Origin of the sequence: Sodalis sp. RH20 (assembly GCF_047324205.1) — a bacterium.
Classification (GTDB): Bacteria; Pseudomonadota; Gammaproteobacteria; order Enterobacterales; family Enterobacteriaceae; genus Acerihabitans.
Genome location: NZ_CP178733.1, coordinates 3687917 through 3745587 on the forward strand (window position 1 = coordinate 3687917; position 57671 = coordinate 3745587).

At 57.7% G+C, this 57671-nt stretch carries 45 protein-coding genes and 1 riboswitch (1 of these 46 cut by a window edge); of the genes, 26 read left to right on the top strand and 19 right to left on the bottom strand.

Going from position 1 to position 57671, the window contains the following annotated elements; genetic code table 11:
- The first annotated feature begins 859 nt into the window (after positions 1–859).
- The gene (locus tag ACL2XM_RS17005; RefSeq protein WP_410016423.1) at positions 860–1303 is read left to right on the top strand and encodes an L-alanine exporter AlaE; all 444 of its coding nucleotides are present in this window, start codon (positions 860–862) and stop codon (positions 1301–1303) included.
- Positions 1304–1406: 103 nt separating this feature from the next.
- Here the strand turns inward: ACL2XM_RS17005 and cra are convergent, their stop codons facing one another.
- The 3 genes from cra to ilvI all read right to left on the bottom strand — a co-directional run bounded on the left by cra (position 1407) and on the right by ilvI (position 5504).
- Positions 1407–2411, bottom strand: coding sequence for a catabolite repressor/activator (cra, locus tag ACL2XM_RS17010; protein ID WP_410016424.1), 1005 nt, complete (start codon positions 2409–2411; stop codon positions 1407–1409).
- Positions 2412–3285: 874 nt separating this feature from the next.
- A complete protein-coding gene (gene ilvN / locus ACL2XM_RS17015) occupies positions 3286–3783 on the bottom strand; it encodes an acetolactate synthase small subunit (RefSeq protein ID WP_410016426.1) in 498 nt (165 codons plus the stop codon).
- 2 nt (positions 3784–3785) lie between these two features.
- Complete coding sequence (ilvI, locus tag ACL2XM_RS17020; RefSeq protein WP_413727151.1) at positions 3786–5504, bottom strand: acetolactate synthase 3 large subunit; 1719 nt, start codon at positions 5502–5504, stop codon at positions 3786–3788.
- Between the two features lie 590 nt (positions 5505–6094).
- Here ilvI and leuA point away from each other — a divergent pair.
- The 4 genes from leuA to leuD are packed head-to-tail and all read left to right on the top strand — an operon-like array spanning position 6095 to position 10787.
- Positions 6095–7672 (top strand): 2-isopropylmalate synthase, encoded by a 1578-nt coding sequence (gene leuA, locus ACL2XM_RS17025; RefSeq protein WP_410016428.1) that lies wholly within the window; start codon positions 6095–6097, stop codon positions 7670–7672.
- A 2-nt stretch (positions 7673–7674) separates the two neighbouring features.
- Positions 7675–8766 carry a 3-isopropylmalate dehydrogenase gene (gene leuB, locus ACL2XM_RS17030; RefSeq protein WP_413730932.1) on the top strand — a complete coding sequence of 364 codons (1092 nt, stop codon included), beginning with the start codon at positions 7675–7677 and terminating at the stop codon, positions 8764–8766.
- Between the two features lie 5 nt (positions 8767–8771).
- Positions 8772–10172, top strand: a complete 1401-nt coding sequence (gene leuC, locus ACL2XM_RS17035; RefSeq protein WP_413722137.1) for a 3-isopropylmalate dehydratase large subunit — start codon at positions 8772–8774, stop codon at positions 10170–10172.
- Between the two features lie 12 nt (positions 10173–10184).
- Positions 10185–10787: a 3-isopropylmalate dehydratase small subunit gene (gene leuD, locus ACL2XM_RS17040; RefSeq protein ID WP_410016431.1), complete on the top strand. Its 603-nt coding sequence runs from the start codon at positions 10185–10187 to the stop codon at positions 10785–10787.
- A 718-nt stretch (positions 10788–11505) separates the two neighbouring features.
- On the opposite strand, the gene sgrT is transcribed toward leuD, so the two are convergent.
- Positions 11506–11679: a glucose uptake inhibitor SgrT gene (gene sgrT, locus ACL2XM_RS17045; protein ID WP_413727152.1), complete on the bottom strand. Its 174-nt coding sequence runs from the start codon at positions 11677–11679 to the stop codon at positions 11506–11508.
- 95 nt (positions 11680–11774) lie between these two features.
- Between sgrT and sgrR the strand changes: the two genes are divergently transcribed.
- The 5 genes from sgrR to ACL2XM_RS17070 all read left to right on the top strand — a co-directional run bounded on the left by sgrR (position 11775) and on the right by ACL2XM_RS17070 (position 19515).
- Positions 11775–13445 (top strand): HTH-type transcriptional regulator SgrR, encoded by a 1671-nt coding sequence (gene sgrR, locus ACL2XM_RS17050; protein ID WP_413731280.1) that lies wholly within the window; start codon positions 11775–11777, stop codon positions 13443–13445.
- Between the two features lie 59 nt (positions 13446–13504).
- Positions 13505–13622: riboswitch (TPP riboswitch) on the top strand.
- Between the two features lie 47 nt (positions 13623–13669).
- Positions 13670–14650 (top strand): thiamine ABC transporter substrate binding subunit, encoded by a 981-nt coding sequence (gene thiB / locus ACL2XM_RS17055; RefSeq protein ID WP_413730934.1) that lies wholly within the window; start codon positions 13670–13672, stop codon positions 14648–14650.
- Between the two features lie 10 nt (positions 14651–14660).
- Complete coding sequence (gene thiP, locus ACL2XM_RS17060; RefSeq protein ID WP_413731281.1) at positions 14661–16250, top strand: thiamine/thiamine pyrophosphate ABC transporter permease ThiP; 1590 nt, start codon at positions 14661–14663, stop codon at positions 16248–16250.
- Positions 16234–16971, top strand: a complete 738-nt coding sequence (gene thiQ / locus ACL2XM_RS17065) for a thiamine ABC transporter ATP-binding protein ThiQ (RefSeq protein ID WP_413731282.1) — start codon at positions 16234–16236, stop codon at positions 16969–16971. Before thiP ends, thiQ begins: the two co-directional genes overlap by 17 nt.
- A 1137-nt stretch (positions 16972–18108) precedes the next feature.
- A complete protein-coding gene (locus ACL2XM_RS17070; RefSeq protein ID WP_413731283.1) occupies positions 18109–19515 on the top strand; it encodes a S8 family serine peptidase in 1407 nt (468 codons plus the stop codon).
- Positions 19516–19524: 9 nt separating this feature from the next.
- On the opposite strand, the gene ACL2XM_RS17075 is transcribed toward ACL2XM_RS17070, so the two are convergent.
- The gene (locus ACL2XM_RS17075; protein WP_410016438.1) at positions 19525–20292 is read right to left on the bottom strand and encodes a DedA family protein; all 768 of its coding nucleotides are present in this window, start codon (positions 20290–20292) and stop codon (positions 19525–19527) included.
- 197 nt (positions 20293–20489) lie between these two features.
- Here ACL2XM_RS17075 and ACL2XM_RS17080 point away from each other — a divergent pair, with 197 nt between their 5' ends.
- From ACL2XM_RS17080 to rluA, 3 genes are all read left to right on the top strand, one after another.
- Positions 20490–22862, top strand: coding sequence for a DNA polymerase II (locus tag ACL2XM_RS17080; protein ID WP_413731284.1), 2373 nt, complete (start codon positions 20490–20492; stop codon positions 22860–22862).
- Positions 22863–23032: 170 nt separating this feature from the next.
- Positions 23033–25939 carry an RNA polymerase-associated protein RapA gene (rapA, locus tag ACL2XM_RS17085; protein ID WP_413722128.1) on the top strand — a complete coding sequence of 969 codons (2907 nt, stop codon included), beginning with the start codon at positions 23033–23035 and terminating at the stop codon, positions 25937–25939.
- Positions 25940–25982: 43 nt separating this feature from the next.
- The gene (gene rluA, locus ACL2XM_RS17090) at positions 25983–26636 is read left to right on the top strand and encodes a bifunctional tRNA pseudouridine(32) synthase/23S rRNA pseudouridine(746) synthase RluA (RefSeq protein WP_410016441.1); all 654 of its coding nucleotides are present in this window, start codon (positions 25983–25985) and stop codon (positions 26634–26636) included.
- A gap of 30 nt (positions 26637–26666) precedes the next feature.
- Here the strand turns inward: rluA and djlA are convergent, their stop codons facing one another.
- Positions 26667–27485, bottom strand: a complete 819-nt coding sequence (gene djlA / locus ACL2XM_RS17095; RefSeq protein ID WP_413722127.1) for a co-chaperone DjlA — start codon at positions 27483–27485, stop codon at positions 26667–26669.
- 182 nt (positions 27486–27667) lie between these two features.
- Between djlA and lptD the strand changes: the two genes are divergently transcribed.
- The 6 genes from lptD (at position 27668) to apaH (ending at position 34408) form a co-directional block, all read left to right on the top strand.
- Complete coding sequence (gene lptD / locus ACL2XM_RS17100) at positions 27668–30010, top strand: LPS assembly protein LptD (RefSeq protein ID WP_410016443.1); 2343 nt, start codon at positions 27668–27670, stop codon at positions 30008–30010.
- A gap of 66 nt (positions 30011–30076) precedes the next feature.
- Positions 30077–31372 (top strand): peptidylprolyl isomerase SurA, encoded by a 1296-nt coding sequence (gene surA, locus ACL2XM_RS17105; RefSeq protein ID WP_410016444.1) that lies wholly within the window; start codon positions 30077–30079, stop codon positions 31370–31372.
- Entirely contained in the window at positions 31362–32354 is a 993-nt protein-coding gene (pdxA, locus tag ACL2XM_RS17110) for a 4-hydroxythreonine-4-phosphate dehydrogenase PdxA (protein ID WP_410016445.1), read from the top strand. Before surA ends, pdxA begins: the two co-directional genes overlap by 11 nt.
- Complete coding sequence (gene rsmA, locus ACL2XM_RS17115) at positions 32347–33165, top strand: 16S rRNA (adenine(1518)-N(6)/adenine(1519)-N(6))-dimethyltransferase RsmA (RefSeq protein WP_410016446.1); 819 nt, start codon at positions 32347–32349, stop codon at positions 33163–33165. Before pdxA ends, rsmA begins: the two co-directional genes overlap by 8 nt.
- A 14-nt stretch (positions 33166–33179) precedes the next feature.
- Positions 33180–33557: a Co2+/Mg2+ efflux protein ApaG gene (gene apaG / locus ACL2XM_RS17120; protein ID WP_410016447.1), complete on the top strand. Its 378-nt coding sequence runs from the start codon at positions 33180–33182 to the stop codon at positions 33555–33557.
- A gap of 2 nt (positions 33558–33559) precedes the next feature.
- Positions 33560–34408: a bis(5'-nucleosyl)-tetraphosphatase (symmetrical) ApaH gene (gene apaH / locus ACL2XM_RS17125; protein ID WP_413722123.1), complete on the top strand. Its 849-nt coding sequence runs from the start codon at positions 33560–33562 to the stop codon at positions 34406–34408.
- Positions 34409–34466: 58 nt separating this feature from the next.
- Here the strand turns inward: apaH and folA are convergent, their stop codons facing one another.
- The 3 genes from folA to ACL2XM_RS17140 form a co-directional block, all read right to left on the bottom strand.
- A complete protein-coding gene (gene folA, locus ACL2XM_RS17130; protein ID WP_413722122.1) occupies positions 34467–34949 on the bottom strand; it encodes a type 3 dihydrofolate reductase in 483 nt (160 codons plus the stop codon).
- Positions 34950–35055: 106 nt separating this feature from the next.
- Positions 35056–35520 carry a threonine/serine exporter gene (locus tag ACL2XM_RS17135; protein ID WP_410016450.1) on the bottom strand — a complete coding sequence of 155 codons (465 nt, stop codon included), beginning with the start codon at positions 35518–35520 and terminating at the stop codon, positions 35056–35058.
- Complete coding sequence (locus tag ACL2XM_RS17140) at positions 35517–36305, bottom strand: threonine/serine exporter ThrE family protein (RefSeq protein ID WP_410016451.1); 789 nt, start codon at positions 36303–36305, stop codon at positions 35517–35519. The genes ACL2XM_RS17135 and ACL2XM_RS17140 overlap by 4 nt, the downstream gene beginning before the upstream one ends.
- 802 nt (positions 36306–37107) lie before the next feature.
- Between ACL2XM_RS17140 and speFL the strand changes: the two genes are divergently transcribed.
- The 5 genes from speFL (at position 37108) to ACL2XM_RS17165 (ending at position 42040) form a co-directional block, all read left to right on the top strand.
- Entirely contained in the window at positions 37108–37191 is an 84-nt protein-coding gene (speFL, locus tag ACL2XM_RS17145; protein ID WP_410016626.1) for a leader peptide SpeFL, read from the top strand.
- A 313-nt stretch (positions 37192–37504) separates the two neighbouring features.
- On the top strand, positions 37505–39667 hold the full coding sequence (speF, locus tag ACL2XM_RS17150; protein WP_413731287.1) for an ornithine decarboxylase SpeF: 2163 nt from the start codon (positions 37505–37507) through the stop codon (positions 39665–39667).
- 18 nt (positions 39668–39685) lie between these two features.
- Positions 39686–41005 (top strand): putrescine-ornithine antiporter, encoded by a 1320-nt coding sequence (gene potE / locus ACL2XM_RS17155; protein ID WP_410016453.1) that lies wholly within the window; start codon positions 39686–39688, stop codon positions 41003–41005.
- A gap of 51 nt (positions 41006–41056) precedes the next feature.
- Entirely contained in the window at positions 41057–41260 is a 204-nt protein-coding gene (locus tag ACL2XM_RS17160; RefSeq protein ID WP_410016454.1) for a type II toxin-antitoxin system Phd/YefM family antitoxin, read from the top strand.
- A gap of 165 nt (positions 41261–41425) precedes the next feature.
- Positions 41426–42040 (top strand): LysE family translocator, encoded by a 615-nt coding sequence (locus tag ACL2XM_RS17165; RefSeq protein ID WP_410016455.1) that lies wholly within the window; start codon positions 41426–41428, stop codon positions 42038–42040.
- 95 nt (positions 42041–42135) lie between these two features.
- Here the strand turns inward: ACL2XM_RS17165 and carB are convergent, their stop codons facing one another.
- The 3 genes from carB to dapB all read right to left on the bottom strand — a co-directional run bounded on the left by carB (position 42136) and on the right by dapB (position 47811).
- On the bottom strand, positions 42136–45360 hold the full coding sequence (gene carB / locus ACL2XM_RS17170; protein ID WP_410016456.1) for a carbamoyl-phosphate synthase large subunit: 3225 nt from the start codon (positions 45358–45360) through the stop codon (positions 42136–42138).
- 14 nt (positions 45361–45374) lie between these two features.
- Positions 45375–46523, bottom strand: a complete 1149-nt coding sequence (gene carA, locus ACL2XM_RS17175; RefSeq protein WP_410016457.1) for a glutamine-hydrolyzing carbamoyl-phosphate synthase small subunit — start codon at positions 46521–46523, stop codon at positions 45375–45377.
- Between the two features lie 466 nt (positions 46524–46989).
- Positions 46990–47811 (bottom strand): 4-hydroxy-tetrahydrodipicolinate reductase, encoded by an 822-nt coding sequence (dapB, locus tag ACL2XM_RS17180; RefSeq protein WP_413727163.1) that lies wholly within the window; start codon positions 47809–47811, stop codon positions 46990–46992.
- A gap of 264 nt (positions 47812–48075) precedes the next feature.
- On the opposite strand from dapB, the gene ACL2XM_RS17185 reads away from it, so the two are divergent.
- Complete coding sequence (locus tag ACL2XM_RS17185) at positions 48076–48966, top strand: SMP-30/gluconolactonase/LRE family protein (RefSeq protein WP_413722119.1); 891 nt, start codon at positions 48076–48078, stop codon at positions 48964–48966.
- Between the two features lie 205 nt (positions 48967–49171).
- Here ACL2XM_RS17185 and ispH read toward each other — a convergent pair whose 3' ends face one another.
- From ispH to ribF, 5 genes are read right to left on the bottom strand one after another with little or no spacing between them, the layout of a single operon-like run.
- On the bottom strand, positions 49172–50122 hold the full coding sequence (gene ispH, locus ACL2XM_RS17190; RefSeq protein WP_410016460.1) for a 4-hydroxy-3-methylbut-2-enyl diphosphate reductase: 951 nt from the start codon (positions 50120–50122) through the stop codon (positions 49172–49174).
- Positions 50103–50573, bottom strand: a complete 471-nt coding sequence (gene fkpB, locus ACL2XM_RS17195; protein WP_413722118.1) for an FKBP-type peptidyl-prolyl cis-trans isomerase — start codon at positions 50571–50573, stop codon at positions 50103–50105. The genes ispH and fkpB overlap by 20 nt, the downstream gene beginning before the upstream one ends.
- 5 nt (positions 50574–50578) lie before the next feature.
- Positions 50579–51085 carry a signal peptidase II gene (gene lspA / locus ACL2XM_RS17200; RefSeq protein ID WP_410016462.1) on the bottom strand — a complete coding sequence of 169 codons (507 nt, stop codon included), beginning with the start codon at positions 51083–51085 and terminating at the stop codon, positions 50579–50581.
- Positions 51085–53901 carry an isoleucine--tRNA ligase gene (gene ileS / locus ACL2XM_RS17205; RefSeq protein WP_413730941.1) on the bottom strand — a complete coding sequence of 939 codons (2817 nt, stop codon included), beginning with the start codon at positions 53899–53901 and terminating at the stop codon, positions 51085–51087. Before ileS ends, lspA begins: the two co-directional genes overlap by 1 nt.
- A 32-nt stretch (positions 53902–53933) precedes the next feature.
- Positions 53934–54872 (bottom strand): bifunctional riboflavin kinase/FAD synthetase, encoded by a 939-nt coding sequence (gene ribF, locus ACL2XM_RS17210; RefSeq protein WP_410016464.1) that lies wholly within the window; start codon positions 54870–54872, stop codon positions 53934–53936.
- Positions 54873–55270: 398 nt separating this feature from the next.
- Between ribF and rpsT the strand changes: the two genes are divergently transcribed.
- On the top strand, positions 55271–55534 hold the full coding sequence (gene rpsT / locus ACL2XM_RS17215; RefSeq protein ID WP_162364018.1) for a 30S ribosomal protein S20: 264 nt from the start codon (positions 55271–55273) through the stop codon (positions 55532–55534).
- Positions 55535–55669: 135 nt separating this feature from the next.
- On the opposite strand, the gene nhaA is transcribed toward rpsT, so the two are convergent.
- Both nhaA and ACL2XM_RS17225 read right to left on the bottom strand, forming a co-directional pair.
- On the bottom strand, positions 55670–56893 hold the full coding sequence (nhaA, locus tag ACL2XM_RS17220; protein WP_413730942.1) for a Na+/H+ antiporter NhaA: 1224 nt from the start codon (positions 56891–56893) through the stop codon (positions 55670–55672).
- Between the two features lie 179 nt (positions 56894–57072).
- Positions 57073–57671, bottom strand: partial view of a catalase family protein gene (locus ACL2XM_RS17225; protein ID WP_410016466.1) — the 3' portion only. Its footprint extends 502 nt past the window's final position; only the last 599 of its 1101 coding nucleotides appear in the window; its start codon lies beyond the right edge, outside the window; the stop codon is at positions 57073–57075.

Genomic DNA, 57671 nt, shown 5'->3' on the forward strand with positions numbered 1-57671 from the left:
ATGTCGATTTACCCCCGAAAAACCCTTTTCACCACGAAACCCCACTTATTCCCACGCAAAAGAGTGTACGAATGGTATTAAAACATTGTCAAGCTACTAACGAGCAAGAATGGGATTATTTATGCATCAATTAAGAAACTCTGACGGGAATTAGTTGCAGAGGGGCAAAAAAGTACACTAATAACATCATGATATTCATAAATGCGGTGTTTCGATTAAAAATTAGCAATTTTTTGATATAAACCCAGACCAAGCCGCCTGAGGGAGCGTCGGGTCGCCGGCGCCGATTATACGCTTACCGCGGCGCCTCGCTCAATCGCCAGATCGGCCTGGACGGCGGTGCATTTGTTTTAGCGCAATTTTTTTATAATTGCCGTCGCGCAAGCCATCCTAAACAGGCTTTGAAATATAAAGATGCGCCGACATTAATAATGTGGTCTTTACTTTTATTTACCGATAAAACTGGCGATTTTATCCGCAATTTTATTTATGAATGTCCAGCTTAATTAGCCAATCCAGAATATTCCTAACACAAATTTTGCCTGTAAAAATTGGCTCACTGTCATTTATTTCGCGAACAGTTGCCGCCAAATCCAAACCTTCCGCCAACGACCGCTACATAACTTATTGAAAATAAATCATTAAAGTTTCCAGGCCGAATGAAATAGCTTAACGTGAACATCAACGCTGGAAATTAAGCATAAGGAGCTGCTCATATGATTGAAATAAAAACTATTAGCTAGTTAACTACTTACATCCAGTGATGTACTCTATGCCACATAGAATACACACCACAAAACACTATCACCGATGCGTAAACGCATCACCCGGCGACCTTTTTCCTTTGGAGCTACCCGTTATGTTTTCGCGCTCATCTCGTCTGCGCATGGCTGCGGCTGACACATTTGCTTTGGTGGTGTATTGCTTTATCGCGGGGATGTTTATTGAGGTGTTGCTGTCCGGCATGACACTTCAACAATCCTTATCCTCCAGATTGCTTTCCGTTCCGGTCAACATTGTCATTGCCTGGCCGTTCGGCCAGTATCGCGATGCGGTGCTGAGATTGGCGCGCCGTCACGGCCCGAACCGGTTCTGGGCGCGTAACATTGCCGATTTGCTGGCCTATGTCAGTTTTCAATCGCCGGTGTATGTCCTGATCCTGCTGGCGGTCGGCGCGGATTCACAACAGATTTTGACGGCGGTCACGTCCAATGCGGTAGGGTCGATGATTCTGGGCGTGGCATATGGCTATTTTCTTGAGTATTGCCGCCGGCTGTTCCACGTGAAAGGCTACGTTAACTGATTTACCCCGCAAACCCGGTCCGGCAGCATTGGCGCCGGGCCGGAACCCGACAGCCCGGCGTCACCGGGCTTAACCACCTTGCGGGCGAGGGCGGGCAAGGCCCTCAGGCGCGGCTGAGCGAGCCGCGGCGAAACAGGCTGCGCCTGATACGGGTCAATCCCGGTTTCGGCCTGTGCGGCTCGTCCAGGCTTGCCAGCACCAGTTCCAGCACCCGCTCCGCCACCTCACGATGACGCTGCGCCACCGCCAGCACCGGACACTCCAGGAAATCCAGCAGTTCATTATCGCCGAAAGTGGCGATCGCCAAATCGGGCGGCAGCCTGCCGCTACGCTTTAATGTCACGTCCATCACGCCCTGCAGCAGGGAAAACGACGTGGTAAAAATCGCCTGCGGCATGTCATGGCTCTCCAGATACTGGCTGAACAACGCCGCCGAAGACGAGCGCTCATAACTATTGGCATACAGGAAATCAGGCTGCCTGGCGTCGCCTTCCCATCCGCGCCTGAAGCCCTGCTCGCGCAGGAAACTCACCGACAGCTCGGGCAAAGCGCCTAAATACAAAACCGACGCGCCGTGAAAACTGCGCAGTTCCCGCGACAACATTTCCGCATCATCCTGATCCGCGCCCACCACGCTGATAAAATGATCGGGATCAAGCGCGCGATCGAGGGCGATAATAGGAAAAGGATCGGTGGCCCAGCGCTGGTAAAATGGATGTTCCGGCGGCAAGGCCGTGGAAACGATAATGGCGTCCACCTGCCGTTGCAGCAGATGTTCAATGCAGCGCATTTCATTATCCGGCTGATCCTCGGAACAGGCGATCAGCAACTGATAGCCGCGCTGGCGCGCCTGGCGCTCCAGATAGTTGGCGATGCGGGTATAGCTGGTATTCTCCAGATCGGGTATCACCAGGCCGATGGAACGCGTCCTCCCTGCCCTGAGACCGGCGGCAACCGCGTTGGGATGGTAGTTATGTTCCCGAACCACCGCCATCACCTTTTCCACGGTTTTATCGCTAACGCGGTATTGTTTCGCTTTACCGTTGATCACATAACTGGCGGTTGTGCGCGAAACGCCTGCCAGGCGCGCGATTTCATCCAGTTTCACAGAGACTCCTTTGCGCTGAAAGATTTAACAGTGACCCAATATATCCATATTCTCATCGGGGTATATCATTATGCTACAACTTTTATCAGCATAAAACGCCAAGAAGCGAATAGACGCGCGAGTAAGGCGGGGAAATGGCGGTACACAAAGCATAAACCGTTTTGTTCAAGGAAGAGCGTGCCAACACCAAACGTAAAGCAGACGTGTTCAAGGAAATGCGTGCCAAGGGGGTCGAATCGGGCGTGCTTTTCCCCCCCGACCGAGTGCCCCATGGTGCGCTAGGCCCGCCAACGCCGAACTTAAAGCAGACGTGTTCAAGGGAGAGCGTGCCAATGGGGTCGAATCGGGCGTGGTGTGCCCGCCCGACCGAGGCCCCATGGCAGGCTATGCCCGCCATCACCGATGCCGCATAAAACCTGTTAAAGGGAGAGCATGCCGATGGGGTTGAATCGGGCGTGGTGTGCCCGCCCGACCGAGGCCCCATGGCAGGCTATGCCCGCCATCACCGATGCCGCATAAAACCTGTTAAAGGGAGAGCATGCCGATGGGGTTGAATCGGGCGTGGTTTTCCCGCCCGACCGAGGCCCCATGGCAGGCTATGCCCGCCATCACCGATGCCGCATAAAACCTGTTAAAGGGAGAGCATGCCGATGGGGTTGAATCGGGCGTGGTGTGCCCACCCGACCGGGGCCCCATGGCAGGCTATGCCCGCCATCACCGATGCCGCATAAAACCTGTTAAAGGGAGAGCATGCCGATGGGGTTGAATCGGGCGTGGTGTTCCCGCCCGACCGAGGCCCCATGGCAGGCTATGCCCGCCATCACCGATGCCGCATAAAACCTGTTAAAGGGAGAGCGCCCCTACGACTCGATGCTCAGCGCATCACCTTATCGCCGCGCGCCAGCCCGACGATCCCTGACCGGGCCACTTCGACGATACTGCCCACGTCGCGAATAGTGGACAAAAAAGCATCCAGCTTATCGCTGGTCCCCGCCAGTTGAACGGTATACAGCGACGAGGTCACATCCACGATCTGCCCGCGGAAAATATCGGCGCAGCGCTTCACTTCCTCGCGCGCGCCGCCCTCGGCCTGCACCTTCACCAACATGATTTCCCGCTCGACATGAGTACCCTGCCCTTGCCCAAGCTCGCTCACGCGCAGCACATCCACCAGCTTATGCAGCTGTTTCTCGATTTGCTCCAGCACCTTGGCGTCGCCCATGGTCTGGATGGTCATGCGCGACAACGTGGGATCGTCGGTCGGCGCCACGGTCAGGCTCTCGATATTGTAACCGCGCTGGGCAAACAACCCGATCACCCGCGATAACGCGCCCGACTCGTTTTCCAGCAATACTGATAAAATCCGGCGCATGATCAGGTCCTCTCCGTTTTGCTTAACCACATTTCGTCCATGCCGCCGCCCCGAATCTGCATGGGATAGACATGTTCCGTACCGTCAACCATCACATCCACGAACACCAGACGATTCTTTTGCGCCAGCGCCTGGGCCAGCTTGCTTTCCAGCTCATCCGGCGACTGGATGGATATGCCCACATGGCCGTAGGCTTCCGCCAGCTTGACGAAATCCGGCAGCGATTCCATATAGGACTGGGAATGACGGCCGGAATAGATCATATCCTGCCACTGCTTCACCATACCCAGATAACGATTGTTCAGACTCACCACCACCACCGGCAGATCATATTGCAGCGCCGTGGACAGCTCCTGAATATTCATCTGGATACTCCCGTCGCCGGTAATACAAATCACCGTTTCGTCGGGCAGCGCCAACTTCACGCCAAGCGCGGCGGGCAACCCGAAGCCCATGGTGCCCAGGCCGCCGGAGTTAATCCAGTGGCGCGGCTGGTCAAATTGATAATAGAGCGCGGCGAACATCTGATGCTGGCCGACATCCGAAGTCACATACGCCTTGCCGCCGGTCAGGCGGAACAAGGTTTCGATCACCGCCTGCGGCTTGATCTTGCCGCTGCGGTGATCGTAGTCCAGGCAATGGCGGGCGCGCCACTGTTCGATATCCTGCCACCAGTCGCGCAACGCGTCGAACTGCTGCGTATTCTCGCCCTGCTCCAACTGATCCAGCATTTGCACCAGCACCTGGCGGGCGTCGCCGACGATGGGCACGTCCGCCGTAACGGTTTTGGAAATCGAGGCCGGATCGATATCGATATGCAGCACCGTGGCATCCGGACAGTATTTTAATAAATTATTCGTGGTGCGATCGTCAAAACGCACCCCGACTGCAAAAATCACATCGGCGCGATGCATCGCCATATTGGCTTCATAAGTGCCGTGCATCCCCAGCATGCCCAGGCTCTGGCGATGCGTACCCGGGAAACTGCCCAATCCCATCAAAGAACTGGTCACCGGTATATTGAGTTTTTCGGCCAGCAGACGCAGCTCCTGATGGCAACCGGCGGTTATCGCCCCGCCGCCGGTATAGATAACCGGACGCTCGGCGGCCAGCAGGGTTTGCAGCGCGCGGCGTATTTGCCCTTTATGGCCCTGTACCGTCGGATTATAGGAACGCAGCGATACCGAGTCCGGGTAAAGATAGGGAAATTTATTGGCCGGATTAACGATATCCTTGGGCACGTCAATCACCACCGGGCCGGGACGGCCGGTGGCGGCAAGGTAAAAGGCTTTTTTCAGGATGCCGGGGATATCTTCGGTTTTCTTCACCAAAAAGCTGTGTTTCACCACCGGGCGGGAAATCCCTACCATATCGCATTCCTGAAAAGCGTCGAAACCGATAAGCGAACTGGCCACCTGGCCGGAAATCACCACCAGGGGAATGGAATCCATATAGGCGGTGGCAATGCCGGTCACGGCATTGGTGGCGCCCGGGCCGGAGGTCACCAGCACCACGCCCACCTTGCCGGTGGCGCGCGCATAGCCGTCGGCCATATGCACCGCGCCCTGCTCGTGACGCACCAGGATATGATCGATCCCGCCTACCGTATGCAGCGCATCGTAGATGTCCAGCACGGCCCCGCCGGGATAACCGAATATATGCTTCACGCCCTGGTCGATTAACGATCGGACGACCATCTCGGCTCCTGACAACATCTCCATGGGTTTGCCTCCAGGCTTACGTAGGTTCTTCGCAGCAGCAACAGGCCGCTGTCGCTTGGCACAGGGATGGGAAAAGCTGCCCCTGAAATATTTTTGTTATTAATTTATGACCGGTAACGATAACGCCAGATGATAAGGCAGGCAAATAGCAATAATCAGCACCGCGGCGGCGCTAATAATTTTTACGCTACCGTTCTCGAGATTGACGCTATAAAACACTGCTTTTAACGCGGCACAAAACCCACCGCGCTGCTGGACGGGATAATTACAGCATCTTAACATTTGCATGGATTAACCGCGAAATGCGCGCGGTGATAAGCATTGCGTATGAATGGTTGACACCCGCCAATGATTCCTGTACCAATAAATACAATGACTCATTCATGAACTGGGACGCCGCTCTAACATGTTCGCTTCTTTCCGTCTACTAGGCCTACTACTACTCGCACTGTCGATGCGCGGTACGCTGGTACACGGAGTTCAGAGCTGACTCATACGTCCCAGATAAAGAACCCGCGCATGGCGCGGGTTTTTTTTTGCCCGCGCAACGTGCCCAGAAACCGCGTCCAAAAACGAAGATAGGATTAATCATGAGCCAACAAGTTATAATTTTTGATACCACGCTGCGCGACGGTGAACAAGCATTGCAGGCCAGCCTGAGTGTGAAAGAGAAACTGCAAATCGCCCTGGCTCTGGAAAGAATGGGCATCGATGTAATGGAAGTGGGTTTCCCGGTGTCCTCTCCCGGCGACTTTGAGTCGGTCCAGACCATTGCCCGTCAAATCAAGAACAGCCGGGTTTGCGGCCTGGCCCGCTGCGTGGAAAAAGATATCGATGTGGCCGCCGAAGCCTTGCGCGTCGCCGAGGCGTTCCGCATCCATGTGTTCCTGGCGACCTCCACGCTGCATATTGAATCCAAGCTCAAGCGCAGCTTCGAACAGGTGATGGAGATGGCGGTGCAGTCGGTCAAACGCGCGCGCAACTACACCGACGATGTGGAATTCTCTTGCGAAGACGCCGGCAGGACCCCGATCGATAACCTGTGCCGTATCGTCGAAGCGGCGATTAACGCCGGCGCCCGCACCATCAATATTCCCGATACCGTCGGCTACACCACCCCGGTGCAGTTCGGCGGCATCATCACCTCCCTGTATGAACGCGTGCCCAATATTGATAAAGCCATTATCTCGGTGCATTGCCACGACGATCTGGGCATGGCGACCGGCAATTCCATCGCCGCGGTGCAGGCCGGCGCCCGGCAGGTCGAAGGCACCCTGAACGGCATCGGCGAGCGCGCCGGCAACACCGCGCTGGAAGAAGTGATCATGGCGATTAAAGTGCGCGCCGATATCCTGGGCGTGCACACCAATATCAATCATCAGGAAATCTACCGTACCAGCCAGATTGTCAGCCAGCTGTGCAATATGCCCATCCCGGCCAACAAGGCGGTGGTGGGGTCCAACGCCTTTGCCCACTCCTCCGGCATCCATCAGGACGGCGTGCTGAAGAACCGCCAGAACTACGAAATCATGACGCCGGAAACCATCGGTCTGAAGGAAGTGCAGTTAAACCTGACCTCGCGTTCCGGCCGGGCGGCGGTGAAGCATCGCATGCAGGAAATGGGCTACCAGGAACAGGATTATAATCTGGACGAACTGTATGCCGCCTTCGTCAAGCTGGCGGACAAAAAAGGCCAGGTATTCGATTACGACCTGGAGGCGCTGGCGTTTATCAGCAAGCAGCAGGAAGAACCCGAACATTTCCGCCTGGACTATTTCAGCGTCCAGTCCGGCTCCAACGATATGGCCACGGCGTCGGTTAAGCTGGTGTGCGGCGAGGAAACCAAATCCGAAGCGGCAACCGGCAATGGTCCGGTGGACGCGGTCTACCAGGCGCTGAACCGGATCACCGACTATCCCATCACGCTGCAGAAATATCAGCTGACCGCAAAAGGCCACGGCCGCGACGCGCTGGGCCAGGTGGATATCGTGGTGGATTATCACGGCCGCCGCTTCCACGGGGTCGGCCTGACCACCGATATCATCGAATCCTCGGCCAAGGCAATGATACACGTGATGAACAATATCTGGCGCGCGCGGCAGGTCGAAATCGAACTGCAGCGTCTGCAAGGGCAAAACAATAAACGGGATTACCAGGAAACGGTGTGAACATGAGCAAGACATATCATATAGCGGTTTTGCCGGGCGACGGCATTGGCCCTGAAGTCATGGCGCAGGCCTACAAAATTTTAACCGCCGTGCGCCAGCATTTTGACGTACGCATCACTACCAGCGAATACGACGTCGGCGGCGCCGCCATCGATCGCCACGGCAGTCCGCTGCCCGCCGCCACGGTCAACGGCTGCGAGCAGGCCGACGCCATTTTGTTCGGCTCGGTGGGCGGCCCGAAATGGGAACACTTGCCGCCGGCCCAGCAGCCCGAGCGCGGCGCGCTGTTGCCGCTGCGTAAACACTTCAAACTGTTCAGCAACCTGCGTCCGGCGCGGCTGTATCCGGGTCTGGAGGATTTCTGTCCGCTGCGCGCCGATATCGCCGCCCGCGGGTTTGATATCCTGTGCGTACGCGAGCTGACCGGCGGCATCTATTTCGGCCAGCCGAAAGGCAGGGAAGGCAGCGGCATGCATGAACGCGCGTTCGATACCGAGGTCTATCACCGCTTTGAAATCGAGCGCATCGCCCGCATCGCCTTTGAATCCGCCCGCAAGCGCCGCGGCAAAGTGACCTCGATCGATAAAGCCAACGTGCTGCAAAGCTCGATTATGTGGCGTGAAATCGTCACTGAAATCGCCCAGGATTATCCGGACGTGGCGTTGGCGCATTTATATATCGATAACGCCACCATGCAGTTAATCAAGGACCCGTCCCAGTTTGACGTGCTGCTGTGCTCCAATCTGTTTGGCGATATCCTGTCCGATGAATGCGCCATGATCACCGGCTCGATGGGCATGCTGCCCTCCGCCAGCCTCAATGAACAAGGCTTCGGTCTCTACGAGCCCGCGGGCGGTTCGGCGCCGGATATCGCCGGCAAGAACCTGGCCAACCCGGTGGCGCAAATCCTGTCCACCGCGCTGTTGCTGCGCTACAGCCTGGGCCTGGATGAAGCCGCCGCCGCCGTTGAGCGGGCGGTCAACCAGGCGCTGGAAGCCGGACACCGTACCGCCGATCTGGCAGGCAGCGGCGCCGCGGTCGGCACCGATGAGATGGGCAGTATTATCGCCGGTTATATTACCCAGGGGGCATGAAGAGTATGGGCAAGTCGTTATATCAAAAATTATATGATGCGCACGTCGTCTACGAAGCGCCGGAAGAAACGCCTTTATTGTATATCGATCGTCACCTGGTGCATGAGGTGACGTCGCCGCAGGCGTTCGACGGCCTGCGCGCCATGGGCCGTCCCGTGCGCCAGCCGTCAAAAACCTTTGCCACCATGGACCATAATGTCTCCACCCAAACCAGGGACATTAACGCCAGCGGCGAGATGGCCCGTATCCAGATGCAGGAACTGATAAAAAACTGCGCGGAATTCGGCGTCCAGCTGTATGACCTGAACCATCCCTACCAGGGCATCGTACATGTGATCGGTCCCGAGCAGGGCATGACGCTGCCGGGCATGACCATCGTCTGCGGCGATTCCCATACCGCCACCCACGGCGCCTTCGGCGCGCTGGCCTTCGGCATCGGCACCTCGGAAGTGGAGCACGTGCTGGCCACCCAGACCCTGAAACAGGGCCGGGCCAAGACCATGAAGATTGAAGTTACCGGCCGCGCCGCCCCCGGCATTACTGCCAAGGATATCGTGCTGGCGGTCATCGGTAAAACCGGCTCCGCCGGCGGTACCGGCCATGTGGTGGAATTCTGCGGCGAGGCGATCACCTCCCTGAGCATGGAAGGCCGCATGACGCTGTGCAATATGGCGATAGAAATGGGCGCCAAGGCCGGTCTGGTGGCGCCGGACGACACGACTTACGCCTATCTGCAGGGCCGCCAGTTCGCGCCGAAAAGCGATAACTGGCTGCAGGCGGTCGCCTACTGGAATACCCTGAAGTCCGACGACGACGCGGTCTTCGATAGCGTGGTCACCCTGCGCGCCGACGATATCGCTCCGCAGGTCACCTGGGGTACCAATCCGGGTCAGGTGATTGCCATTAACCAGATAATCCCGTCGCCCGACTCGTTCAGCGATCCGGCGGAACGCAACTCCGCCGCCAAAGCGCTGGCTTATATGGATTTGCAGCCCGGCATCCGCCTGACCGACGTGGCTATCGATAAAGTGTTTATCGGTTCCTGCACCAACTCGCGCATCGAGGATTTACGCGCGGCCGCCGCCGTAGCCAAGGGGCGCCGCGTCGCCACCGGCGTACAGGCCATCGTGGTGCCGGGTTCCGGACCGGTCAAGGCCCAGGCGGAAGCCGAAGGCCTGGACAAAATCTTTTTGGACGCCGGCTTTGAATGGCGTTTACCCGGCTGCTCCATGTGCCTGGCCATGAATAACGATCGTCTTAACCCAGGCGAGCGTTGCGCATCCACCAGCAATCGTAATTTCGAAGGGCGCCAGGGTCGCGGCGGCAGAACTCATCTGGTCAGTCCGGCCATGGCGGCGGCGGCGGCGGTTACCGGTCATTTTGCCGACATTCGCGAATTGAATTAAGGAGACAGTTTTATGGCAAAATTTACCCAACATACCGGGCTGGTGGCGCCGTTGGATGCCGCTAACGTGGATACCGACGCCATTATTCCGAAACAGTTTTTACAAAAGGTCACCCGCACCGGTTTCGGCCAACATCTGTTTAACGACTGGCGTTTTCTCGACGACGCCGGCAAGGTGCCCAATCCCGACTTTGTACTGAATAAACCGCGCTATCGCGGCGCCAGCATTTTACTGGCGCGGGAAAACTTCGGCTGCGGCTCGTCGCGTGAACATGCGCCTTGGGCGTTGGCCGATTACGGCTTTCAGGCGATCATCGCGCCAAGCTTTGCCGATATTTTTTACGGCAACAGCTTTAACAGCCAACTGCTGCCCATTACGTTGTCGCCGCAGCAGGTGGATGAACTGTTCCTCCTGGTCGCGGCCAATGAAGGCATCACCTTCACGGTGGATTTGGAACACCAGCGGGTCATTGCCGGCGAGAAGAGCTATCCGTTCGAGATCGATGCGTTTCGCAAGCATTGCATGATCAACGGGCTGGACAGTATCGGACTGACGTTGCAGCATGAAGGCGCGATTGCGGATTATGAGGCGAGCCAGCCGGCGTTTTTGCACTAAGTGTCGATTGCTGGCGACGGCGTGGGTACGCTGGGAGCAGGTTTCTCTTGCCGCTAGCAGCGGCGTTCCCTGTTGCCTGGTGCAGGCAAGCGACAAGAGGGATGCTAGCCCATCCCTCTTGTCTCCCGGGCTTCCGGCAGATCGTGCGCCGCTGCGCGGTCCCTGGCGTCACAATATCCCTTCTTATGGACCGCACGGGACGCGCTCCCGGCGCGACCCTTAGCTTTCGCCGCTCCCGGCGGCTCATCCAGCCGGGCATTGTGCCGCCAGCGCACTTTATGCCGGTACAACGTCAAAACCAACGTCTGTAATTAAAAAGTCTTTATTTGAACGCCGGGAATTTGTATGCCGGTAACTTAAATGCCGGGAATTTATACGCCGGTAACTTAAATGCCTGGAATGTGAACGCCGGTGATAAGGGGAGCGGCCCTTTGGCCGGCATTGAGCGCGCTGACGGAGCCGGTTCCACCGGCACGAGCCGCTGGACGCGGCGAGAGGCCCGTTCGCGCCGGGAGCGCGTACGGGCCGGTGCGAAAAGGTGGATCCGGCGCAGGAAGGTACCGCTTGCGGCGCGCGATCTGCCGGGAGCGCGGGGTCAAGGGGATGGCGCGACTGCCATCCCCTTGTCGCTTGCCAGTGCCCGGCTCAACATATAAAACCAAACTTACGGCAAGCGAAAATACCGCAGGACTTTTATATCACCCCCCGCCACGAGACATCACATCCACTCCCGGTATTCCTGCTCGGACAGTGAATCCGTATGCCATTGGGTTACCTGTAACAACAGCGCCATGCGCTGTCCGCTGCGGCCCCTGTCGGGACGGATCACGCCGCGCCCGCAGATGGCGATAAAATAATGCTGATAAAACCGGCGCAAATTGGCTATTTTCATCGTTACAATCCCTATTCTGCCCTTTCGACACGACCAGTATCGGCTTAAGATACCGGAAGAAAAACAGATGACTTTTTAAGGAGTGTTCCTCTTTTATGTCCTCGCCACGCCTGCAGCAACAATTTATCCGCCTGTGGCAAAGCTGCCAGGGCAAGACACAGGAAACCACCCTGAACGAACTGGCGCAGGCGCTGAGCTGTACGCGCCGGCATGTGCGTACGCTGCTGAAAACCATGCAGGAAATGGGCTGGCTGCAGTGGCAGGCGACAGCCGGGCGCGGCAAGCGCTCGCAGCTGACCTTTCACTATACCGGCCTGGCGTTGCAACAGCAGCGGGCGGAGGATCTGCTGGAGCAGGATCGCATCGAGCAGTTGGTCCAACTGGTGGGCGATAAGGACAGGGTACGCCAGATGCTGCTTTCCCATCTGGGCCGCAGCTTCCGCCAGGGCAAGCACATATTGCGGGTACTGTATTATCGCCCGCTGCTGAACCTGCTGCCCGGCAGTCCTTTGCGGCGTTCTGAGAACCACATCGTGCGGCAGATTTTCAGCGGCCTGACCAAAATAAATGAGGAAAATGGGGAACTGGAAGCGGACCTCGCCCATCATTGGCAGCAAATTTCGCCGTTGTTATGGCGCTTTTACCTGCGTCCGGCGATCCATTTTCATCATGGGCGGGAACTGACGCCGCAGGATGTGTGCAGCTCGCTGCTGCGCCTGCGGGGAAATCCGCTGTTTTGCCATATAAAAGCTGTCTCGTCCGCCATCCCCAATACCGTTGATGTCGCCCTGACCGCCGCGGACGACTGGCTGCCCTGGCTATTGGGCAGCGTGCCGGCCATGATTTTGCCGCAGGAATGGGAGACGATGCCGGACTTCGTCCGCCGTCCCGTCGGCACCGGACCCTATGCGGTGATCGACAACCGGGAAAGCTTATTGAAGATTCGCGCCTTTGATGATTATTTCGGCTATCGCGCACTGATTGATGAAGTGAATATCTGGATCTTGCCGGAACTCACCGCCGAGCTGAGCTATTCCGGCGTCCAGCTCCAGGCGGATAACAGCACCCCGGGTCAATTGGAAACCCGGCTGGAGGAAGGCTGCTATTTCCTGCTGTTTGATGCCCGTTCGCCGCTGATGCAAAACGATGATACCCGCCGCTGGCTGAGTGAAAATATCGATCCCATCGCCATGCTGACCGAGGCGGGATCGGCCTACCAGCATTACTGGTCGCCGGCCTACGGTATCCTGCCGCGCTGGCGCCATAGCCGGGTCGCGCAACCGCGGCCAAGGCCCGCGGAGCTGCGCAGCATCACCCTGACGGTTTATCGCGCCCATTCGGAATTCGATGATCTTTGCCGCGCGCTCGGTGCGGTGCTGGCCCGGCAGGACATCGCGCTGGTGATCAATACCGTGGATTATGCCGCCTGGCATAACGGTGAGGCCGAGAGCGATTTATGGCTCGGCAGCGCTAATTTTTACCTGCCGCTGGATTATTCCCTGTTCGCCAGCTTTTACGAGATGCCGCTGATGCATCATTGCCTGCCGGCCGACCTTAGAGACGCGCTGGAGAAATGGCGCGGCAAGGGCCTGTCCATGGCGCAATGGTGCCAATCGCTTATCACCGGCCATCGCCTGCACCCGCTGTTCCATCATTGGCTGATTCTACAGGGCCAGCGCAGCATGCGCGGGGTCAGGATGAATACGCTGGGATGGTTTGATTTCAAATCCGCCTGGTTCGCCCCGCCGGACCCGCAAGACACATAAGACACGTAAGACACGTAAGACAGGCTGTTAAGCCAGGGATAAAACCATTACACTTGCATTTGTTCTCAACGGGGTGCGAAGCGTCCGGCATAGCGTTAGCCGGCGCGCAAGCTGAGAGTATACCCGTCGAACCTGATCCGGCTAATACCGGCGAAGGGATTTGAGAGTGCGTCCCGCTGCCGCCTCAAACGCCTTTGCCGCCTTTTTTTTTCCAGGAGCGCAAAGTGTTGAAAAAATGGTTACCCTGCCTGCTATTGCTCGCCGCCGCCCCGGCGTTGGCAAAACCCGTCCTGACGGTTTATACCTATGATTCCTTTGCCTCCGAATGGGGCCCGGGGCCGGCGATAAAAACCGCCTTTGAAAAAGACTGTGGCTGCGAGCTGAAATATGTCGTGCAGGAAGATGGCGTCGCCCTGCTCAACCGTCTGCGCATCGAAGGCAAGAACAGCGACGCGGATGTGGTGCTGGGCCTGGATAACAACCTGCTTAAGCCCGCGCAGGATACGCATCTCTTTACGGCGCATAACGTCGATACCGCTCATCTGACCTTGCCGCAGGCGTGGCATGATCCCACCTTCCTGCCTTTTGATTACGGGTATTTTGCGTTTGTCTATGACAAGAACAAGCTGAAAAATCCGCCCAAAAGCCTGCATGAGCTGATAGACGGGCCGCAGGCGCTGAAAATCATTTACGAAGATCCGCGCACCAGTACCCCGGGACTGGGCTTATTGCTCTGGGTGCAGCAGGTATATGGCGATAAAGCGCCCCAGGCCTGGCAACGGCTGGCGAAAAAAACCGTTACCGTGCCCAAGGGCTGGAGCGAAGCCTATGGCTTATTCCTGAAAGGAGAAGCGGACATGGTGCTCAGCTATACCACGTCGCCGGCCTATCATATCAACGAGGAAAAGAAGGATAACTATGCGGCGGCGACCTTCAGCGAAGGCCACTATCTCCAGGTCGAGGTGGCCGGACAATTAGCCGCCAGTAAAAATCCGCAGCTGGCGCAGCAGTTTATGCGTTTTGTCGTTTCCCCGGCTTTCCAGCAGACCATTCCCACCGGCAACTGGATGTATCCGGTGATCAAAACCGCGCTGCCGGCCGGCTTTGACGTATTGCCGGCCAAGACGTTGAATTTCAGCGCGGATGACGTGGCGGCCAAACGCGGCGCGTGGACCCAGGATTGGTTGCGTTCCGTCAGCCAATGATGCCTGGCCGATGATACCGCGCTGGTTATGGCCGGGACTGCTGGCCGCGCTGATGCTGACGGCCGTGGCCCTGACGGCGGTCGGCGCCTTGTGGCTGAACGCGCCGACGCTCCAATGGCGCGACGTGCTGTCGGACAGCTATCTGTGGCATGTCCTGCGTTTTACCTTTTGGCAGGCGCTGCTGTCGGCGCTGCTATCGGTGCTGCCCGCCGTTTTTTTGGCGCGGGCGCTTTACCGCCGGCGGTTTCCGGGACGCCTGCTGTTGCTGCGCTTTTGCGCCATGACGCTGGTGCTGCCGGTGCTGGTGGCCGTGTTCGGCATCCTGAGCGTGTATGGTCGCCACGGCTGGCTGGCGCAGCTATGCCTCTGGCTGCATATTCCCTACGGTTTTTCACCCTACGGCCTGCGGGGGATCCTGCTGGCCCATGTATTTTTTAACCTGCCGTTGGCCACCCGCCTGTTGTTGCAGGCGCTGGAAGGCATTCCGGTGGAGCAGCGCCAGCTGGCCGCGCAGCTGGACATGGCGGGCTGGCATTTCTTCCGCATTCTTGAGTGGCCTTATCTGCGCCGTCAACTGCTGCCTGCGGCGGCGCTGATATTTATGCTGTGTTTCGCCAGTTTTGCCACGGTGCTGTCGCTGGGCGGCGGACCGCGGGCGACCACCATTGAGCTGGCGATTTACCAGGCCTTAAGCTATGACTACGATCCCGGCCGCGCGGCGCTGCTGGCCCTGGTGCAAATGATCTGTTGCCTGGGGCTGGTCTTGTCCAGCCAACGGCTGACCCGCGCGTTTCCCGTCGGCGCGACGCATTTTTCCCAGTGGCGCAATCCCGGCGATAATCTGGCGCGCCGTTTTACCGACGCGCTGGTTATTGTCCTGGCGCTGGTGCTGCTGGCGCCGCCCCTGCTGGCCGTGGTGGCCGGCGGTGTCAATACGGGCATGGCGCGGGTCCTGTCGCAGCCGGCGCTGTGGTCGGCATTGCTGACGTCGCTGCGCATTGCCCTGGGCGCAGGCCTGCTGTGCGTGGCGCTAACGCTGATGCTGCTATGGAGCAGCCGCGAGCTGAGGCTGCGTCAACGTCCCTGGTCCGCGCAACTGCTCGATCTTAGCGGCATGCTGATCCTGGCGATGCCGGGCATTGTGCTGGCCACCGGTTTCTTCCTGATCGCCACCCATACCCTGGGATTGCCCCGTTCCCCCTATGCATTGGTCATACTGACCAATGCGCTGATGGCCATTCCCTACGCCCTGAAAATTCTGGAAACGCCGATGCTGGACCTGGCGGAAAGGTATAATCGTTTATGCCTGTCCCTGGATATGCGCGGCCTGACGCGGCTACATTGGGTGGAATGGCGCGCGCTGCGCCAGCCGATTGGCCGCGCCATGGCATTCGCCTCTATCCTGTCGCTGGGTGATTTTGGCGTGGTAGCGTTGTTCGGCAATGAACATTTCCGGACCCTGCCGCTCTATCTTTACCAGCAAATCGGCGCTTATCGCAGCGAGGACGGGGCCGTTACCGCGCTGTTCCTATTGGCGCTGTGCTTTTTACTATTTACGCTAATCGAGAAACTCACGGGGCTGCATGATAAGACTGGATAAAGCGACCTATCTTTACCAACATTTGCCGATGCGTTTTGACCTGCGGCTGGCGGCGGGAGAAAAGGTCGCCGTCCTGGGCCCCAGCGGCGCCGGCAAAAGCACCCTGCTCAACCTGATAGCCGGTTTTCTGCCCCTGCACAGCGGCAGCCTGTGGTTAAACGGCCAGGATCACAGTGCCACCCCGCCCGCCCGGCGCCCCGTCTCCATGCTGTTCCAGGAGCATAACCTGTTCGCTCACCTGACGGTGGCGGAAAACATCGGCCTTGGGCTGCATCCGGGGTTGGCGTTGACTCCGGCGCAACGGGAAGCGTTAAATGCGGTGGCGGCACAGGTAGGGCTGGAGAAACTGCTGGACCGCCTGCCGGGGCAACTGTCCGGCGGGCAACGGCAGCGGGCGGCCCTGGCGCGTTGTCTGGTGCGCGACCGCCCCATCCTGCTGCTTGATGAGCCGTTTTCCGCGCTCGACCCCGCCTTGCGTGTCGATATGCTGCAACGGGTGGACGACGTGTGCGCCAGCCGCGGCCTGACCCTGTTAATGGTATCGCACAACCTGGATGACGCCGTGCGCATCGCGCCGCGCACCCTGCTGATTGTCGATGGCCGCATTTATTACGACGGCCCGACCGCGCGCCTGGCGAGCGGCGAAGCCGGCGAAGCCGCCGTCCTGGGTATTGCGCCGCACGCGCCGGACCCGCGCCCGCGGTTGACCGGAGAGGATTAACATCACCGATGCCCGGCGCCGCATAATGACGCGATGGCTTCGCGTGCTGGAATAAGATCGCGGCAAATAGCCAAAAATAGCATTCTTGAGCCGATTCACATTTTGCCAAATAAATTGTTACTAATATGAGATAGAATTAAATGCCGCCTGGAAATGCCGCAGAGCATCCATTGGTAAGGGCTTATTGTTGCACCCCAGTGGTTACAGGCATCGGCAGTAATAGCATTTTAATTATGTTGTACTAATGAACGTATTTGTAAACAGCTTATCGTCAATGCTGGGGAAACTCATATATAAAATAATCAAGATACGGCAGAAAAGCGTCATGCGTTTTCGCATGCCGCCTGGCAATGCCCGCAATTTACGAGTAGTGATTTTTATCGCCAGCGTTTCAGCCCGCCTATAAGGGAGTTGGGATGCTGGCCTTTCACGCCAAAAAGCCGCCATCCGGCCCCATCCCGGTATCACCCCACTGAATACCCCGCGCACAACATCATGATTATATTGTCAAACATATTACACCACCCCCCATTACGTTTTACAACCACTGCTGTTACGTCCCTCCGCGGCGGAAGAAAAACCGGCCTGCGCTTTAGCTGGTCGCCGTTTTTTCGCCACACATAAGCTTTTTTTTATTATTATCCATGTTTTTTTCTTTGAATTTAATGAAAAATAAGAAATTACGTATAAATAGCATTTTAAAGTTAAGATAATTTAACATTAGAATAAATATTGACTTGCTTCACACTATTATTTGAGAATGTTGTTTGATTTATTGCAATTAGAGTTTATATTAAATAAAAATCATATATAAAAATCACTTATTAAACATCCACTTCGATTATTGTATATTGAGTACAATCTGCATTAAGTTTTAAAGAATCTTATTTAACACAGCTGAATTTAACTTTACGCGACAGTAGGTCATGCACCCTGCGCAAGAAGGGACAATAGTGACTGTCATCTTTTTCTCATTAAAAATTTATGCAAACCATTAATTTAAACATCAGGAGAAACTGAATCACCGCGGCAGCAATGCCTTTGTGCAAATTTTACTTCTTATCAGACCAAACATCATAAATGACGGGATGAATCGTCAACCGTCAAATACGATTTTATTATCGGGGGTTAACTATAATGAGTGACAAAATTCTTAAAAAAATTGACTTCTTTGCCCAGCAGGGCGTCAAATACACTAACATCGTGTTTCAACTTAAACGAAACAATGCCGGCACGTATTACTTTTCAGAAGCGCAAAAAATTGAGCACGAGCTCAAATTTAACTTTGAAACCATGGGAGTTTCCCCTTTATTTGACATATCCGGCAGCCCTCGTGATGATGCGGCCAAAGAAATGAATAAAACATTTGGCTTGGATCGCTATTTCAAAATCAAATTTTTTAATGAGAATGTCAACGCTGTTGAATATATTAATGAAATACTTCACGCCATTGCGCTATTCAGCTCAGTCGAGACGGTTTATCCCACTACCGAACCCGTATCGCTACGGGGCGCAAGAAGTTATAACGCTCTTCACACCGAGCAACCCACCCTTGATGATGAGCCCAAAACGCTTAACGGCGTGGAAAATTATAACTTCGTCCCTTTACAATATTATCTTTGGCCTGCCCGGCATTGTTTCAATAGCTTCAGGCTCGGCGGTGTCGACGGCACCGCCGGTCTAAGTTACGCCGGGGGCAGGGGCGAAAATGTCACCATCATTACCAACGAGCCTGATGCCTGGTTCACCGGTCATAATAACCTTCCTCCGGAGCGCGCTATTGTCGAAGGCGCCGTCACCGTCGGCTGCGACAATACCGCGTCCGTGGGTGTGATGGCGGGGCTGGAGCTGGGGTATGGCATTATGGGGATCGCCAGCCGGGCGAAGGTGGGTTATGCCGCCCGGGGCCTGCAATATCTCTATAACCTTTATCACCGTCTTAAGGCGGGAGACGTTATCCAAATAGGTATGCAGCATCAAGGAGGAAATAGATCTTATTATAATCAGGAATGTTATCTTCCGGTCGAATTTGAACCTGCCTGGTTTGATATGATCTCCGCGTTAACATCCAAAGGTATCCACGTTATTGAGGCGGCGGGGAATGGCGCGATTAATTTAGACCATCCGATACTTAACGGCAAATTCAATCGTCATCAAAGGGATTCAGGCGCTATTATTGTCGGAGCCCTCGACCCAAGGACGGGGCTAAGGGCCGCCTACAGTAATTTTGGTTCGCGCATAGACAGTTCGAGCTGGGGTGATTTTGTGGTAACGACCTCATACGGTTATGCCACGCTGCTCAATAAAACCAATGCCTGGTACATCAATAATTTTTCCGGCAATTCGCCGGCCAATCCCATCGTGGCGGGTGTGGCGGCATGCCTGTCAAGTATTGCCATCGCCAATAAAAAAAACCTTACCGCCCCGCAGTTCCGTGAATTACTCACCAGTACCGGAACGGTGCTGGCGGAGAATTTTTCCTCGATTATAGGAACGCAGCCGGATTTAGGTAAGGCGATATATACCTTATTCTCCAAATACTGAAGCCGTCGGTCACACCCTGACCACTTTCCAGAATTGAGCCGCGTAGATCGGCATCAGCGGATGCTGGATAAGCGCAACCAGCGCCGCCGCCATCGCCAGGAGGCAAAGGGGGGCCAGCCAGCGCAATCGCGACAGCGGCAGCCAGCGGGTGAGGCGATCGGCCTGGCGTTTATCGGTTCGCAACCAGCGCCATCCAAGCCAGCCGGCCAGCCAGCCCAACAGGGCCACGCCTAACAGCAGGCCACGGAATTGCCCGGAGTGCTGTCCGTCTGGGATATTAATAGCCACCCCGGCCAGGATGCCGGGCATAAAATACGCAGGTGGCCAGGTGAGGCAGCCGATAACATTGGGCAAGGCGAATTTCAGGGGCGGCAGGTCCAGCATCCCGGCCACCATCGGCACCAACGGCCGGGTAGGGCCGATAAACCGGCCGGCCAGGATCGTCAACACGCTATGCCGGTGCAGGGCATGTTCGATTTTATTCAACGTGGCGCGGTTTTTTTTCAGGAAAGACCAGCGTTTCAGCGATTTTTTACAGCCATGGCCGATAACATAGGAAATCCAATCGCCAAGAAAGCATCCGATAATGCCGGCCGCCCAGGCGGGATAAAATCCCATCGCGCCGCTGCCGATAAGCGCGCCCAGCGTCGCCATCATCACCGTACCCGGTAATAACAGCCCGACAAAAGCCAGGGATTCAAGAAATGCCACCAACGAGACGGCAAAAAGCGAAAAAGCCAATGACTGCGTAACCCAGTGTTCGAAAAAAGCCAGCATAACCCCCTCAGGTTTCTATAAGCCGATGGATTGTCAGGGCTAGAAGGCCCGCCGGTCAACGTAACAATTGTATGAAGATTTGGCTGCGCTTGTCCGGACGCGGCGCAACTGGACAAATACTGTATAAATAATCATAATTATCAGGTTGCCCGAGATAAGGCGACGCTTCATTTACTTTAACCGGATATCCAGACGCCATGCCAGACCAATCCCTGCCCGGCCAGGGTTTTGTCCTTACCCGCCACTGGCGGGATACTCCCGACGGCGCCGTCATCGATTTCTGGCTGGCGACCGATGGCGGCGCGCGGAAAATCAGCCTGCCGCCGCAGCAAGCGGTGGCGTTTATGCCCGCGGAGTGCCTGCCGCGCGCGCAAACCCTGGCGGCCGCCATCCCCGGCTGCGAGCTGCGTCCGCTGGCGCTGCGTGACTTTCATCGTCGCCCGGTGGTCGGCGTTTACTGCCGGCACTATCGCGATTTAGGCCGGCTGGAAAAACGGTGCCACGAGTCCGGCATACCGCTGTATGAAGCCGACATTCGCCCACCGGAGCGTTATCTGATGGAGCGTTTTATCACCGCCCCGGTCTGGTTTGACGGCCATGTGCAGGAAAACGGCGTTATCACCCACGCGCGGCTTAAGCCGTCGCCTGATTACCGGCCCGCGCTGAAACTGGTTTCGCTGGATATTGAAACCAACCGTTTTGGCGAACTCTATTGCATCGGTCTGCAAGGCTGCGGGCAGCGGCGGGTTTATATGCTGGGCGAGCCCCCGGCCGCCGGCGCCGGGTCGTCCGGATTCCTTGAATACGTACCCACCCGCGCGGCGTTGATCCAGTGCCTGAACCAGTGGTTCGCCGACCATGACCCCGATGCCGTTATCGGCTGGAACCTGGTGCAGTTCGATTTACGTATCCTGCAAAAACAGGCGGAACGCTACCATCAGCCTTTGCTGCTCGGGCGCGGTGGCGCGGCGCTGGAATGGCGCGAACATGGCGCCAAGGCGGGACATTATTTCGCCAGCGCCGCCGGCCGCCTGATTATCGACGGCATCGAGGCGCTGAAATCCGCCTTCTGGCAGTTTTCCTCGTTTAGCCTGGAAAACGTGGCGCAGACGCTGCTGGGCGAGGGAAAGGATATCTCGACGCCCTACCAGCGCATGGACGAAATCGACCGGTTGTACCAGGAAGATAAGCCGGCGCTGGCCCGCTACAATCTCAAGGACTGTGAGCTGGTGACGCGTATTTTTGACCATACCCGCCTGCTGGCGTTTCTGCTGGAACGCGCCACCGTCACCGGGCTGGCCGCCGATCGCAGCGGCGGATCGGTGGCCGCGTTTACCTGGCTCTACTTGCCCAGAATGCACCGGGCGGGTTTTGTGGCGCCCAATCTTGGCGATGTACCGATGCAGGCCAGCCCCGGCGGTTATGTCATGGATTCCCGCCCCGGCCTGTACGACTCGGTGCTGGTGCTGGATTATAAAAGCCTTTATCCCTCTATTATCCGCACCTTTCTCATTGATCCGGTGGGGCTGATCGAAGGCATGGCCGGGGACGCGCCGGACGGGACGGTCGCGGGTTTTATCGGCGCGCGCTTCTCCCGCACCCATCACTGCCTGCCGGACATCGTTCGGGAGCTTTGGCTCGGGCGCGAGCGGGCGAAACGGGAAAATAACCGGCCCTTATCGCAGGCGTTGAAAATTATCATGAACGCTTTCTACGGCGTGCTAGGCGCGCCCGGCTGCCGTTTTTTCGACGCCCGGCTGGCCTCCTCCATTACCCTGCGCGGCCATGACATTATGCACCGCACCCGCGAGCTTATCGAAGCCCGGGGTTATCCGGTAATCTACGGCGATACCGACTCCACGTTTGTCTGGCTGAAGCACGCCCACGATAGCGAAGCGGCCAATGCCATCGGTCAACGCCTGGTCAGCGATATCAATCAATGGTGGCAAACGCACCTGCGCGACACCATGGGGCTGGAAAGCGCGCTGGAACTTGAGTACGAGACACACTTCACCCGTTTCCTGATGCCTACGATTCGCGGCGCGGAGCTGGGCAGCAAAAAACGTTATGCCGGCCTGGTACAGGACGACAAGGGCGAACGCATGGTATTTAAAGGCCTGGAAACCGTGCGCAGCGACTGGACGCCCCTGGCCCAGCAGTTCCAGCAACAATTGTATGAGCGCATCTTCCAGCGCCAGCCGTATCAGGATTTTGTCCGCGATTATGTCCGCCGCACCCTGTCCGGCGAGCTGGACGCCCTGCTGGTGTATCGCAAACGCCTGCGGCGCAGGTTAAGCGAATACCAGAAAAACGTGCCGCCCCAGGCCCGCGCGGCGCTTATCGCCGATGAGTATAACGCCCGTCACGGCCGGCAGCAGCAGTACCAAAACGGCGGGTGGATAAGCTATATCATGACCGCCCACGGTCCCGAGCCCCTGGAAATCCGGCAAAGCGTGCCGGACTATAATCACTACCTGGCCAAACAGCTCCAGCCGGTGGCGGATGCCATCCTCCCCTTCCTGCGCGATGACTTTGCTACGCTTATATCAGGTCAGATGGGACTGTTTTGATGCGAAAGTGATGGATTGGTAGGTGACGAAGCGACACTCATCCATTAACATAGCGCCTTTTCAGACCTCAGCATCACTCTTGCCGCATTTTTCACCGCCGTGGCACCAGGCCGCGGTAAGCCGCGCTATTGCCGGTATTTTTGCCTAACATAACACCGAGCCGAGAATTTATGCCTTTTACCTTAGGTCAACGCTGGATCAGCGATACGGAAAGTGAATTAGGACTGGGAACCGTGGTGGCACAGGATGCCCGCATGGTCACCCTGCTGTTTTCCGCTATCGGTGAAAACCGTCTTTATGCCCGCGCGGATGCGCCTATCACCCGCGTGATATTTAATCCCGGCGATACCATCACCAGCCACGAGGGCTGGCAGCTCAGCGTGGAATCCGTGCGTGAAGAAGACGGCCTGCTGACCTACATCGGCACCCGATTGGATAACGGCCAGGCCGATACGGCCCTGCGGGAAGTCCTGCTCGACAGCAAGCTGACCTTCAGCAAACCCCAGGACCGACTGTTCGCCGGCCAGATTGATCGCATGGACCGTTTTGCCCTGCGTTATCGGGCGCGCAAGTTTCACAGTGAACAGTTCCGCCAGGCCTGGAACGGACTGCGCGGCATCCGCGCCAACCTGATTCCCCACCAGTTGCATATCGCCTCCGAAGTGGGACAGCGCTACGCTCCCCGGGTTTTGCTGGCGGACGAAGTGGGCCTGGGCAAGACCATCGAGGCCGGCATGATTATCCATCAGCAGTTGCTCACCGGCCGCGCCGAGCGGGTGCTGATCATCGTTCCCGAGTCGTTGATGCATCAATGGCTGGTGGAAATGCTGCGCCGTTTCAACCTGCTGTTCTCGCTGTTCGATGACGAGCGCTACTCCGAGGCCATGCAGGACAGCGATAATCCGTTTGAAACCGAACAACTGGTGCTGTGCTCGCTGGATTTTGTCCGCCGTAACCACGAGCGGCTGGAAAAGCTGGCCGACGCCGATTTTGACCTGATGGTGGTGGATGAAGCCCATCATCTTTCCTGGAGCGAGGAGGCCCCCAGCCGCGAATATCAGGTCATCGAACAGCTGGCGCGCAGTATTCCCGGGATCTTATTGCTGACCGCCACCCCGGAGCAGCTGGGGCTGCAAAGCCATTTCGCCCGGCTGCGGCTGCTGGATCCCGATCGGTTCCATGACTACCAGGAGTTCGTGGCGGAGCAACAGCGTTACCGCCCGGTAGCCGACGCGGTGACCCTGCTGCTGAACGGCAAGGCGCTGGACAAGGACGCCAAGAACCTGCTGGCCGATATGATAGGCGAGCAAAGCATCGAACCCCTGCTTTCCGTCGCCAATGGCGAGGATGAGCGCGCCCAGGCGGCGCGTCATGAACTGATCGCCATGTTGATGGATCGCCACGGCACCAGCCGGGTGCTGTTTCGCAATACCCGCCAGGGGGTGAAAGGCTTCCCGCGCCGGCTGCTGCATCAAATCAGGCTGCCGCTGCCCGCGCAATACCAGACCGCCATTAAAGTGGCAGGCATCATGGGCGGTAAACTGACGCTGGACGATCGGGCGCGCAACATGCTGTATCCCGAACAGATTTATCAGCAGTTCGAAGGCCAGAACGCCACCTGGTGGAACTTCGATCCCCGCGTCGAATGGCTGATGGATTTCCTGCTGCAAAACCGTCAGGAGAAAGTGCTGGTGATCTGCGCCCATGCCGCCACCGCGCTGCAGCTTGAACAGGTATTGCGCGAGCGCGAAGGGATCCGCGCCGCGGTGTTCCACGAAGGTCTGTCGCTGCTCGACCGCGACCGCGCCGCCGCCTATTTCGCCGCGGAAGATGACGGCGCCCAGGTGCTGCTCTGTTCGGAAATCGGCTCCGAGGGCCGTAACTTCCAGTTCGCCAGCCGGATGGTGATGTTCGATCTGCCATTCAATCCGGACCTGCTGGAACAACGCATCGGCCGCCTGGATCGCATCGGCCAGAACCACGATATTCTGATCTTCGTGCCTTATCTGGAGCAAACGGCCCAAGCGGTGCTGATCCGCTGGTATCATGAAGGCCTGGACGCGTTTGAACATACCTGTCCCACCGGCCGGACGTTGTACGATCAATACTACCAGCAGTTGATCGGCTACCTGGGCGAACCCGCCAAACTCGACGGCCTGGATGACTTTATCCACGCCTGCCGCCGCCAGCACGACCTGTTGAAGCTGCAACTGGAACAGGGGCGCGACCGTCTGCTGGAGCAGCATTCCAACGGCGGTGAACAGGCGCAGGCGCTGGCCGATGCCATCGCCGGCCAGGACAGCGACGCCCAGTTGGTGAATTTCGCGCTTAACTTATTTGATATCGTGGGCATCAACCAGGAAGATCGCAGCGACAGCCTGATCGTGCTGACACCCTCGGAGCATATGCTGGTGCCTGATTTCCCGGGCCTGCCCGAGGAAGGATGCACCATTACCTTTAACCGCGAGCAGGCGCTGTCCCGGGAAGATACCCAGTTTATCAGTTGGGAGCATCCGATCATCCGCAACGGTTTGGATCTGGTATTATCGGGTGACAGCGGCACCAGCGCGGTATCGTTGCTGCGCAATAAAGCGCTGCCGGCGGGCACCCTGCTGGTGGAACTGGTGTATGTGGTGGAGGCGCCCGCGCCGAAAAAACTGCAGTTGAGCCGCTTCCTGCCCGCCACGCCGGTCCGGTTGCTGCTTGATCAGAACGGCAATGATTTGGCCGGCCAGGTTGAATTCGAGCAGTTTAATCGCCAGCTCAACGCGGTGAAGCGTCATACCGCCGGTAAACTGGTCAGCGCGGTGCAGCCGGAGGTGCATAAGCTGTTGCAAAGCAGCGAAGCGCTGGTGGCGAAACAGGCCCAGGTATTGATAGACAACGCCCGGCGGCAGGCGGACGAAAGCCTGAGCGCCGAACTGCATCGCCTGGAGGCGTTAAAGGCCGTCAATCCGGCGATTCGCGAGGACGAGCTGGAGACGCTGGCGTCCAACCGCCAGCAGGTGCTCGAGCAGTTGGACCAGGCAAACTGGCGGCTGGATGCCATTCGCCTGATCGTGGTGACCCATCAGTAAGCATGACCTACCCGGGGCGACGCCCCGGGCAAACCGGAGCAGCATGGAACCCTATAATCCGCCCACCGAACCCTGGCTGCATATCCTGTACCAGGACGCGCATATTATGGCGGTCAACAAACCCAGCGGCCTGCTGTCGGTTCCCGGCCGCCTGCCTGAGCATAACGACAGCGTGATGACCCGGGTCCTGGCGCAATTCCCGCTGGCGCAGTCCGTGCACCGGCTGGACATGGCCACCAGCGGCGTAATGGTCGTGGCCTTGTCCAAGGCGGCGGAGCGGGAGTTGAAACGCCAGTTCCGCGAACGCGAGCCGCGCAAGTCCTATATTGCCAGGGTATGGGGACACCCCGCCCAGGAAGAGGGATTGATTGATTTACCGTTGATATGCGACTGGCCCAACCGGCCGCTGCAAAAGGTGTGCTTTGCCACCGGCAAGGCGGCGCAAACGCAATACCGGGTATTGTCTTATGACGCCGATCTCACCGCGCGGGTGCTGCTGATGCCGGTCACCGGGCGCTCGCACCAGCTGCGGGTGCATATGCAGGCTATCGGTCATCCGATCCTGGGCGATGGTTTTTACGCCACGCCGCAGGCCAAGGCCATGGCCGGCCGGCTGCTGTTGCACGCCCAGGAGCTGGCCATTACCCATCCGGCCTTCCATTCGCCGATTCATTTCCGCTGCGAAGCGGATTTCTGAGCGGCCCGCCGTAATGCATGCGGCGGACGATCAGTGAAACCCTTTCTCGCGCTTAATCAGATCGTAGGCCGCCTGAATGGCCTGCGTTTTCTGCTTGGCCATTTCCATCATTTCCGGCGGCAGCCCTTTCGCCACCAGCTTATCCGGATGATGTTCGCTCATTAGCTTGCGATAGGCGCGTTTGATGACGATGGCGTCGTCGGTACTGTTGACGCCGAGCACCTTGCAGGCGTCCTCAAGCGTGGGACCGCGCTCGCCGCCGGGCCGGTAGCCGCCCTGCGCGTAATCGCCGCCGCCAAACTGCTGGCCGCCCTCCATCATGCTGAGGAACTGATCGAATTGCACCCGCGAGATGCCCAGTTCCTCGGCAATCACATACAGCACCTGCCGCTCGTTGGGATGTAACGATCCATCGGCGAACGCGGCCTGGATTTGGATTTCCAGGAACATCCTGACGAGATCAAAACGCCCGAAGCAGACCTGGCGAAACTCGCGCAGCGACGCGCGCAGCGGAAACTGGCTTTCCTTGCCTTCACGGAAGGCCTGCTGCGCCGCGGTGCGCGCGGCGCCGTCAAGCCGCAGGCGATCCATCATCAGGCTGGCGTTTTGGATATCCGCCTCGGTAACGCGCCCCTTTGATTTGGTAAGATGCCCCATGACCTGAAAGGTGGTGCGGAAAAAGACATTCTGCCGGGTCTGCTGATCGGCGAAAAAACCGCCGCCGCCCCCCCGTGCACCGCGCGCCTTATCAATCATATGGCCAATCAGGAAGCCTAACACCACGCCCCAAAACCCTGCTCCGGATAGAAAACCCAGAATAACGCCCAACACCTTACCCCAATACCGCATATACTCCTCAATTCATCATGCCGTCACTGCAAATTTGCTTTATCATACCTGTCATTTATCGCTGTGCCTAACGGTGCGCGGATAAACGGCAGGATTTAACACTGGCGCAACTCCGGTGAGTGAGATAGTCTCTGACCGTTTGACGGCATGAAGCCCAAGATGACGGAACACCCGAAAAGCATATGAAGAAACGTTTCCCTACATTGCTGGCCAGCCTGATCTGGTCGGCGCTTTATAGCCATCATGCGTTGGCGGATTTTGCCGATCAATGCATGCTGGGCGTGCCTGCCTATACCAAGCCGCTGGTCACGGGCGACCCGAATCAACTGCCGGTGCATATCCAGGCGGACCATACGACGGCCAATTACCCGGATAACGCGCTGTTTACCGGCAACGTGGACGTGGAACAGGGCAACAGCACGCTCAATGCCAAACAGGTGGAGCTACAGCAGACACAGTCCGGCCAGCAAGACCCGGTGCGTACCGCCACGGCCACCGGCGACGTCCATTACAGCGATAACCAGATCAAACTCAATGGACCTAAGGCCTGGTCAAACCTGAATACCAAGGACACCGACGTTTACCAGGGCGACTACCAGATGGTGGGACGCCAGGGACGCGGCGATGCCGATACCATGAAAATGCGCGGCCAAAACCGCTACACGGTCTTGGAAAACGGCACCTTTACCTCATGCCTGCCCGGGGACGACAGCTGGAGCGTACAAGGCTCGGAAGTCATCCACGACCGTGAAGAACAGGTGGCGGAAATCTATAACGCCCGCTTTAGGATCGGCAAGGTGCCGGTGTTCTACAGCCCTTACCTTCAGCTGCCGGTGGGCGATAAGCGCCGTTCCGGCTTCCTGATCCCCAATGCCAAATACGGCACCAAGAGCGGTTTTGAATTTTCCGCCCCCTATTACCTGAACCTGGCGCCAAACTACGACGCCACCATTACGCCGCATTATATGAGTAAACGCGGCACCCAGTTGCAAAACGAATTCCGCTACCTGACCGCGCCGGGGATGGGCCTGGTGCAGTTCGACTGGTTGCCCAGCGATTCGGAATACGCCACCGATCATCCCTCCGACAGCAATACCGACCGCTGGATGCTGTACTGGCGGCACAACGGCGTGATGGATGACGTCTGGCGTTTCAACGTCGATTATACCCGTGTCAGCGATCCCTATTATTTTACCGATCTGACCTCGCAGTACGGTTCCACTACCGACGGCTACGCCACGCAGAAATTCAGCGTCGGTTATTCCGACGAGAACTGGGACGTCACCCTGGCCAGCAAGCAGTTCCAGATATTCTCTAATTTCGGCGACAGCAGCGCCTACCGCGCGGCGCCGCAGCTTGACGTCACCTATTACAAGAACGATGTCGGCCCGTTTGATACCCGCATCGTCAGCCAGGCCGCCAAGTTTACCAGCGTCAGCAGCAATAACCCCGAGGCCACGCGGCTGCATGTCGAACCGACCATCAGCCTGCCGCTGGCCAACCGCTGGGGCAGCCTGAACACCGAAACCAAGCTGATGGCCACCCATTATCAGCAGGACAATCTCGATACTTACAATACCAATAATCCCGACAGCCGGCTGGATGGCACGGTCAACCGGGTGATGCCGCAGTTCAAGACCGACGGCAAAATGATTTTTGAACGGAATATGGACTGGGCGCAGGATTATACCCAGACCCTGGAACCGCGGGTGCAATACCTGTATGTGCCCTACCGCGACCAGAGCAATATCAACGTGTACGATTCCACGCTGCTGCAGACCGACTATACGGGCCTGTTCCGCGACCGCAGCTACAGCGGCCTCGATCGCATCGCCTCCGCCAACCAGGTATCGGGCGGCGTCACCACCCGGCTTTATGATGACGCCCTGGTTGAACGTTTTAACGCTTCGCTGGGTCAAATCTATTACTTTACCCGTCCGCGCACCGGTTCGACCAACAGCAGCCTGGATCAGGATGCCGAAACGGGCAGCGTCGTCTGGGCCGGCGACACCTTCTGGCAGATCAATAACCAGTGGGCCGCGCGCGGCGGCGTACAGTATGATACCCGGCTGAACAGCGTGGCGCTGGGCGACGCGGTCTTGGAATACCGTCGCGACGATAACCGGATGGTTCAATTGAACTACCGTTATGCCAGTCCCGAATATATCCAGGCCATGTTGCCCAATATTTCGCATCCGGGCTATCAGCAAGGGATCGCGCAGATTGGCACCATCGCCAGCTGGCCAATCCGCGACCGGTGGTCGCTTGTCGGCGCGTATTATTATGATACCAAGGCAAGCCAGCCCGCCGAACAGCTGATTGGCGTGCAGTACAACACCTGTTGTTGGGCGGCGACGGTGGGCTACGATCGCAAGATCACCAGTTGGAACTACAACAGTAACACCAGTAATTACGACAATGCCGTGACGTTTAATATACAACTGCGCGGTCTGAGCAGCGATTACGGTCTCGGTACCGACAAGTTGCTGGGTTCCGGCATACTGCCGTACCAACGGGCGTTTTAAGGCCGTTTCAGACCAGCGAACGTTAATCTAGAATCCGCGAATGCGGCTGATATAAATGGAAAAGTTATGAAAAACTGGAGAACGCTTATTCTCTGCATGGCGATGTGCGCCGGAACCGCGTTCGCAGCGCCCCAAGTGGTGGACAAAGTTGCTGCCGTGGTCGATAACAGTGTCGTTCTCGAAAGTGATGTGGACGGACTGCTGCAATCAGTGAAACGCAATGCCCAGGATGCAAAACAGCAGTTGCCCGATGACGCGACGCTGCGTCGTCAGATTATCGAACGTTTGATCATGGACAATATCATCCTGTCCATCGCCCAGCGCAATAACGTTACCGTCACGGACGAACAGCTGACCCAATCCATTACCAACATTGCCGCGCAAAATAAAATGACGCTGGATCAGTTGCGCAGCCGCCTGGCCTATGACGGCATCAGCTACGACACCTATCGTAAGCAAATCCGCAAGGAGATGCTGATTGCCGAAGTGCGCAACGGCGAAGTACGCCGCCGCGTGACCATCCTGCCGCAGGAAGTGGATTCCCTGGCCCAGCAGATTGCGGCGCAAACCGGCAACGGCGCGCAATACAATTTAAGCCATATCCTGATCCCGCTGCCGGAAAATCCGACGCAGGAGCAGGTGGATAAAGCGGAAGCCATGGCCGGCTCGCTGGTGCAGCAAATCAAGGGCGGCGCCGATTTCGGCAAGCTGGCCATCAGCTACTCAGCGGATCCGCAGGCTTTGAAAGGCGGCCAAATGGGCTGGGGCAAGCTGGAAGAATTACCGAGCCTGTTCGCTGAACGCCTGCAGGGAGCGCCCAAAGGGGCGGTTATCGGTCCGATCCGCTCCGGCGTCGGCTTCCACATCCTGAAGGTCAACGATATCCGCGGCGGCGATGAAAAGGTCTCGGTCACGGAAGTCCATGCCCGGCATATCCTGCTGCGCCCGTCGGTGGTCTTGACCGACCAGCAGGCCGAAGCCAAGCTTAACGAGGTGCTGGCGCTGATTAAAAGCGGCAAGACCGATTTCGCCGCCCAGGCCAAACTGCTGTCACAGGACCCCGGCTCCGCCAACCAGGGCGGCGATCTGGGCTGGGCCGCTCCACAGGCTTACGATCCCGCGTTCCAGGACGCGCTTATGCGCCTGAAGAAAGGCGAAATCAGCCAGCCGGTGCATTCCTCTTTCGGCTGGCATCTGATCCAGTTGCTCGACACGCGCCAGGTTGACCGTACCGACGCCACCAAAAAAGATCAGGCCTATCGCCTGCTGTTCAACCGCAAATTCGCCGAAGAATCGCAGACCTGGATGCAGGAACAGCGTGCCGGCGCCTACGTCAAAATCATGGATGGCGATGCGCAATAAAGCGCGGCTGGCGATCACTCCCGGCGAACCCGCCGGGATTGGTCCCGATCTGGTCGCCATGCTGGCGCAGCAGGCCTGGCCGGTGGAACTGGTGGTCTGCGCCGATCCGGATGTCCTGCTCGCCCGCGCGCGCCGCCTCGGGCTGCCGCTGCGGCTTTACCCTTATCAACCGCAGCAGCCGGCGGCGCCGAGGCCTGCCGGCAGCGTCAGCGTACTGGCCATTACCGCCCCCGCGCCGGTTACGCCCGGCGCGCTGGATGTCGCCAACAGCGGCTATGTTGTGGACACCCTGGCGCGCGCCTGCGACGGATGCCTGGACGGCGAGTTTGCCGCCCTGCTTACCGGCCCGGTGCACAAGGGCATTATTAACGACGGCGGTCTGGCCTTTACCGGCCATACCGAATTTTTCGCCGGGCGCAGCCGGCGCGAACGGGTGGTCATGATGTTGGCCACCGAATCGCTGCGCGTGGCGCTGGCGACCACCCACCTGCCATTATCGGCGGTGCCGGCGGCCATCACGGCGCAAACCCTGCGGGAAGTGATCGCCATTCTCGATCATGATTTACGCGCGCAGTTCGGCATTCCCCGTCCACGTATCTACGTCTGCGGCCTGAACCCCCATGCGGGCGAAGGCGGGCATATGGGCCGGGAAGAGATCGATATCATCATCCCCACGCTGGACGCCCTGCGCGGGGAAGGCTATGACCTGGTCGGGCCGTTGCCGGCCGACACGCTGTTTCAGCCCAAATACCTGCAGCATGCCGACGCGGTGCTGGCGATGTACCACGACCAGGGCCTGCCGGTACTGAAATACCAGGGTTTTGGCCGCGCGGTCAATATTACCCTCGGTTTACCTTTTATACGTACCTCCGTCGATCACGGCACCGCGCTGGAACTGGCCGGCACTGGTCTGGCGGAGGCCGGCAGCATCAAAACGGCGTTAAATCTCGCCATTAAAATGATAAATAACCGTAATGAGTAAACTTGTTCACCAGGGCCATCTGGCCCGCAAACGTTTTGGTCAGAATTTTCTTCATGACGGCAATATCATCGATTCCATCGTCTCCGCCATCCATCCCCTGCCCGATCAGGCCATGGTGGAAATCGGCCCCGGCCTCGGCGCGCTGACCGAACCGGTGGCGGAACGCATCGATCATATGACGGTCATCGAGCTTGATCGCGATCTGGCCGCCCGCCTGGCGACGCATCCGTTCCTGAACAGCAAGCTGACCATTGTGCAGCAGGATGCCATGACGGTGGATTTTGCCGAACTGTCGCGACAGCTGGGGCAGCCGTTGCGGGTATTCGGCAATCTCCCGTACAATATTTCCACGCCGTTGATGTTTCACCTTTTCGGCTATACTCAGGCAATCCGCGACATGCATTTTATGTTGCAAAAAGAAGTGGTCAACCGGCTGGTCGCCGGCCCGGACAGCAAAGCCTATGGCCGCCTGAGCGTGATGGCGCAGTATTATTGCCAGATCATTCCCGTGCTGGAAGTGCCGCCGACCTCATTCCGGCCGGCGCCAAAAGTGGACTCCGCGGTGGTACGGCTGGTGCCTTACGCCGAGCTGCCCTACCCGGTCAGCGACCTGCAGGTGCTGGCGCGCATTACCAGCCAGGCGTTTAACCAGCGCCGCAAAACCGTGCGTAACAGCCTGGGTAACCTTTTTACCGCGGAGCAATTAAAGGCGTTGGGCATCGACCCGATCCTGCGCGCTGAAAATATTACCGTGGCGCAGTACTGCCAACTGGCGAACTGGCTGGCGGAGCACCCTTCGCAACAGGAATAACAGGAGCAGCTGTCATGATTAATTCGCCACGCGTTTGTGTACAGGTTCAAAGTATGTATGTCGAGACACAGTCTATGCCCGAACAGGAGCGTTATGTCTTTGCTTATACTATTACCGTACGTAATCTCGGGCGGCATAACGTACAGCTGGTCGGGCGTTATTGGCTGATAACCAACGCCAACGGCAAGGAAACACAGGTCCAGGGCGAGGGCGTGGTCGGCGAGCAGCCGATCATCCTGCCCGGCAGCGAGTTTCAATATACCAGCGGGGCCATTCTCGAAACGCCTTTGGGCACGATGGAAGGCCACTATGAAATGCTGGATCATGAGGGGCAGTCTTTTCGTATTGCCATTCCCGTCTTTCGCTTAGCAATCCCAACACTTATACACTAATTATGTCGACATACTTAATCGGGGATATTCATGGCTGCTACGACGAGCTGACGTCACTGTTGTCCCAAGTGACCTTCAATCCCGCGGCGGATACCCTCTGGCTCACCGGCGATCTGGTGGCGCGCGGGCCCGCTTCGCTGGAAGTGTTGCGTTTTGTGCGCGAACTCGGCGACTGCGTGCGGATGGTGCTGGGCAATCATGATCTGCACCTGCTGGCGGTTTACGCCGGCATCAGCCGTAATAAACCCCGTGATCGTATTACCCCGTTGCTGGAAGCCCCCGACGCCGATACGCTGATCAACTGGCTGCGCCGGCAACCGGTGCTGCAGGTGGACGAAGAAAAAAAACTGGTGATGGCCCATGCCGGCATTACCCCGCAGTGGGATCTGGACACCGCCAAGACCTGCGCCCGGGAAGTGGAAGCGATACTCAGCAGCGACAGCTACCCGCTGTTCCTGGACGCTATGTACGGGGATATGCCCAGCAATTGGTCGCCCGAGCTAAGCGGCCTGGCGCGGCTGCGATTTAGCACCAATGCCCTGACCCGGATGCGCTACTGTTTCCCCAACGGCCAGTTGGATATGATTGCCAAGGATGCGCCCGGCAGCGCCCCTGCCCCGCTGCGGCCCTGGTTTATGATCCCGGGACCGGTGGCCGAGAACTACAGCATTGCCTTCGGTCACTGGGCGTCGCTTGAGGGTAAAGGCACGCCGGCGAATGTGTATGCGCTGGACACCGGCTGCTGCTGGGGCGGCCACCTGACCATGCTGCGCTGGGAAGATAAACGCTACTTTATCCAGCCCTCCAATCGCCAGGATGAGAGCGGCGTCGAGGCCACGGCGCTTATGTAAGGGGAGGGAATCAACGACCGGATGGCCGTTGATTCGGCGTTAACGCCGACGTCTGCGCTTAGCGGCGATCGAGTATTTCCCAGCAGAAACTGTGGCTGTTCTTCTCATCGGCATCGTGGAATTCGCTGAAAGTGGACTGCCACTGATCCGGTTCGTACTCCGGGAAATAGGTATCGCCGTCAATCTCGGCATCAATATGCGTCAGGTAAAGACGCGCGGCCTGCGGCAGGAAATGCGCATAGATCTTGCCGCCGCCAATCACCATCACTTCCTCCGCCTCACCGGCGGCGGCCAGGGCCTGTTCCGGCGTGGTCACCCAGGTGACGCGGTCGTCCGCCGCCGGATGGCGGCTAAGGACGATATTCAACCGCCCCGGCAGGGGCTGGCCGATGGATTCATAGGTACGCCTGCCCATGATCACCGGTTTATGCAGGGTATTGCGCTTAAACCAGGCCATATCGGCAGGCAGATGCCAGGGCATGGCGTTCTCAAGGCCAATCACGCGATCGACGGCCAGCGCGGCAATCAGGCTAATTTTCATATAAACTCTTACAAGCTGTCAAATTGCTGCCACTATACGGAAACTGCCGCCGACCGTCGAGCGCCTCGGCAGACGTCCATCACAAAATTCAGAAAGCGCCTAACACCTATACTCCCGGGCGTTTTCGGTATAGCCATAATCCCGGCAGCGACAACCCGATCGACAGCGCGCCGACAATAAAACCCGCCTTGAGGAATTGCGTAACCAGGATCGACATCAGCGCGTCGCTATAGCCTAAATGGGAAATTTCCACCGCCGCCACCATCGCGCTGTAGGCGGAGATGCCGGGAAACATGGGGATCACGGCCGCCACGGTAAACACCTTCGGGTGCGCCAGCAGCCAGCGCGACCAATGAATGCCGATGATGCCTATCAGGATCGCGGCCAGCAGTGAAGCCCATTCGATATTCATGCCGAAATGGATAAGCAACATGCGCGTTCCGTGGCCGATGGCCCCGAGCAGCGCGCAATAGCGCAGCGCTTTTACCGGCACGTTGAACACCATGGCGAAACCCAGGGCCGGTACGGCCGCCAGCAGCATATCCTCCAGTAACGCCAGCAACAGATTCATGACCATCCCCGGAAATCCCACACCGCCATCGCCAGGACAATACCGATGCAAATCGATAACGTCAGCAGGCTGGCCATGGTCCAGCGCGCCAGGCCGGTATTGACATGGCCCTTGAACATATCCGCCACCGCATTGATCAGCGGGAAACCCGGCACCAGCAGCAGGACGCTGGCCGGCATCGCCACCAGCGACGTACCTTGGAACACCGGCAGCCGCATCAGCAGCCCGGAGGCGGAGGTGGCGACAAACGCGGTAATACAAAAATTGATCAGCGGATTCATTTGCCGGGCGGTCAACAGCTGGCGCACGTACATGGCCAGTCCGCTGGCAAACAGCGTCACGGCAAAGGCATCCCATCCTCCGCCATTCAGGCGGCTGAAACACCCGCAGGAGAGGCCGACGATGATGACCATTAGCCAGCGGGGGTAGCGCATCGCTTTGATATTGGCCAGGCGTTTGGTCACGTCGGCGACATCCAGCAAACGATGCTCGGTCATAATGACGATATGCTGCACCTGCGTGACCACATGCATATTAATGCCGCGATCGTTATTTTTGCGCGTCGATGTCAGGCAAAAATCATTGATAATGGTGGTCAATACTATGGCATTGGCTGAAATAGAGCTTTCCACCCGCTGGACACCCAAAGCCCGCCCAAGGCGTGTCGACAACTGCTCCACGATCATGCTTTCCGCGCCATGCTGCAGCAGCAGGAGCGCGCATTCAATACACAGCCGGGTGATAACCCGCTGCTGATCTTGCGTTATTTCACTACCCATCGACATGCACCATACCCAACCACACTCCGATAACCCTACGCTTAATGGACGCTCTTTTCTTAACATGTAACAAAAACGGCGGCAAGCCATAATTATGCCATGACGAAAGCCATAATGTTCTAAATACCGGCGGGTGATATTCGCCGCGGGGCTTTTAAAAAATTAACTTAATATCTACATAAAATTAACTACCCCGGCAAACAATACTCCTCCGGCTTTCTTCTCAACGCCGATGCTGTACATGACACCGATCTACCGGCGCGTTTTAGGGTTTAGCATTTCGTGCTATCGGGCGTGTGGCGTTATCCCCCCGGCGTGGGCCGATCCACGCCTGCGCAGCGCCAAAGCCTGGATATTCCTGTTTCCGATATATGCAATAATTACGTATTATCATGCAGATGATCTTCTATGGGCATCCCGCGTTAAACAGCATTGGCGACCGCCCAAGGGACGGTAGCCTGGTCGATAATCCAATATCATGGGCGCTGAGGCGATTTAATCCTGTTTTGATGCCTTACCTGTACATGTCTTTAATCATATTCAACTGCTTAAATTTACGCACTCGTTTTTCAGATATTTCCCCCGCCAAAATGAAATGAATTATCATGCGCTCCATTTATTTCGTTTTAAAAAAGACAATCTTGCCGCCGCTGGATTTTTATTTTTTAAGCCTAAATAGCGGCCATAAAGAACCGCCATAATCATGAGATTGATCACAGAAAACGGCTCCATGGCCGATAGTATAGCGCCTGTCAGTTCGTTGCTTACCCACTAACAGGTAACCATAATGGAAAACAATAACCGGAAAATGGCGCATATACGCAGAGTGAGGCATTTAATGATGCCCCGATGCCGTGACTATTTCTCTTTCTCTTTTTTCTCTTTCAGATAAATTTCCCTTGGACATGGCACCCTCTTCTGCGGGACTGTCATTGCCGTCTCTCCATAGATAATACCGCCAGCCAGATGTTTTAACGCATCCTGACGGGCCGCTATTGTCCATGAACCGTACTGAACAGCATCCGGAAGATCTTCAGCCCGCCACGGCTGTGAGATGATGGTTCGCCATGATTCTGGCCATTATTTTATTAATAGTACGGCAGGTACTATTACGTATCATTATGCTTGAAAAATAACCATGGGACTGTCGATTCCTATTTAACCGAAGGCAATCTTTTGTCCCTGCTCCAGGAGAATATAATAGAATGAAACCCTTGAAAATTGTCGCCAATGCCGCGGTAAAATCATGTTTTAATAGCGAAAGGGAGACGGTTGATATAATTAATACAGATTTCTCAGATATTGCGGCGGTAGTATTATCCTTATCAGAAACCCATGACGGCGCCATTGACGCCATCAAACTTACCGGTCTCGACATCCCTATTTTTGTCGCCATCGGCTGCCACGAAGAGCTGGCGAATCATGACCTGACAAGGGTTAACGGCGTATTTGAGCTGGGCGACGGCAATGCCGATTTTTACGGCAAACAGGTGGAGTCCGCGGCGACAAAATATGAAAAAGAATTATTGCCGCCTTTCTTTTCCACGTTAAAGAAATATGTGGAAATGGGTAATTCCTCCTTTGCCTGCCCGGGTCATCAGGGCGGGCAGTTTTTCCGTAAGCATCCGGTGGGACGCCAGTTTTTTGATTTTTTCGGCGAAACGCTGTTCCGTGCGGATATGTGTAATGCCGACGTTAAGCTGGGCGATTTGTTAATTCATGAAGGCGCGCCCTGCGCGGCGCAACAGCATGCGGCCAAAGTCTTTAACGCCGATAAAACGTATTTTGTCCTTAACGGCACCTCGGCATCGAATAAAGTGGTGACCAATGCCCTGCTGGCGCGGGGCGACCTGGTACTGTTCGATCGCAATAATCATAAATCCGTTCATCACGGCGCCTTGATCCAGGCGGGCGCGACGCCCGTTTACCTGGAGACCGCCCGTAATCCGTTCGGTTTTATCGGCGGCATCGATGCCCACTGTTTCGAGGAGGATTATCTGCGCGCGCAAATTCGCCGCGTGGCCCCCGCACGCGCCGGCGAAACCCGGCCGTTCCGTCTGGCGGTTATCCAACTGGGGACCTATGACGGCACGATATATAACGCGCGCCAGGTGGTGGATAAGATCGGCCATCTCTGCGATTACATCCTGTTTGATTCGGCCTGGGTCGGCTATGAACAATTTATTCCCATGATGAAGGATTGTTCCCCGCTGCTGCTGGAGCTAAACGAAAACGATCCGGGCATTATCGTGACCCAGTCGGTGCATAAGCAGCAGGCCGGATTTTCCCAAACCTCGCAAATTCATAAAAAGGACCGGCATATCAAGGGGCAGGCGCGATATTGCAATCATAAGCGTTTTAACAATGCCTTTATGCTGCATGCCTCCACCAGCCCTTTTTATCCGTTGTTCGCGGCGCTGGATGTCAATGCCAGGATGCATGCCGGCGAAAGCGGCCGACGCCTGTGGGCGGATTGTGTCGCCCTGGGCATCGAGACCCGAAAGATCCTGCTGAATACCTGCTCGATGATCAGGCCCTTTGTACCGGTAAGCGTGGAAGGGCGTCCCTGGCAGGATTTTGACACCGCCGAAATGGCGCAGGACCTGCGTTTCTTTAATTTCGTGCCCGGTGAAAAATGGCATGGGTTCGACGGGTATGCGCCAAACCAGTATTTTGTCGATCCCTGCAAACTGCTGCTGACCACTCCCGGTATTGACACCGCCAGCGGCGAGTATGCCGATTTCGGCATCCCCGCGACCATCCTGGCCAACTTTCTGCGTGAAAACGGCATCGTGCCCGAGAAATGCGATCTGAACTCCATTCTGTTCCTGCTTACGCCGGCGGAAGATATGGCTAAAATGCAGCACCTGGTCGCCCAGATCGCCCGTTTTGAACGTTTTATACTGCAAGATGCGCCCTTATCCGACGTCCTGCCCGCCATTGTCGCCAGCCATGGACAACGCTACCAGGGTTATACCCTGCGACGCCTGTGCCAGGAAATGCATGACTTATATGTCAGTTACGACGTTAAACAACTGCAAAAGGACATGTTCCGCCAGGGGAACTTCCCGCGGGTGGCGATGAATCCGCAGGATGCCAACGGCGAGTTCGTGCGCGGTCATGTTGAACTGGTGCCGCTGAGCAAGGCGGAAGGCCGCATCGCCGCCGAGGGCGCGCTGCCCTACCCGCCGGGAGTGCTTTGCATGGTGCCCGGCGAAGTGTGGGGCGGCGCCGTGCAACGGTATTTCCTGGCGCTGGAGGAAGGCATCAATTTGCTGCCCGGCTTCTCGCCGGAGCTGCAGGGGGTTTATCTTGAGCGCGATCGGGATGGAATACAGCACGCCTATGGTTATGTCGTTAAACAATAAACAAAAAGGACCATGATCATGAATAAAACGAAAAATAAAATGGGCGTGGTGCAGCTCACCGTCCTGACCGCCGTGAATATGATGGGTTCCGGCATTATCATGCTGCCCACCAAACTGGCGGAGGTCGGGACCCTGTCCATTGTCTCCTGGCTGGTTACCGCCCTGGGGTCGATGGCGTTGGCCTACGCGTTCGCCAAATGCGGCATGTTCAGCCGCAAGCCCGGCGGGATGGGCGGCTATGCGGAATATGCCTTCGGCAAATCCGGTAACTTCATGGCCAATTACACCTATGGCGTTTCCCTGCTGATCGCCAATGTCGCCATTGCCATTTCAGCCGTTGGCTACGGTACGGAACTGGTGGGACAAACCCTCACGCCGCTTGGCATCTGCCTGGCCACCATCGTGGTGCTGTGGCTGGCCACCATGGCCAATTTTGGCGGCGCGCGCATTACCGGGAACATCAGCAGTATCACTATATGGGGCGTCATTATTCCAGTTGTTGGCATTTCCCTGATCGGGTGGTTTTGGTTTAGCGGCGCCGCCTACATGGCCGCCTGGAATCCCCATGCCATCCCCACCTTCGAGGCCATAGGCTCCTCCATCGCCATGACGCTTTGGGCGTTCCTGGGGCTGGAATCCGCCTGCGCCAATATGGACGTGGTGGAAAACCCGGAACGCAACGTGCCGATCGCCGTATTGGGCGGCACGCTCGGGGCAGCGGTTATCTATGTGGTCTCCACCAATGTTATCGCCGGCATCGTGCCCAACCTGGCGCTGGCGAATTCCACCGCGCCGTTCGGGCTGGCGTTTTCCTATATGTTTACGCCTTTCGTCGGCAAAATCATCATGGCGCTGATGATCATGTCATGCGTCGGTTCCCTGCTGGGCTGGCAGTTTACCATCGCCCAGGTCTTCAAATCCTCCGCCGACGCCGGCTATTTTCCCAAGGTGTTTTCCCACACGAATAAGGCGGACGCGCCGGTGAAAGGCATGCTTATCATCGTCGCCATCCAGACCGGTCTGTCGCTGATGACCATCAGCCCGTCGCTGAACAAACAGTTCAACGTGCTGGTGAACCTGGCGGTGGTCACCAACATTATTCCTTATATCCTGTCGATGGCGGCCACCGTGGTGATCCAGAAATCCGCGGGCCTGCCGCCGGCCAGGGCGCGAGTCACCAACGGCATCGCCTTTCTCGGCGCGCTATACAGCTTTTATGCGCTCTACAGCTCCGGGCAAGAGGCGATGATGTGGGGTGCGATCGTCACGTTCCTCGGCTGGACATTATACGGCATCATTTCGCCGCGCTTTGAAATGCCCGATGTTAAGCTTAACTGAACAAAGCAAGGCCAACCTAAGGGATAATTCATCATTATATTGGATGCTGATATGCAAACCATCAGTTACACCGCGCTGCGCAACAACCTGGCGCAAGCGCTTGAGTCCCTGGAACAAGGGCAAGTCCTGTGCGTTACCCGGCGCGGCCGGGCGGATGTGATCCTTAAAGGCGAAAATGGGGCAACACGCGGGCAAACGACGGAACCACCGTCCCGGACGGGAGGTTTTAGCTTCAGGATGGAGGATCTGCTGTAAACGCCGGCGGCGGCGCGGCGTTCTCCCGGCAACGGGATCGCGCCCGTCCCGCCGCGTTCCTGCGCTGCCGCGATACGGTACATAAGTGCTGAACCAAATCGAGGGTGCGCTTCCCCTGCGCCGGCGTTATCCTGTAGCGCTTACTGGTTGATTGCCGAGTCCGTCATGTTAGAAACCTCACTGTTTGTCGCCTCCATCGCCACCCTTGGCATGCTTTCTCCCGGCCCCGACTTTTTTCTGGTGATAAGGAATGCCGCCCGCTATCGCAAACGGGCCGCCATGATGACATCCCTTGGTGTGATCTGCGGCGTCGCCACCCATATGTCGTATTGCGTCGCCGGGCTGGCAGTGCTGATTACCACCACACCCTGGCTGTTTAACCTGCTGAAATACGCCGGCGCCGGATATTTGATCTGGATCGGCATCCAGGCGCTGCTATCCCGCGGCGCCGGCAGAATAAGCCTCAACGATGCCCCGCATCAGCCGGTAAGCCTGAAAACCGCTTTTATCCAGGGCTATTTGAATAACTTACTCAATCCGAAGGCCACACTGTTTTTCCTGGCGGTGTTTACCCAAGTGCTGCAGGTGCAATCGGACGTTGCCGAAAAACTCTGGTACGCGGGTATTATCCTGTTGCTGGCGCTGGTCTGGTGGCCGCTGCTGGTGCTATTAATCCAAAGCGGTCCCGTGCGCCGCGCCCTCGCCAAAACGCAAAAATTGGTGGACAAGCTGCTGGGCGGGGTGCTGATTGCCCTGGGAATCAAGGTCGCCCTGGGATAAAAAAATCGGGACGCTCCTGGAGCGTCCCGCACGGATAAGCGTATTTTGCCGCCGTATCCCGGCCACGCGCCTGGCCAGGATACGGCGATATGCCGCTATCCCTTCAGCATCGCATGCATTTCCTGAACTGAAATCACGCGTTCGGTGGGATCCGAGTTTAGCGCCATGGCGGTGGCGAAGCCGCCGTTCATGGTGGTGTCGTAGTGCACTTTATACTGCAGCGCGCTGCGGCGGATAAGCTTCGAGTCCGCGATTGCCTGGCGTCCGGCGGTGGTATTGACGATATAGGTATATTCGCCGTTTTTAATGCGGTCCTGGATATGCGGCCGCCCTTCATGCACTTTATTCACCAGGCGGGGATTGATTCCCGCTTCGCCCAATATCACCGCGGTGCCGTGCGTGGCATCCAGTTCAAAGCCGTGCTTGAGCAGTTTCGCCGCCAAATCCACTACCCGGCCCTTGTCGCCGGCGCGCACCGACAGCAGCGCCCGGCCGGATTTTTTCATGCGCGACTGGCTGCCGAGCATGGCTTTGGCGAAGGCTTCGGCAAAGGTGCGGCCCACGCCCATCACCTCGCCGGTGGAGCGCATTTCCGGCCCCAGGATGGGGTCGACGCCGGGGAATTTATTAAACGGCAGCACCACTTCCTTGACCGAGTAATACGGCGGGATAACCTCTTTGGTAATGCCCTGGTCGGCCAGCGATTGCCCCACCATCACCCGGGCGGCAACCTTCGCCAGCGGCACGCCGGTGGCTTTGGAAACAAACGGCACCGTGCGCGCGGCGCGCGGATTGACCTCGATCAGATAGACTTCATTGGCCTTAACCGCGAACTGCACGTTCATCAGCCCGCGCACCCGCAGTTCAAACGCCAGTTGCTCGACCTGCCGGCGCATCACGTCCTGTATTTCCTGACTAAGGGTATAGGCCGGCAGCGAACAGGCTGAATCGCCGGAGTGCACGCCTGCCTGCTCGATATGTTCCATAATGCCGCCAATCAGCACCTGCTGGCCGTCGCAGATGGCGTCCACGTCCACTTCCACCGCGTCGTCAAGGAAACGGTCCAGCAGCACCGGCGCGTCATTGGAGACGCTGACGGCGGTCTGGAAGTAGCGCAGCAAATCGACATCGTCGTTGACGATTTCCATCGCCCTGCCGCCCAGTACATAGGAAGGACGCACCACCAGCGGATAACCGATGGTCGCCGCCTTCTCCACCGCCTGGTCGATGGTGGTCACCGTGGCGTTGGCCGGCTGCTTGAGTCCCAGGCGTTCCACCGCCTGCTGGAAGCGCTCGCGATCTTCGGCGCGGTCAATGGAATCGGGGCTGGTGCCGATAATCGGCACGCCCGCCGCTTCAAGCTCCCGGGCCAGTTTAAGCGGGGTCTGGCCGCCATACTGGACAATCACCCCTTTCGGCTGCTCGATGCGCACGATTTCCAGCACATCTTCAAGCGTAACGGGTTCAAAATAAAGGCGATCGGACGTGTCGTAATCGGTGGAGACCGTCTCCGGGTTACAGTTGACCATAATGGTCTCGTAACCGTCCTCGCGCAGCGCCAGCGAGGCGTGGACGCAGCAGTAGTCGAACTCGATGCCCTGGCCGATACGGTTTGGCCCGCCGCCCAGCACCATGATTTTTTCCCGGTCGCGGCTGGGATTGGATTCGCACTCCTCGTCATAGGTGGAGTACATGTAGGCGGTATCGGTGGCGAACTCCGCGGCGCAGGTATCGACCCGTTTATAGACCGGGTGCAGGTTATACTCTTCGCGCAGTTTGCGAATCTCCCCCTCCGACACGCCGGCAAGCGTCGCCAGGCGGGCATCGGCAAAGCCCTTGCGCTTCAGCTGGCGCAGGAATTCGGCGTCCAGCGCGCCGACGCCCTTCTCCGCCACCACGTTTTCAAGCGTGACCAGCTCTTCTATCTGCACCAGGAACCAGCGGTCGATATTGGTCAGGTTAAAGACGCCGTCCACCGACAGCCCGGCGCGGAAAGCATCGGCGATATACCAGATGCGATCGCAGCCGGCGTCTTTGAGTTCGCGGCGGATCTTGGTCAGCGCTTCCGGGTCGTCCAGGCTGACCTTGGGATCAAAACCGGTGACGCCCACCTCCAGACCGCGCAGGGCTTTTTGCAGCGATTCCTGTTGCGTGCGGCCGATGGCCATCACCTCGCCCACCGACTTCATCTGCGTGGTCAGGCGGTCATTGGCGCCGGCGAACTTCTCGAAGTTAAAGCGCGGAATTTTCGTGACGACGTAGTCAATGGACGGCTCGAACGAGGCGGGCGTGCGTCCGCCGGTGATATCGTTCATCAGTTCATCGAGGGTATACCCCACCGCCAGCTTGGCGGCCACCTTGGCAATCGGGAAACCGGTGGCCTTGGAGGCCAGGGCCGAGGAGCGGGAAACCCGCGGGTTCATTTCGATGATAATCAGCCGGCCGTTTTTAGGGTTTACCGAAAACTGCACGTTCGAGCCGCCGGTTTCCACGCCGATTTCACGCAATACCGCCATCGAGGCGTTACGCATGATTTGGTATTCTTTATCGGTCAGGGTTTGCGCCGGCGCCACGGTAATGGAATCGCCGGTATGGATGCCCATGGCGTCAATATTTTCAATCGAGCACACGATAATGCAGTTATCGTTTTTATCGCGCACCACCTCCATCTCGTACTCTTTCCAGCCAATCAGCGACTCATCGATCAGCAGCTCGGTGGTGGGTGACAGATCGAGGCCGCGTTCGCAGATTTCCTCGAACTCCTCGCGGTTGTAGGCAATGCCGCCGCCCGACCCGCCCATGGTAAACGACGGACGGATAATGCAGGGGAAACCTACGTCCGCCGCCACCGCCAGCGCCTCTTCCATATTGTGGGCAAAACCGGAGCGCGCGGTCTCAAGACCGATTTTTTTCATCGCCTTATCAAAACGCTGCCGGTCTTCCGCTTTGTCGATGGCATCGGCGGTGGCGCCAATCATGGTGACGCCAAACTCCGCCAGAACGCCTTCGCGCTCCAGGTCCAGCGCGCAGTTCAGCGCGGTTTGCCCGCCCATGGTCGGCAGGATGGCGTCGGGGCGTTCTTTTTCGATGATTTTACGCACCACTTCCCAATGGATAGGCTCGATATAAGTGGCATCCGCCATATCGGGATCGGTCATGATGGTGGCCGGGTTGGAGTTCACCAGCACCACGCGGTAGCCTTCCTCACGCAGGGCCTTGCACGCCTGCGCGCCGGAGTAATCGAACTCGCACGCCTGGCCGATGACAATCGGGCCGGCGCCCAGAATCAGGATACTGGATATATCTGTACGTTTTGGCATGGTCTTGCTCCTGATTATTTTGCCTGGGAACGGTAAGTCTTGATCAACTCGATAAAATGGTCGAACAGCGGCGCGGCGTCATGCGGGCCGGGGCTGGCTTCCGGATGCCCCTGGAAACAGAACGCCGGCTTATCCGTGCGGTGCAATCCCTGTAACGAACCGTCGAACAGCGAGGTATGCGTGACGCGCAGATTCGCCGGCAGCGTGGTTTCATCCACCGCAAAACCGTGGTTCTGGGCGGTAATCATGACCCGGTTGGCGTCAATATCCTTTACCGGGTGGTTGCCGCCGTGGTGGCCGAACTTCATTTTGACGGTCTTGGCGCCGCTGGCCAGGGCCAGCAGTTGGTGGCCGAGACAGATGCCGAAGATCGGCGTCTCGGTCTCGAGAAAGGTTTTGATGGCGGCGATGGCGTAATCGCAGGGTTCGGGATCGCCCGGGCCGTTGGCGAGGAAGATGCCGTCGGGATCCATCGCCAGGACGACGTCGGCCGGCGTCTGCGCCGGCACCACCGTCAGGCGGCAGCCGCGATCCACCAGCATACGCATGATATTGCGTTTGATGCCGAAATCGTACGCCACCACATGGTAGGGCAGCGCGTCCGGCGCGGCCGGCGCAGGCAGGCCGGCATGCAATGCCCAACTGCCCTGGGTCCAGCTGTATTGCTCGGCGGTGCTGACTTCCCTGGCCAGATCCATGCCCTTCAGTCCCGGGAATTCGCGCGCTTTTTGCAAGGCCAGCGCCGCGTCAGGCGCGTCGCCGGCGATAATGCAGCCGTTCTGGGCGCCTTTTTCGCGCAATAGGCGGGTAAGTTTGCGGGTATCGATATCGGCGATACCGACGATATTATTTTGCTTGAGGTAGTCCGACAGGGAACCGGTACTGCGAAAATTACTGGCGATAAGCGGCAAATCGCGTATGACCAACCCTTGGGCCTGGATGCGGGACGATTCTTCATCTGCTTCGTTGGTGCCGACATTGCCGATATGGGGATAAGTGAGAGTAACGATTTGGCGGGAATAGGAAGGATCGGTGAGGATTTCTTGATAGCCGGTCATCGATGTATTGAAGACCACTTCCCCCACTGCCGTTCCCGCTGCCCCAATGGCCCGACCGTGGAATTGGGTTCCGTCTTCCAGAACCAACAGCGCTGACTTTATCAAAACACCCTCCAAGGAATATTCAGTCATTGTATTTGCATATTAATTCAGATTTAACGATCTTAATCAATGCAAAAAACACCTTCAAGGTAGATTTTCGGCAAATTGGGCGCATTTTAATGATGAGCTGGTCATTTGTCCACCCCGGGCTGATGTTTTTTACTAAATAATGGCAATTAAGCCGGTTACACACCTTGAAACCGCTAAAAAGCACTCATTTAGGGCATGAGTAACCGGTTGCGTGGCCAGAAATTTGTTAAAAGGAACCGGCGCAGGCGCGAAAGCGCAATAATCAGCCCAGAATGGCAATCACCAAGAAAAATAACCGCTGAAAGCCAAACTTAAAGCCATTTGGCCTTCCATTTCCATTGAAAACGATTTTTTTAGAGATAATTCCAATAAAATAAAATTATCTCTATTTAATCAGAGTGATAAAATGGCAGACTTCAGGTGGCGCTAAAAAATAGAGTTATAAACTTGCCAGATCCAGCACATCCGCCATGGTATAAAGGCCCGCTTTCTGCGCTTTCAGCCATATTGCCGCCCTGACCGCGCCATTGGCAAAGGTCATGCGGCTGGAAGCCTTATGGGTAATCTCAATACGTTCGCCGTTATCGGCAAACATCGCGGTATGTTCGCCGACAATGTCCCCGGCGCGTATGGCGGCGAAGCCGATGGAATGGGGCACACGCTCGCCGGTATGGCCCTCGCGACTGTATACGGCGCAGTCCTTGAGGTTACGGCCCAGCGCCCCGGCGATGGTTTCCCCCATGGCAAGCGCGGTGCCAGAAGGCGCGTCCACCTTGTGACGGTGGTGCGCCTCGATGATCTCGATGTCGCAATAGTCGCCCATCACCCTGGCGGCCTTATCCAGTAATTTCAGCATAACGTTGACCCCCACGCTGAAATTAGCGGCAAAGACAATGCCGATCTGCCCGGCGGCTTGCCCGATTCGCGCCTTCTGCCCCTCGTCAAAACCGGTAGTGCCGATAATCATGCCTTTGCCATGCAGCCGACAGAATTCCATATGCGTCAGGGTGCCTTCCGGCCGGGTAAAATCGATAAAGATATCAAAGTCATCTTTAATGGCTTCCAGGCTGTCGCCGACCCTTATCCCCAACGCGCCCTGCCCGGCCAACTCCCCCGCGTCCGCGCCAATCAGGCTTGAGCCGGCGCGCTCGAGCGCCGCCCCCAGGCACGCCTGTTCCGATTGCAGTACCGCCTGGATCAGTTGGCGGCCCATACGGCCGCCCGCACCGGCGATGGCGATGCGAACTGGTGTTACGCTCATAGACACTCTCTGTTGGTTGGCATGGTAAAATCAGTTTAGGGTAACCGCCGTCCCGGATTGCCGCCAGCGGATTTCCCCTGGAATTAGCATTATATGTCAGAAGCCGGCTTTCATCAGTTACGGCAATGGACCGGGCCGGGTGCGGCCGCAGCGCGGGAGAAATGAATGTTTATTCATCTCCGGGCCGGTGCCGGGCGCGGATGATCCGGCGCGAAGCGGCTATACTGGATATCTACAGCCGAACACTCGCCACGGAGAGACAGGATGAGTCCTTTTTTTACCTCAACAATCCAGGCCATTGGGGATTATCGCGCCGCCCTGGGCGAAACGCCGGTCTGGTGCAGCCGTAGCCAATCGCTGCTGTGGGTAGATATTTTGCAACAGCGCCTGTTGCGCTATTGGCCCTCCCGGGGATGCGTCGAACAGCGCCGGTTGGATTGTCTGTTCAGCGCGGCGCTGCCGACCGAGCGGGAAGAGCAGTTCCTGATCGTGGCGCAGCAGGGCATACTGCTTTATCACTATGAAAAGAGCAGCGCCGGCCGGGATACCCCACGCCTTGAGCTCCTGTGCCCCTACCCGGCCGACGCCGCCGGCACCCGGCCAAACGAGGCGGCCATCGCCCCCGACGGCTCATTATGGTTTAGCACCATGGACCTGGCGGAAGAGCGTCCTATCGGCGGCTGGTACCGCTTTGCCGCCGGCGAAGCGCGGCCGCGGAGCATGATGGGCCATGTCACCATCCCCAATACCCTGGCGTGGCATGGCGACCGGGTGTGGTTTGCCGACAGCGCCGAAAAACGGTTTTACGCCAGCGACGCCGCCGCCATCAATACCGCCCGCCTGCGGGTATTCGATGCCGGAGACAAGACCCCCGACGGTTCGGCGCTGACCGCGGCCGGAGAACTGATCAACGCGCGCTTCGGCCATGGCTGCCTGAGCCGCTACGCCATCGGCGATGGCGAACTGACGCTAATCGAGGATCTGCCGTTACCGGTACGCCAACCGAGCTGCTGTGCTTTCGGCGGCCCCGGGCGTAATGAATTATTTATCACCAGCGCCGGCAAAAATCTCGATCCTCCCGGCGCGCTCGACGGCGCGTTGCTGCATGTTTATACCAGCGCCGTCGGCGCCCCGGAATACCGGTTCAGACTGTAGAACAGGGATAAAAAACCGGCACATCCCATTGAATACGATCAATTTGACTGCCGCCAAATTGATCGATCGCCAAAAGGGATTTGAAGCCCCTCGCTTGCACGTACCGGGGCACGATAAGAACAGGTTTACCGCGTCGCCGCATCAAACCGCCGCGGGCGACTGGAAATGTCATTTACAGAGCATGCGGCGCAAGCAAAAGCCGGTCTTACTCCACCACCCTCACATTCACCCGCAGCTCCTTCGGCACCTCGAACACAATATTCTCCTCGCGCCCGATCAGTTCCTCCGCCCCCTCGCCACCGAGCCCCTGCAGACGCGCAATCACCTCCCGCACCAGAATATCCGGCGCGGAAGCGCCGGCGGTTACCCCGATGGTATCGATACCCTGCAGCCAGCTTTCCTGGATATCCGCCGCGGTATCGATAAGATAGGCCGGTTTGCCCACCCGCTGGGCCAGCTCGGCCAGCCGGTTGGAGTTAGACGAGTTTTTCGAGCCGACCACCAGCACCACGTCAGCATCGGCGGCCAGCTCGCGCACCGCTTCCTGGCGGTTGGTGGTGGCATAACAGATATCGTCTTTACGCGGCCCGATAATCAACGGAAACCGTTCGCGCAGCGCGTCGATAACATCCGAGGTATCGTCCACCGACAGCGTGGTCTGGGTCATAAAGCACAGGTTGGCATCGTCCTTCACCCGCAGTTTCCAGACATCCTTGGGCGACTCCACCAGGTACATGCCGCCGTTGGGGTTATTGTATTGCCCCATGGTGCCCTCGACCTCCGGATGCCCGGCGTGACCAATCAAAATGGCTTCCGTTCCTTTACGGCTGGCGCGCGCCACTTCCATATGCACCTTGGTCACCAGCGGGCAGGTCGCGTCGAATACCGTCAAATCGCGGTTTTTCGCCTCGGCGCGCACCGCCTGCGATACGCCGTGGGCCGAGAAAATCAGGATAGAGCCGTCGGGCACTTCGTCGATTTGCTCGATAAAAATGGCGCCGCTGGCGCGCAGCGACTCCACCACATAGCGGTTGTGCACCACTTCGTGACGCACGTAGATCGGCGCGCCGTAAATCTCCAGCGCGCGTTCGACAATACTGATGGCCCGGTCGACACCGGCGCAAAAACCCCGCGGGTTAGCCAGTAAGATGCGCATGTTTATCCTCCTGCTGCGGATCAATTGCCAATACGTCGATATCGAAATAGACCGTGCGGCCCGCCAGCGGATGGTTAAAATCCACGGTGATCGACTCCTCGGCCACGTCACGAATCAATCCGGGCATTTCATTACCGCTGATGGCGGTAAACAGCATAATGGTGCCCACGTCAGGCACGCCGGTTTCGATAAAATCCCGGCGGGAAAAAAACTGGATCAAATCCGGATTAACCGGCCCGAACGCCGACTCCGGCGCCAGGGAAAACGATTTTTTATCCCCCACGCGCAGCCCGAGCAACGACTGTTCAAGGGCCGGTGAAAGGCTATCATCGCCAAGACGGAACAGCGCCGGTTTATTTTCGCGCCGGGTGGATTCGGCGAGGGTGCCATCCTCGAGTTTAAGGTCGAAATGCACCAGCACCGCGCTGTCGGACTGCACCTGTTCGGACATGCCGCTTAACCTTTCTGCTTAGCCGTTTTATCGGCCGGATGCATAAACCCTTCCAGCACGATCAGGAGTGCGCCGATACAAATGGCCGAATCCGCCACGTTGAAGGTGGGGAAGTGCCAGTCACCGACATAAAAATCAATGAAATCGATGACCACGCCATGCACCAGGCGGTCAAAGAGATTGCCCAGCGCGCCGCCGATAATCAAGGCGTAGGCGCAATTGGTCATTCTTTGGCGGCTGTCTGAACGGTACATTAATATCATCAACGCCACGGCGATGACCAGGGCGATAATGGCAAACATCCAACGCTGCCATCCCCCTTTATCGGCCAGAAAACTGAACGCCGCGCCATAGTTGTGGGCATAAAAAATGTTAAAAAACGGGATCAGCGGCAACGTCTCATGCAACATAAAATGCTGCATGATCAACTGCTTGCTGCCCAGGTCGATAATCAGTACGACCAGCGCCAGCCAAAGCCAGCGCAGACCGGTGGATGCTAAGGATTTACTCATCAGACAAATTTACGCTCTTCGCCCGGGCCGGCCACGTTAGTGACGCAACGCCCGCAAATTTCGGGATGCCCGGCGTCAGCGCCGATATCGGTTTCAAAATGCCAGCAACGCGGGCATTTTTCACCATCGGCCTTAGCCAGGGCGATTTTAAGGCCCTTCAATCCTTCGCACTGCTGGGCATCCTCTCCCGCCGCGCTGTAATCAGCCACATCGGCGCGCGAAGTCAGCAGGGCAAAATACAACTCTTCACCCAGCGCCCCCAGCGTTTTCGCCAGGGCCGGTTCGGCATACAGGGTGACCCGGGCCTCCAGCGATCCGCCGATGATTTTGTCGGCGCGGGCCTGCTCAAGCACTTTGTTCACTTCGCCGCGCACCTTCAACACCTGTTCCCAGTAAGCGTCGTTCATGGTTTCACCGGCGTCCAGTCCGAACAACCCTTCATACCACTCTTCGGTGAAGACATACTGGGCGCGCTCACCCGGCATGAAGCCCCAGATCTCATCGGCGGTAAAAGACAGGATCGGCGCCATCCAGCGCACCAGCGCTTCGGCGATATGGTACAGCGCGGTCTGGCAACTGCGGCGGGCGATACTGTCGGCCTGGGTGGTGTACTGGCGATCTTTGATGATATCCAGGTAAAAAGACCCCATTTCCACCGAGCAGAACTGCATCATGCGCTGCACGACGTTATGGAAGTCATAGCTGTCGTAGGCGGCGATGATTTCCGCCTGCGCCGCCTGCGCCCGGCCCACGGCCCAGCGATCCAGCACCACCATCTCCTGCGGCTTGACGCTGTGCAGCGCCGGGTCGAACCCATTCAGGTTGGCCAGCAGGAACCGCGCGGTATTGCGAATACGCCGGTACGCGTCGGCGGAGCGTTTAAGGATCTCGTCGGAGACCGCCATTTCACCGGTATAATCGGTGGAAGCCACCCACAGACGCAGGATGTCCCCGCCGAGTTTATCCATCACCTGCTGCGGACTGACCACGTTGCCGATGGATTTGGACATTTTACGCCCCTGCCCGTCGACGGTAAAACCGTGGGTCAGCACCTGGCGATAGGGCGCCTGGCCTTTGATGGCGGTGGAAATCATCAGCGACGACATAAACCAGCCGCGATGCTGGTCGGAACCTTCCAGGTACATATCCGGCTCGTGGCCGCCGAATTCCGGGCGGACCGCTACCACGGACGAGTGCGTCGAACCGGAGTCGAACCACACGTCCAGGGTATCCGGCACTTTGGTATACTCGTCCGCCTCAGCCCCGAGGATAGCGGCGGGATCCAGATCCCACCAGGCCTGGATGCCGTCTTTCTCGACCCGTTTGGCCACTTCTTCCATCAACTCCAGCGTGCGCGGATGGAGCTCCTCGGTATCCTTATGGACAAACAGCGACATCGGCACGCCCCAGGTGCGCTGGCGCGAGATACACCAGTCGGGACGATTGGCCACCATATTTTCGATGCGCGCCTGTCCCCAGCCCGGGATCCACTGCACTTCCCTGATTTCTTCCAGGGAACGTTTGCGCAGCCCTTTCTGATCCATGCTGATAAACCACTGCGGCGTGGCGCGGAAAATGATGGGGGTCTTATGACGCCAGCAGTGCGGATAGCTGTGCACCAGCTTTTCCACATGCACCAGCGCGCCGTGCGCGCGCAATAATTCGACCACCACATCGTTGGCCTTGAACACCTGCAGCCCGTCGAGATCCGGATAGGTCCCCGGCAGGTAGCACCCGTCCGGCCCCACCGGATTGGCGACCTCCAGGCCGTATTGCTGGCCGATGACATAATCGTCCGGGCCATGGCCGGGCGCGGTATGCACCGCGCCGGTACCGGCTTCCAGCGTCACATGCTGACCCAGGATCGCCGGCACGTCGAAGCCCATAAACGGGTGGCGAAAGCGCAGCAGTTCCAGCGCGCCGCCTTTACAACTGCCCAGCACGGTCCATTGGGCGATACCCGCACGCTGCATTACGCTTGCCACCAGGTCGGCGGCCAGTATCCAGTTTTGCCCGTCCACCGCGACCAGCTGATACTCGAAGTCCGGATGGACCGAAATCGCCCGGTTGGCCGGCAGGGTCCAGGGCGTGGTGGTCCAGATCACCAGCGACACCGGCCCGGCAACCCCGCTCACGCCGAATTTTGCCGCCACGGCGTCGGCGTCGACCGCCTGGAAAGCCACGTCGATGGAGGGCGAGGTGCGATCGTAATACTCGACTTCCGCCTCAGCCAGCGCGGAACGGCAGTCGATACACCAATGCACCGGCTTGGCGCCTTTATGCAGATGGCCGTTGGCGATGATTTTGCCGAGCGAACGGATAATATTGGCTTCGGTGCCGAAATCCATCGTCAGGTAAGGATGATCCCATTCGCCCAGCACGCCCAGGCGGATAAAATCTTTTTTCTGGCCTTCCACTTGCTCGGCGGCATATTTGCGGCAGGCGGCGCGGAATTCCGCGGCGCTGACCTTTTCGCCCGGCTTGCCGATCATCTGTTCAACTTTCAGCTCAATCGGCAGGCCGTGGCAATCCCAGCCCGGCACATAGGGGGAGTCATAGCCCATCAAGCCTTTGGACTTGATAATAATGTCTTTGAGAATCTTGTTAACCGAGTGACCGATATGGATACTGCCGTTGGCATACGGAGGGCCGTCATGCAGGATAAAGGTTTTCTTGCCTTTTTTAGCGTTACGGATAATCCCGTACAGGTCCTGTTCATACCAGCGTTGCAGCATGCCAGGCTCGCGCTTGGCCAGATCGCCGCGCATCGGGAACCCTGTGTCCGGCAAATTCAGGGTGTTTTTGTAATCACTCATTCGATTCTCGGTTCCGTTTTCGGTTAGAGCGTTTAGAGGGGTGCCGTCAGTCCGAAGAATTCCCGGCCGTTCACCACATCATTCGCGATTTGCCGCTTTAGCTCATCAAGGGAGGCAAACCGTTGTTCATTGCGCAGTTTTGCGCGTATCACCACTTCTATATGGCGGCCATAAAGATCCTGCGCCATATCCATTAAATGCACTTCAAGCCGCGGACGAAGCCCCGCCACCGTCGGGCGGGTGCCGATATTGGCCACACCGGGCAACGGCTGCGCCGCCAGTCCGCCGACCTCCACCGCATAGACCCCGTTAATGGGCGCTGGACGGCCCTTTAAGGAGACGTTGGCCGTGGGGAAGCCAAGGGTGCGGCCCAGCTCGTCGCCGTGCTCCACGCGCCCGGAAATACGGTAAGGATGGCCAAGGAGCATCTCGGCGACAACCAGCTGGTCGTTGCAAAGCGCCTCCCGTACCGCCGTGCTGCTGATACGCTTACCGCCCTCCGTATACGTGGCGGTGCTCATGACATCAAAGCCCGCCGCGATACCCGCCTGCTGCAAAAAGGCGAAATCGCCCCGCCGCCCGGCGCCGAAGCGAAAATCGTCGCCGACGCAAAGAAACCTGACGCCGAGCTTTTTCACCAGCAGCTCCGCGACAAACGACTCGGCGCCGATGGCCGCGAACCGCGTATCGAAGGTTACGCACAATACTACGTCTACCCCGGCCTGGGCCAGGTACTTCACTTTATCCCGCAGGCGGGTCAACCGCGCCGGTGCGTCCCGGCCGGCAAAATGTTCCTGCGGCTGGGGCTCGAATATCATTACCATTACCGGCAAGCCGCGTTTGCGGCCTTCGGTCTGCAATTGTGCAATCAACGCCTGATGCCCACGATGGAAACCATCAAAATTGCCAATAGTGAGCACGCACCCTTGGGGACGCGCCTGCAGGTTATGTAAACCGCGAATAAGCTTCATAGCAGGCTCAAGACTGAGGAAATCGGCGGATTATACCTTGTACAGCCGCTAAGGTTAACCCGCGAATCCAATCTTTGACAGTAACGACGGTGAAAGTCATGCTTATTTTGCCCGACCAGGTTTTTTTCGCAGGTTATTCTGCCGGACAGGACATTTCCCCGCCCGGCCGACGGGCGCCGCGCCGCGAATTGGTTTGTTTATTACAGATAATCGCTTTTTTATCGTCTAAGGCTGTATTCCGCGCGCTGAAACTGGTAGAATCCTGCGCCATCACATTGTAACAGGCGTTGCGTAGTCAAGCGGCGCTTATTTGCACAAATCCATTGACAAAAGAAGGCCGAAAGGGCATATTCCTCGGCCTTTGAATTGTCTCATAGAACATGTTTGGGAGTTGGACCTTGGCTAATATCAAATCAGCTAAGAAACGCGCCGTACAGTCTGAGAAGCGTCGTCAGCACAATGCCAGCCGTCGCTCTATGATGCGTACTTTTATCAAAAAAGTATACGCGGCTATCGATGCAGGTGATAAAGATGCAGCGCAGAATGCTTTTTCTGCCATGCAACCCATTGTGGACCGTCAGGCCAGTAAAGGTTTGATCCACAAAAACAAAGCAGCGCGTCATAAATCTAATCTGACCGCGCGTATCAACGCAATGCAGTAAGATCTGTTCTTACGTTGGTGTTTTGTTAAAAAAACCGGCTTCGGCCGGTTTTTTTGCATCTGGCGTTTGCCTCCGGTTCTTCAGCGCCGCGCTTGGCGTTGATGGCGTAGCGTTGCGCGGCGCTGACCTGTTTGGTCAGGAGCGGGCCGGGGCGGGCTTATGCATCGGCAGCGCCAGGCGCAGCGATATATAGCCCAAGATCGCCGCCACCACCGAACCGGACAGAATGCCAAGCTTGGCATAGGTTATACTGTCCGGACTCACCCCCGGCGCGCCGAACGCCAGCCCGGCGATAAAGATAGACATGGTAAAGCCGATACCGCACAGCACCGCGGCGGCGGCAATCTGGTTAAAGACCACGCCGTCGGGCAGCCGGGCCAATCCCAGCCTGATGGATGCAAAACAAAACAGCAGGATGCCCAGCGGCTTACCCAGCACCAGCCCCACGGCAATGCCGGCCGGCAGCACCGACAACAGGCTGGCGGGGGTTAGCCCATGCAGACCAACGCCGGCGTTGGCGAAGGCAAACAGCGGCAGGATAAGATAAACCACCCAGGGCTGAATATAGTGCTCAAGCACCAGGGCGGGAGAATACGCCTGGGTCTGCGGCGCTGAGGCCGGGGCCCCAGGCCGTGACGGCAAACGCAGGGGGATCAGGGCGCCGAGTATCACCCCGGCGAGAGTGGCATGAATGCCCGATAATAGCACGCAGCCCCACAGCACCGCGCCGGCCAGCAGATAAAGTCCGATATGACGGACATTGCTGCGGTTCATCATCACCAGCACCGCAATCGTCGCCGCCACGCCCGCCAGGGCGATTAACGACAAATCGTGATTGTAGAATACCGCGATAATTACGATGGCGCCTAAATCGTCAATAATGGCCAGCGCCAGTAAAAAAGCCTTTAAACTGGCGGGCACCCGTTTTCCCAACAGCGCCATCACGCCTACCGCAAACGCGATATCCGTGGCGGTGGGAATAGCCCAGCCGGCATGATTGGCCGGCGTGTTCCAGTTAATCAGCGTATAGATAATCGCCGGGGCTATCATGCCGCCCAGCGCGGCAATGGCGGGGAACGCCGCCTGGCTGCGGCTGGCGAGCGCGCCTTCCATCAGTTCGCGCTTCACCTCCAGCCCGATCATCAAAAAGAAAATCGCCATCAAGCCGTCGTTGATCAAAAAAAGCAGCGTCAATGGCGAGGCGTGGCCGGCGGAGGCGCCCTGGGGAAAATAAATCAGCGCTTCATAGGCCGCCTGCGCCGGCGTGTTGGCCATGATAAGCGCAATTAACGCGGCTAAAATCAACAATACGCCGCCCGAGGCTTCGTGATTTAACCAGCGGTGAATAAGAGAAGACACAATATATCCTTGAAGTGCGCATAATTGATTTATTGTGCGGGATGGCGGGAGCCAGGTAAATAAAAACCCAACATCGCCGGCGCGTTATTTAGCGCGGCTCGCAAAAATACCCCGGCGGCCGGGCTGGAGGATTGACCGCCGGTTTACCCGCCGCCGCGGCGCGCCGGTAATGCGGATGTTTAGCACGCCGGGGGCTGGCGCGGCTCGTGCACCGGACATTGATTCAGGTCGCTGCGCTGCGCCACCGACACCGGGTACGCCAGCCGGCGCGCCCGCATAATGTCGCCCAGCGGCCGATGGGCGGTGACGCCATGCCAGGGCTGGAAGGAAAGACCGTCGTCCATGGCACGGGAGCGCCCGGGCGACCAGCTTTGCTGCGGCTCGACAATAATCGACGCCAACGGCAGGTAGGGATTATCCTGCTCGGGCCAGGCCACCGAGGCATCTTCAACGGGATTTTCCGCCAAATCCCGGCACAGCTGCGCCCTGAGGGTCCAGGCGCCGCCCTCCCGCGCCAGAATGCGCGCCACCTCCTCCCGCAGCGCGTCCCGCCGTCCGGCCAGCGTGAACGCCTTGCCCGCCAGCGCCAGGAAATTGGCCGATTCCGGCACCACGTCCAGTTTGGCGATATAATCACCGAAGCGGCTGGCTACCTGGGTAAAGTAGCGATCCCCCAGCGGATTGGTGAGCGGATAGCCGCCCAGGGCTTGCAGCAATCCGGTGTTGACGTCCAGCGTCTTCAGGGCGCGCACCAGCGGGCGCAGGACGGCGGATAAGG

What these genes read in the sequence shown, in the direction of transcription:
- thiP (WP_413731281.1), top strand. Translation starts at nt 14,661, where the DNA reads ATGATACCGCGCTGGTTATGGCCGGGACTGCTGGCCGCGCTGATGCTG.
- ACL2XM_RS17140 (WP_410016451.1), bottom strand. Translation starts at nt 36,305, where the DNA reads ATGTCGATGGGTAGTGAAATAACGCAAGATCAGCAGCGGGTTATCACC.
- potE (WP_410016453.1), top strand. Translation starts at nt 39,686, where the DNA reads ATGAATAAAACGAAAAATAAAATGGGCGTGGTGCAGCTCACCGTCCTG.
- sgrT (WP_413727152.1), bottom strand. Translation starts at nt 11,679, where the DNA reads ATGAAAATAGCCAATTTGCGCCGGTTTTATCAGCATTATTTTATCGCC.
- ACL2XM_RS17165 (WP_410016455.1), top strand. Translation starts at nt 41,426, where the DNA reads ATGTTAGAAACCTCACTGTTTGTCGCCTCCATCGCCACCCTTGGCATG.
- ilvN (WP_410016426.1), bottom strand. Translation starts at nt 3,783, where the DNA reads ATGCGCCGGATTTTATCAGTATTGCTGGAAAACGAGTCGGGCGCGTTA.
- fkpB (WP_413722118.1), bottom strand. Translation starts at nt 50,573, where the DNA reads ATGTCCGAACAGGTGCAGTCCGACAGCGCGGTGCTGGTGCATTTCGAC.
- ACL2XM_RS17070 (WP_413731283.1), top strand. Translation starts at nt 18,109, where the DNA reads ATGAGTGACAAAATTCTTAAAAAAATTGACTTCTTTGCCCAGCAGGGC.
- ispH (WP_410016460.1), bottom strand. Translation starts at nt 50,122, where the DNA reads ATGCGCATCTTACTGGCTAACCCGCGGGGTTTTTGCGCCGGTGTCGAC.
- rluA (WP_410016441.1), top strand. Translation starts at nt 25,983, where the DNA reads ATGGAACCCTATAATCCGCCCACCGAACCCTGGCTGCATATCCTGTAC.
- ACL2XM_RS17080 (WP_413731284.1), top strand. Translation starts at nt 20,490, where the DNA reads ATGCCAGACCAATCCCTGCCCGGCCAGGGTTTTGTCCTTACCCGCCAC.
- dapB (WP_413727163.1), bottom strand. Translation starts at nt 47,811, where the DNA reads ATGAGCGTAACACCAGTTCGCATCGCCATCGCCGGTGCGGGCGGCCGT.
- apaG (WP_410016447.1), top strand. Translation starts at nt 33,180, where the DNA reads ATGATTAATTCGCCACGCGTTTGTGTACAGGTTCAAAGTATGTATGTC.
- ilvI (WP_413727151.1), bottom strand. Translation starts at nt 5,504, where the DNA reads ATGGAGATGTTGTCAGGAGCCGAGATGGTCGTCCGATCGTTAATCGAC.
- leuC (WP_413722137.1), top strand. Translation starts at nt 8,772, where the DNA reads ATGGGCAAGTCGTTATATCAAAAATTATATGATGCGCACGTCGTCTAC.
- pdxA (WP_410016445.1), top strand. Translation starts at nt 31,362, where the DNA reads ATGCGCAATAAAGCGCGGCTGGCGATCACTCCCGGCGAACCCGCCGGG.
- ACL2XM_RS17135 (WP_410016450.1), bottom strand. Translation starts at nt 35,520, where the DNA reads ATGAATCTGTTGCTGGCGTTACTGGAGGATATGCTGCTGGCGGCCGTA.
- carB (WP_410016456.1), bottom strand. Translation starts at nt 45,360, where the DNA reads ATGCCAAAACGTACAGATATATCCAGTATCCTGATTCTGGGCGCCGGC.
- ribF (WP_410016464.1), bottom strand. Translation starts at nt 54,872, where the DNA reads ATGAAGCTTATTCGCGGTTTACATAACCTGCAGGCGCGTCCCCAAGGG.
- thiQ (WP_413731282.1), top strand. Translation starts at nt 16,234, where the DNA reads ATGATAAGACTGGATAAAGCGACCTATCTTTACCAACATTTGCCGATG.
- rsmA (WP_410016446.1), top strand. Translation starts at nt 32,347, where the DNA reads ATGAGTAAACTTGTTCACCAGGGCCATCTGGCCCGCAAACGTTTTGGT.
- ACL2XM_RS17075 (WP_410016438.1), bottom strand. Translation starts at nt 20,292, where the DNA reads ATGCTGGCTTTTTTCGAACACTGGGTTACGCAGTCATTGGCTTTTTCG.
- lptD (WP_410016443.1), top strand. Translation starts at nt 27,668, where the DNA reads ATGAAGAAACGTTTCCCTACATTGCTGGCCAGCCTGATCTGGTCGGCG.
- lspA (WP_410016462.1), bottom strand. Translation starts at nt 51,085, where the DNA reads ATGAGTAAATCCTTAGCATCCACCGGTCTGCGCTGGCTTTGGCTGGCG.
- ACL2XM_RS17160 (WP_410016454.1), top strand. Translation starts at nt 41,057, where the DNA reads ATGCAAACCATCAGTTACACCGCGCTGCGCAACAACCTGGCGCAAGCG.
- ACL2XM_RS17005 (WP_410016423.1), top strand. Translation starts at nt 860, where the DNA reads ATGTTTTCGCGCTCATCTCGTCTGCGCATGGCTGCGGCTGACACATTT.
- surA (WP_410016444.1), top strand. Translation starts at nt 30,077, where the DNA reads ATGAAAAACTGGAGAACGCTTATTCTCTGCATGGCGATGTGCGCCGGA.
- rapA (WP_413722128.1), top strand. Translation starts at nt 23,033, where the DNA reads ATGCCTTTTACCTTAGGTCAACGCTGGATCAGCGATACGGAAAGTGAA.
- leuD (WP_410016431.1), top strand. Translation starts at nt 10,185, where the DNA reads ATGGCAAAATTTACCCAACATACCGGGCTGGTGGCGCCGTTGGATGCC.
- sgrR (WP_413731280.1), top strand. Translation starts at nt 11,775, where the DNA reads ATGTCCTCGCCACGCCTGCAGCAACAATTTATCCGCCTGTGGCAAAGC.
- ileS (WP_413730941.1), bottom strand. Translation starts at nt 53,901, where the DNA reads ATGAGTGATTACAAAAACACCCTGAATTTGCCGGACACAGGGTTCCCG.
- apaH (WP_413722123.1), top strand. Translation starts at nt 33,560, where the DNA reads ATGTCGACATACTTAATCGGGGATATTCATGGCTGCTACGACGAGCTG.
- leuB (WP_413730932.1), top strand. Translation starts at nt 7,675, where the DNA reads ATGAGCAAGACATATCATATAGCGGTTTTGCCGGGCGACGGCATTGGC.
- speFL (WP_410016626.1), top strand. Translation starts at nt 37,108, where the DNA reads ATGGCGCATATACGCAGAGTGAGGCATTTAATGATGCCCCGATGCCGT.
- leuA (WP_410016428.1), top strand. Translation starts at nt 6,095, where the DNA reads ATGAGCCAACAAGTTATAATTTTTGATACCACGCTGCGCGACGGTGAA.
- ACL2XM_RS17185 (WP_413722119.1), top strand. Translation starts at nt 48,076, where the DNA reads ATGAGTCCTTTTTTTACCTCAACAATCCAGGCCATTGGGGATTATCGC.
- djlA (WP_413722127.1), bottom strand. Translation starts at nt 27,485, where the DNA reads ATGCGGTATTGGGGTAAGGTGTTGGGCGTTATTCTGGGTTTTCTATCC.
- speF (WP_413731287.1), top strand. Translation starts at nt 37,505, where the DNA reads ATGAAACCCTTGAAAATTGTCGCCAATGCCGCGGTAAAATCATGTTTT.
- folA (WP_413722122.1), bottom strand. Translation starts at nt 34,949, where the DNA reads ATGAAAATTAGCCTGATTGCCGCGCTGGCCGTCGATCGCGTGATTGGC.